The 57,671-nt window shown below is 59.5% G+C and carries 34 protein-coding genes (2 of these 34 running past the window's edge); 13 read left to right on the plus strand and 21 right to left on the minus strand.

What is annotated here, in order from left to right; translation table 11 throughout:
• A protein-coding gene (locus CA51_RS08815; protein WP_197451697.1) for a Calx-beta domain-containing protein crosses the window boundary here: on the minus strand, positions 1 to 3,898 show its beginning. The gene continues 7,112 nt to the left of window position 1, outside the view; 3,898 of the gene's 11,010 nt are visible here — the first part of the coding sequence; the start codon lies at positions 3,896 to 3,898; its stop codon lies off the left edge, out of view.
• A 621-nt stretch (positions 3,899 to 4,519) separates the two neighbouring features.
• Complete coding sequence (locus tag CA51_RS25755) at positions 4,520 to 4,711, minus strand: hypothetical protein (RefSeq protein WP_197451698.1); 192 nt, start codon at positions 4,709 to 4,711, stop codon at positions 4,520 to 4,522.
• Between the two features lie 52 nt (positions 4,712 to 4,763).
• On the opposite strand from CA51_RS25755, the gene CA51_RS08820 reads away from it, so the two are divergent.
• Positions 4,764 to 5,681, plus strand: coding sequence for an Lpg1974 family pore-forming outer membrane protein (locus tag CA51_RS08820; protein ID WP_261343081.1), 918 nt, complete (start codon positions 4,764 to 4,766; stop codon positions 5,679 to 5,681).
• A 197-nt stretch (positions 5,682 to 5,878) separates the two neighbouring features.
• On the opposite strand, the gene CA51_RS08825 is transcribed toward CA51_RS08820, so the two are convergent.
• From CA51_RS08825 to CA51_RS08860, 8 genes are all read right to left on the minus strand, one after another.
• On the minus strand, positions 5,879 to 7,048 hold the full coding sequence (locus CA51_RS08825) for an alpha/beta hydrolase family protein (RefSeq protein ID WP_145119732.1): 1,170 nt from the start codon (positions 7,046 to 7,048) through the stop codon (positions 5,879 to 5,881).
• 84 nt (positions 7,049 to 7,132) lie between these two features.
• Complete coding sequence (locus tag CA51_RS08830; RefSeq protein WP_145119734.1) at positions 7,133 to 8,023, minus strand: transglutaminase family protein; 891 nt, start codon at positions 8,021 to 8,023, stop codon at positions 7,133 to 7,135.
• Positions 8,020 to 10,599, minus strand: coding sequence for a circularly permuted type 2 ATP-grasp protein (locus CA51_RS08835; protein WP_145119736.1), 2,580 nt, complete (start codon positions 10,597 to 10,599; stop codon positions 8,020 to 8,022). Before CA51_RS08835 ends, CA51_RS08830 begins: the two co-directional genes overlap by 4 nt.
• Positions 10,600 to 10,768: 169 nt before the next feature.
• Positions 10,769 to 11,602 carry a polyphosphate kinase 2 family protein gene (locus CA51_RS08840; RefSeq protein WP_145119738.1) on the minus strand — a complete coding sequence of 278 codons (834 nt, stop codon included), beginning with the start codon at positions 11,600 to 11,602 and terminating at the stop codon, positions 10,769 to 10,771.
• Between the two features lie 14 nt (positions 11,603 to 11,616).
• Positions 11,617 to 12,861: a competence/damage-inducible protein A gene (locus CA51_RS08845; protein ID WP_145119740.1), complete on the minus strand. Its 1,245-nt coding sequence runs from the start codon at positions 12,859 to 12,861 to the stop codon at positions 11,617 to 11,619.
• 88 nt (positions 12,862 to 12,949) lie between these two features.
• Positions 12,950 to 14,413 (minus strand): GntP family permease, encoded by a 1,464-nt coding sequence (locus CA51_RS08850; RefSeq protein ID WP_145119742.1) that lies wholly within the window; start codon positions 14,411 to 14,413, stop codon positions 12,950 to 12,952.
• Between the two features lie 119 nt (positions 14,414 to 14,532).
• Complete coding sequence (locus CA51_RS08855) at positions 14,533 to 22,278, minus strand: hypothetical protein (RefSeq protein WP_145119744.1); 7,746 nt, start codon at positions 22,276 to 22,278, stop codon at positions 14,533 to 14,535.
• Positions 22,275 to 25,913, minus strand: coding sequence for a hypothetical protein (locus CA51_RS08860; protein ID WP_145119746.1), 3,639 nt, complete (start codon positions 25,911 to 25,913; stop codon positions 22,275 to 22,277). The genes CA51_RS08855 and CA51_RS08860 overlap by 4 nt, the downstream gene beginning before the upstream one ends.
• 314 nt (positions 25,914 to 26,227) lie before the next feature.
• Between CA51_RS08860 and CA51_RS08865 the strand changes: the two genes are divergently transcribed.
• Positions 26,228 to 26,800, plus strand: a complete 573-nt coding sequence (locus CA51_RS08865; RefSeq protein ID WP_145119748.1) for a DUF4256 domain-containing protein — start codon at positions 26,228 to 26,230, stop codon at positions 26,798 to 26,800.
• 194 nt (positions 26,801 to 26,994) lie between these two features.
• On the plus strand, positions 26,995 to 29,664 hold the full coding sequence (locus CA51_RS08870; RefSeq protein ID WP_231746080.1) for a DUF5060 domain-containing protein: 2,670 nt from the start codon (positions 26,995 to 26,997) through the stop codon (positions 29,662 to 29,664).
• Between the two features lie 84 nt (positions 29,665 to 29,748).
• Here CA51_RS08870 and CA51_RS08875 read toward each other — a convergent pair whose 3' ends face one another.
• Positions 29,749 to 30,888, minus strand: a complete 1,140-nt coding sequence (locus CA51_RS08875) for an SGNH/GDSL hydrolase family protein (protein WP_145119750.1) — start codon at positions 30,886 to 30,888, stop codon at positions 29,749 to 29,751.
• 291 nt (positions 30,889 to 31,179) lie between these two features.
• Here CA51_RS08875 and CA51_RS08880 point away from each other — a divergent pair, with 291 nt between their 5' ends.
• Both CA51_RS08880 and CA51_RS08885 read left to right on the plus strand, forming a co-directional pair.
• Positions 31,180 to 32,307: a serine hydrolase domain-containing protein gene (locus tag CA51_RS08880; RefSeq protein ID WP_145119752.1), complete on the plus strand. Its 1,128-nt coding sequence runs from the start codon at positions 31,180 to 31,182 to the stop codon at positions 32,305 to 32,307.
• Between the two features lie 377 nt (positions 32,308 to 32,684).
• Entirely contained in the window at positions 32,685 to 33,842 is a 1,158-nt protein-coding gene (locus tag CA51_RS08885) for a CynX/NimT family MFS transporter (protein WP_145119754.1), read from the plus strand.
• A gap of 136 nt (positions 33,843 to 33,978) precedes the next feature.
• Here the strand turns inward: CA51_RS08885 and CA51_RS08890 are convergent, their stop codons facing one another.
• The 3 genes from CA51_RS08890 to CA51_RS08900 all read right to left on the minus strand — a co-directional run bounded on the left by CA51_RS08890 (position 33,979) and on the right by CA51_RS08900 (position 42,624).
• Positions 33,979 to 35,157 carry a sialidase family protein gene (locus CA51_RS08890; RefSeq protein WP_197451700.1) on the minus strand — a complete coding sequence of 393 codons (1,179 nt, stop codon included), beginning with the start codon at positions 35,155 to 35,157 and terminating at the stop codon, positions 33,979 to 33,981.
• Between the two features lie 347 nt (positions 35,158 to 35,504).
• Positions 35,505 to 41,846: a hypothetical protein gene (locus CA51_RS08895; protein ID WP_145119756.1), complete on the minus strand. Its 6,342-nt coding sequence runs from the start codon at positions 41,844 to 41,846 to the stop codon at positions 35,505 to 35,507.
• 343 nt (positions 41,847 to 42,189) lie between these two features.
• Positions 42,190 to 42,624, minus strand: a complete 435-nt coding sequence (locus CA51_RS08900) for a hypothetical protein (protein WP_145119758.1) — start codon at positions 42,622 to 42,624, stop codon at positions 42,190 to 42,192.
• Between the two features lie 13 nt (positions 42,625 to 42,637).
• Here CA51_RS08900 and CA51_RS25760 point away from each other — a divergent pair, with 13 nt between their 5' ends.
• The 8 genes from CA51_RS25760 (at position 42,638) to CA51_RS08935 (ending at position 48,358) form a co-directional block, all read left to right on the plus strand.
• On the plus strand, positions 42,638 to 42,790 hold the full coding sequence (locus CA51_RS25760; RefSeq protein WP_197451701.1) for a hypothetical protein: 153 nt from the start codon (positions 42,638 to 42,640) through the stop codon (positions 42,788 to 42,790).
• A complete protein-coding gene (locus CA51_RS08905; RefSeq protein WP_145119760.1) occupies positions 42,787 to 43,503 on the plus strand; it encodes a hypothetical protein in 717 nt (238 codons plus the stop codon). Before CA51_RS25760 ends, CA51_RS08905 begins: the two co-directional genes overlap by 4 nt.
• Before the next feature lie 49 nt (positions 43,504 to 43,552).
• A complete protein-coding gene (locus CA51_RS08910) occupies positions 43,553 to 43,819 on the plus strand; it encodes a hypothetical protein (RefSeq protein WP_145119762.1) in 267 nt (88 codons plus the stop codon).
• Positions 43,816 to 44,796, plus strand: coding sequence for a hypothetical protein (locus CA51_RS08915; RefSeq protein ID WP_145119764.1), 981 nt, complete (start codon positions 43,816 to 43,818; stop codon positions 44,794 to 44,796). Before CA51_RS08910 ends, CA51_RS08915 begins: the two co-directional genes overlap by 4 nt.
• A 92-nt stretch (positions 44,797 to 44,888) precedes the next feature.
• Entirely contained in the window at positions 44,889 to 45,137 is a 249-nt protein-coding gene (gene rpmA / locus CA51_RS08920; RefSeq protein WP_145119766.1) for a 50S ribosomal protein L27, read from the plus strand.
• A gap of 142 nt (positions 45,138 to 45,279) precedes the next feature.
• The gene (gene obgE, locus CA51_RS08925; RefSeq protein ID WP_145119768.1) at positions 45,280 to 46,413 is read left to right on the plus strand and encodes a GTPase ObgE; all 1,134 of its coding nucleotides are present in this window, start codon (positions 45,280 to 45,282) and stop codon (positions 46,411 to 46,413) included.
• On the plus strand, positions 46,410 to 47,204 hold the full coding sequence (locus tag CA51_RS08930) for a type III pantothenate kinase (RefSeq protein ID WP_145119770.1): 795 nt from the start codon (positions 46,410 to 46,412) through the stop codon (positions 47,202 to 47,204). Before obgE ends, CA51_RS08930 begins: the two co-directional genes overlap by 4 nt.
• Positions 47,201 to 48,358: a GTPase gene (locus CA51_RS08935; protein WP_145119772.1), complete on the plus strand. Its 1,158-nt coding sequence runs from the start codon at positions 47,201 to 47,203 to the stop codon at positions 48,356 to 48,358. The genes CA51_RS08930 and CA51_RS08935 overlap by 4 nt, the downstream gene beginning before the upstream one ends.
• 78 nt (positions 48,359 to 48,436) lie before the next feature.
• On the opposite strand, the gene CA51_RS08940 is transcribed toward CA51_RS08935, so the two are convergent.
• From CA51_RS08940 to CA51_RS08970, 7 genes are all read right to left on the minus strand, one after another.
• Positions 48,437 to 49,129 carry a zinc metallopeptidase gene (locus CA51_RS08940; RefSeq protein WP_231746081.1) on the minus strand — a complete coding sequence of 231 codons (693 nt, stop codon included), beginning with the start codon at positions 49,127 to 49,129 and terminating at the stop codon, positions 48,437 to 48,439.
• Between the two features lie 140 nt (positions 49,130 to 49,269).
• Positions 49,270 to 49,923: a hypothetical protein gene (locus CA51_RS08945; protein ID WP_145119774.1), complete on the minus strand. Its 654-nt coding sequence runs from the start codon at positions 49,921 to 49,923 to the stop codon at positions 49,270 to 49,272.
• Positions 49,924 to 49,971: 48 nt separating this feature from the next.
• Complete coding sequence (locus tag CA51_RS08950) at positions 49,972 to 50,334, minus strand: DUF2752 domain-containing protein (protein ID WP_145119776.1); 363 nt, start codon at positions 50,332 to 50,334, stop codon at positions 49,972 to 49,974.
• Between the two features lie 119 nt (positions 50,335 to 50,453).
• Positions 50,454 to 51,494 carry a hypothetical protein gene (locus tag CA51_RS08955; RefSeq protein WP_145119778.1) on the minus strand — a complete coding sequence of 347 codons (1,041 nt, stop codon included), beginning with the start codon at positions 51,492 to 51,494 and terminating at the stop codon, positions 50,454 to 50,456.
• A 107-nt stretch (positions 51,495 to 51,601) separates the two neighbouring features.
• A complete protein-coding gene (locus CA51_RS08960; protein WP_231746082.1) occupies positions 51,602 to 53,515 on the minus strand; it encodes a hypothetical protein in 1,914 nt (637 codons plus the stop codon).
• A gap of 96 nt (positions 53,516 to 53,611) precedes the next feature.
• A complete protein-coding gene (locus CA51_RS08965) occupies positions 53,612 to 55,954 on the minus strand; it encodes a polyketide synthase (RefSeq protein ID WP_145119780.1) in 2,343 nt (780 codons plus the stop codon).
• A 77-nt stretch (positions 55,955 to 56,031) separates the two neighbouring features.
• Positions 56,032 to 57,671 carry the 3' portion of a vWA domain-containing protein gene (locus CA51_RS08970; protein WP_145119782.1) on the minus strand. 1,096 nt of this gene lie beyond the right edge of the window, so only the last 1,640 of its 2,736 coding nucleotides appear in the window; its start codon lies off the right edge, out of view — the gene reads right to left on this strand; its stop codon occupies positions 56,032 to 56,034.

The following is a 57,671-nucleotide window of genomic DNA, read 5'->3' on the forward strand; positions in this document are numbered from 1 at the left end:
CTACATTGTCGTCGGCCGTGGAACCGACGAGGCTGTTAGCAGCGCTGACGATGCCAATCGTGCCGGTGCTACCGTCTCCCCAAGTAACCGCTCCCACGTCGTCTGCCGTATCGCTGTCCCACAAATGACTACTGACGACATAGTTGCCGTTGCTAAGCGCCAGTACATTGGAGAATCCCACTTGGTCATTCGCGGTGGAACCGACGAGGCTGTTAGCCGTGCTGACCACGCCGCTAATTCCGGTGGTGCCGTCGCCCCAAGTAGCCGCGCCCACATCGGCCGTAGCTCCGTTGTCCCAATCGGAGCTGGAGACGACATAGTTGCCGTTGCTGAGCGGCGTCACCCCGGCGTTGCCGACATAGTCATACATATTGGAACCAACGAGGCTGTTAGCGTCGCTGACCACGCCGGTAATTCCCGTGGTGCCGTTGCCCCAGGTAACCGCGCCCGCATTGTCTGCCGCTCCGTTGTCCCAGCGGGGGCTGGCGACGAGATAGTTGCCGTTGCTGAGTTCCGTCACGCCGTAACTGCCGACTGCGTCATACGCCGTCGAACCGACGAGGCTGTTGCTGGCGTCGATCACACCGCGGACTCCCGTGCTCCCATTGCCCCAAGTTACCGCCCCCGCATTGGTTTCTGTGCCATTGTCCCAATAGTAGCTAACGACAACGTAGTTACCGTTGCTAAGAGCCGTGACGTTGCCGTTGCCGATGTTGTCAGACGTGTTGGAACCGACAAGGCTGTTGCTGGCGCTGATCTCACCGCTGACTCCCGTGCTGCCATCGCCCCAGGTAACCGCTCCCACATTGAAATCCGTCCCGTCATCCCATAATGGTGACTGGACGACATAGTTGCCGTTGCTGAGCGGCGTCACCCGATGCAAGCCCAGCATGTCAAAATCGCGGGAACCGACAAGGCTGTTGCTGGCGTTGACCTCACCCTGGACTCCCGAGCTGCCGTCCCCCCAGGTAACCGCCCCAGCATTGGTCGCTGCACCGTTGTCCCAGAGGGAACTGCGGACGACATAGTTACCGTTGCTTAGTTCTGTCACGCCGCTATTGCCGACGCTGTCATCCGTCCGGGAACCGACGAGACTGTTGCTGGCGCTGACCGCGCCGCGGACTCCTGTGCTGCCGTCGCCCCAGGTCACAGCCCCTGCGTCGATCGCCGCACCGTTGTCCCAGAGGAGACTGCGGACGACATAGTTGCCGTCGGTAAGCACTGTCAAATACTCGTCGCCGACGTTGTCATCCGCCGTGGAACCGACCAGACTGTTGCTGGCGCTGACCACGCCACTGATTCCAGTGCTGCCGTCGGCCCAGGTTACCGCACCGGCGTTGGTTGCCGCACCGTTGTTCCAATGCGGGCTTTGGATCACATAGTTGCCGGTGGCAATCGCCCTCACGCCGCCGCTACCGATCCGGTCATCGTCGCCAGATCCTAGCAGCGTGCTCAGTAATTCCCCTGTCTGACCGTTAAAGAGATAGACAGCGCCTGCGTCGTTGCCGCCAGCGTCATCATAGGGGGAGGTGACGACGACGTTGCCCGACGTCAACGGCACAACGGTGGCACCAAATTGATTGCCGGTGGCTGGGTTGGGATCGACAAACTGAGCCAGCGCCATCGCGAGTGTCAGCGTGCCGCTGCCATCCCCATCGCTATCGGCTTTTAAGGTCTGCAGGCCGCCGTTCGAAAGCAGGGGAGCCGCGATGGTGATGTCGTTTGTTGCATCGAGCGAAATCGATCCGCCGCCGGTCTCGATCGAAGCCTCTGTGTTGATCGTGTCGGAAGTGATCGCCAACTGTTTGTCAGCCAGCGAAATCGAACCGTTGATGTTCACGGTATCGTCGCCCGACTGGCCATCGATGATCAGATCGGCAGCGTAATCGGAGGCGAGTCCATCGACGTTGATCTGATCGGCACCGTCCCCGGCGTTAATCGTTAATGAACCACTCGGATTCAGGAACGTTACCACTTCGCCCGCCGTCGAATCGACGGTGGTGCTTCCTGCACCGGCATCGGTCACTACGATCGTTTCGTCGACCGAACTGTAGTTCAACGTCACGTTCGTTGCATTGATCGTCGACGCGATCGGCTCGAGCCCCAAATACGAAATCGTCGGATTGCCGCTGAGGTCGATGCTGCCGCTGTGTTCATCGACAAAGTGGTAATCTGCGTCGGCGAAACTGCCGCCGCTGAGCGCTAGCGAATCGCTCCCCGCACCGCCATCGAAGTCGACTCGGTGGGCGAACTTGCCGGCGGAGTAATCGAGCGACAACACGTCGTCGCCCGCCCCTCCATTGAACAGGATCTTGCCCGAAAATGCCGCGGCGGGAACGGTGATCGTGTCGGTTCCATTGCCGGTCGCCCCGGCGATGTTGATATATCCAATCGGCTGCGGCGTCGGACTCGAGATGTCCTGGATCGTGTAGTGCGTGCCGTCGAAACTGACTTGCAGATGATCCGCCTTGCCTGCGGCAGAGACATCGCTGATCACAAGATTGTCGCCGATGATTGTAGCGCTTGTTGCCGATTCGACAGGGACTCCCGTCACCGCTGTCAGGACGACGTCATTTCCTGTGCCACCGACATACGATATTTGCAACGATTGCCCACTGACGTTGATCAGCCCACCCTCGCTCAAACCCGAAAACGTACCGACGATGGGGTCCGATAGATCGTTGTCGATGATCGTGAAGGTGCTGCCGACAACTGCCGCGTAACTTAGGTCGACGTTCAGCGTCGCGTCGTTGAGATCGATATCACCGCTGAGATTCACCTGATCGTACTGCGTCCCGACGGTGGTGCCGTTCAGATCGATATCGACTCTGTTGCCGCTGCCGACGAAGCGAACCGATTTGCCGAGCGATAGGATACCGGTCCCACCCACAGGCCCAGGGCTCAACGTCGCACTCGATCCCAACTGGATTCGGTCGTCGGCGTCGGCGTGGCTGCTGTCGATCGAACCCGAACCAGCCAACGTTGCCGAGGAGACGGCAAACTCGTTGGAATGGGACGCATCAAGTGTGGTCGTGCCATCGAAGATGACACTGCCACCTCCGATAACTCGTAGGTCGTTTTTGTCGACAGATGAAATATCGCCTCCCAGCCGAAGCGAGGAATCGACATAACTTTGCAAGAAGAAGTTGTCCCGAATGGTGTCACCAAAAACGATGTCGCCGTTCCAGGCGTTTTCGCCGATCGATGCGAGTGTGCCGCCGGAAGTGACCGTTAGCAGTTCGTCGGCGACGGTGATCGAATTCTCCAACTGCAATTTTGCGTCGTTCGACAGGCTTGTTCCGGTGGCGGGCGTGCCGTCGGCGGTTCCCAGTCCCCCAGCATCCTCGACGACCAACGAGCCGCCGGTGATCGACGTGCTGCCGGTAAAGGAGTTGCTGGCAGCAAAGACTGTCACCCCATTGCCACCGCTGACAAGATCCCCCGCACCGGAGATCGCGTCTTGGATCAGAGTCGTTCCCGATGTCGTGGTGAACGATAGATCGTGGCCATTCAGATCGATCGACCCCTGGACCGAAAACGTTCCGCTTCCTGAGTTGCCAATCAAGGCGTTGTCCGTTAGCTGGACATCGAGACCAAAGGTATTGTCCGAACCATTCGACGTGACGCCCGCGGACAGCTTCACCGCGCTGCCCGAGATCTCGTAGTTGCTGCCCGCGATCAAGATCGAACCAAATTCCGTCCCTTCTGCAAAGTCGTTGACGTTGGCCGGACGAGGCGCGTCTGCCGGGAAGACGAGGTCGTCGACAAGTCCTGGAACCGCATCTCCTTCCCAGTTCTCAGCCGTGCTCCACAGGTCGTTAGCGCCCCCGCCATCCCAAGTCGATACGGCCAACAGGCGTCGGTCTTCCAGCGATTCATGCCATAAGGTTCGTTGCATCAGCCCCCTGCGACGGGCCGCGGCGCGTTGGTGCTTGCGTTTTGACGAACCAAATAATTTGCCATGAATGCGCATTCTCAATCCCAAACTTTGATGAACCTTGCTGCCAGCTTTCAGACACCAGCCTTGCCCTCACTCTTGCGACGCAAGTTACGCAACAGTAAGCAATTCCACCGAGATACAACGATCCCGTCCCCAACGGCTGAAACCCAGGAGTCTAGTCAACATGCATCAGGGGGGGAAAGATCAACCCACACTGATTCGGAGCTTTCAGCACGAAGGTTTCCGTTTTTCTTCAACCGGCGCCGGTTGAACTTGTAGATGTGTAAACCGGAGTGACCAATTGAAGAGTCGAAGCTGAAGTGTTTGGCCCGTCGGGAATCGCTGCAGACGCTCGGCAGGCGTTGTTGCTCGCCAGTTGATAACGCAGACCAAGCCAAGGTTTCCCCGCGGCGGCGAAAGACTTGCCTGCCAACCGCCGCCTCCAACTGTGATCGCGGCGACAGTCTGTCGCACAGTTCCTCTCCATCTTTCTGCTGCAAATTTTGAACAACGCATGCAGCGTTCGACAGCAAAAATGGAAACACAAGATGCTGTTGTAAACTTGATGTAAAGGGGCGTTTACTGTTCGTCTGCCGAGTTAGTCGTTGCGGTTTGTGTGGGCTCCCACTCCGGTTGCGGCAGCTTTCTTCGAGTCTTTGAACGTTGGCGGGAAAATGAAAGGGATTCCGCAATGAAATGTTCGATAGCCATCTTTGCGGGATCGCCGATAAAACATTCAGACGGATGCTCACGAACGGAATCGACAAACATGCTGAAGTTCCATCAAAAACGATTTCAAGTAGCCGCTTGGTTCCTCTTGTCGATGGGGCTCACTTCCATCGCGCAGGGACAATTCGGGTGCGATGCCTCAAGTGGTTGCGATGCAGTTGGCTGCGGTCCCACCACAAGTTGGAGCTTCGGTGCCAAGGCTCTGTTTTTGGAACGAGCCGACGATGACGTTCGCATTTTCTCGGGAGCCAACGGCAACTTTGATTCCGACGAATTCGATTTGGGATTCCAAGCTGGCTACGAACTCAATGGTCGCTACAACCTCAACGATTCCAACGCGTTAACCGTGCGATGGATGAGCGTCGATCGATGGAGCGACAGCCATCGCGATCTGGTCGGACCGGCAGGCAACGCAACTTTGAATGCGACCGCGCCGTTCACCTTTCCCGGTGTCACGTCGATCGATGGCGTTCACACATCCGACTTACATAGTCTGGAACTTGGCATCAGTCGGCGGTTGACCGAATCGGTCCGATTGACGACCGGTTTCCGTTACCTGGAGATCGACGATCGGATCGGCTTTCGTTTAGACGCCGCAGCGACCCCAACAACCATCGACACCGCGGCGCAGAACCGATTGTACGGTGGACAGGTTGGCTTGGAATCGGAACTGTTCCGCAAAGGGAAATGGTCGCTCGACGGCTTTGGGCAGGTCGGTCTTTTCGGCAATGCCGCAAAACAATCGACATTGCTCGACACGGGAGTCGTTCAGATTCGTGACGCGGGGGACCGTGGGAAATTCTCTTTCTTGGCAGAACTCGGGCTGAATGCACGCAGAAGTCTGACCAGCCAGCTGGATCTCGTGGCGGGCTACCAAGTCATGTGGGTCACATCGGTTGCCGTCGCCTCGGATGAACTTGTGCATTCGAACTTCATCGCCCCGCACGGCGTCGACGCCTCCGACAGTGTCTTCTACCACGGAGCGACAGTGGGCTTGGAATATCACTATTAACCACCGGTGCAAACCCTGTGGTGCCTGTCCCACTCCCGAGTGCAACTTGCCGCGAACGAAAACGGTCCGCTCTCTGAGTTACCAATCGAGGCAATGAGGTTTGGCCATCGCTGCCGAGCCTCGTGATGAAGAGCTAAGCTCTCGATGCTGGATAGTTGAACTTGCTGGAGCGCCGATTCCGGTCGTCGCGTAGATGGCTACTTGGCGTTGGTCGGTTGGCCGAAGTGCTGTTGCAGGAATTCAAGCGTTTTGTTGTTCGACCAGGCGTGGCCGCCGTCGAAGAAGTCGGCTGCGACGTTGTCCGGTTTGCCCAGCAGCGTATAAACCTGTTGCAGCGTGTCAAAGCCTTCGCGGGCTCCAGCGATCGGGAAGATCCGATCGTCGACTCCATTGATCAATAGCACGGGCCGCGGCGCGTAGAGTGCAACGACATCGGCCATCTCTGCATAATGCATGATCCGCGGCAGACAGTTGCAGATGCAGTGGCGAATCGGAAAGATCGATGATCGATAGGTCGAGAATGCTCCGGCGATCATCGCCAGCTTGACCCGTTCGTCCAGCACCGGCAGGTACATCGACAGCGTTCCACCACCGGACAGCCCAGCAACGCCGATCTTGTCGGGATCGACCTCCCCATCGCGACTCTGCAGGAAATCGATCACCCGCATCGCATCCCAGCATCGCAGGCCTTGTGGGGTCATCCCCAGCAGCAACGAATCCATCGTCATCTGTGTACAGCTGCGGCGCAGACTCTTGATCCCCACGTCCTGATTCCCGGCGGTCTCATTCCAACCGCGGACGTTGATTGCCGCGGTGACGTAGCCGTGCTTGGCCAGGAAGACCGCGTAGTCGAGGCTGCTGTCTTGGATCTTTTTCGCCGCTTCGGCGCTGTCCGCTTCACCGATATAGGGAACGATCCCGCTGTGCCCGTGCAAACAGACGATCGCCGGCAGCGGCGCTGCGCGTTGATCAGGCACAAAATAATAGACCGGCGCCCAGTAGTTCGCTTCGGTGCGAACGTAGATCTTGTGTCGAGTGAACGTTTCGAATTTCTTCTCTTCGGCCCACTTCACTTCCAATGGAACCCGCTCGGGCATCTTGCCCAACAGATCGACGACAACCTCCTGCAGACCCTGTTGCCATTGCTGATGTTCAGCCACCGTTTCCGCTTGCCATCGCATCGTCGGTTCGGCGCTATCGGCTAGCTGAGCAAAACTGCCGGCGATCTGATGCGGCACCTGCACCGCCGCCGGTTCCTCCGCATGCAGTGACTGCGGCGTTGCTGTGAATTGGCCGCCGGCGAGCAGACTGATTCCCGTCAGCAGGGAGATGGCGAAGCGGATGGCTGGGCGAGTGGTTTGATTCATCGAAAATTCCTACGCTGGGAGTGTCTTTTGTCGTTGCATGCGACCAATTGCTGGGCACAAGCCTGACACGTCCGGCGTCAACTTTCAAGCGTCGGGCGAAATCGTCGCCACGTCGACGCTGACATCCATCCGGTTCTTGCCACCGCCGATGAAGACGCCTTGGATCGGGCAGAGATCGCTGTAGTCCTGCCCCCAGCCGATTGTGATGTGATCGGTGGCAGGGATCATGTTATTCGTCGGATCGAAATCGACCCAACCGATCTCGTCGCCACAATACAGCGACAACCAAGCGTGCGATTGGTCGTTGCCGATCAACCGCTCTTTGCCCGGCGGAGGCAGCGTTCGCAGGTATCCGCTGACGTAGCGAGAGGCCAGACCGATCGATCGCAAGCAGGCGATTTGCAGGTGGGCAAAGTCTTGGCAGACGCCCGCTCGTTGCTTGAAGACGACGTCGACAGGCGTGCTGACCGTGGTCGCTCGCGGATCGTACTTAAAGTCTTCGAAGATCCGCCGCGTTAAATCGAGCCCCGCTTCAACGATCGGCCGTCCCTTGGTGAAACTGGCCAACGTATATTCAGTGTACGCCGGATCGCGTGGCACGATCCGCGAGGCAAACGAAAACTGATACGCCGATAGGCTCAATTCGTCGCGACGTTTGGCGATGCCCTGCGCGACATCCTCCCACGGCGGCGACGCGGTAAAGGCGGGCGGCCGCGTGATCGGACGGACCTCGACATTGCTGGTCGCGGTCACAGTCAAGCTGCGATGCGGTTCTTGGATCGAAAAGTAATCGACGCGATTGCCGAAATAATCTTTCTGGCACGTCGACGCAAACGCATCCGGCTTGATCAACAAATGGAAGTTGGTCACCGTTTGCTGTGGCAGCGAACGCGCGGCGAGATGGATCTTGTTGTGACAAACTCCAACCGGCTGGCTGTAGTTGTATTTTGTGGTGTGGGTGATCCGGTACTTCATGGCTTGCTCATCCGCACTTGGTCGATCGATGTCAGTAGTCGCGATGGGCCGGCGTGTACCATGTATTTGTTGGTAATCGCTTGGGACAGTTGCGGCAGGTGCAGTTCCAGTTTTCCGAACACTTCGACCAGCTCCCGTCGGCGGTCCTCGGAGTGATTTTCGCCGATCGCTTCGATATCTAACATCCGTACCGCGTATAACGCCGACAGCAGCATCCGCTGCTCGCTGCTGGTCGGTTGCGATTCGGTCCGCGGCAGCCGATCGACATGATCTTTAATCCGCAGCAATTGGTAGACGACGCTGCGTGGGTTGGTCTCATCGGTTAACAACAAATCGAGTACCGGTACCTCGTTCAAGTTCGATAGGTAGCGGTAACGGTAGGTCATCAGGCTGTCGCAAACCTGCAGCAACGCTTCGAGCATCTCGCCGGTGATCTCTTGTCCGACCGAGAAACAGTTGTTCAACAGCGACGTCGTTTGCGTGGCCCGTTCGATCCGCAAGCCGAGGTCCATGAAGTGGAACGCTTGGGTGCGCGTCATGCTCTCGGACATCATGCCGATAAAGGCGACGAGATCGACGATCAATTCGTTCGACATGTTCAAGAGATCGGTGAGATCCCACGTCCCCGTCGCGGGTGCCCGGAACTGTTCGTCGACTCGAACCAGAACACGCCAGCTGTCAGCTGACAGACGATCGCGGACCCGCGATGCGGTTCTGTAGGTCGCGGCCAGCATCGATCGCAGCGAACCCGATGCGGTGGCGTCAAAGGTCGAAATTGGCAGGTTTTCTTCGATCGCAGGCAACTGTTGGCGAATTCCTTCGACGACAAACCCCGGTTCGATCTGACCTTGATCGGCCATCGTCCGCAGCAGCATCGGCAGTTCCGAACGCAGATGGCTCGCCGATTCGCTGGTCAATCGCATCGTCACCGCACGCAGCAACCGGGCTGCCGAATCGGCCCGTTCCACTTGGCGTCCGAGCCAATAAATGTCATCGGCCACGCGACTGGGCAGGTCATCACCACTGCGCCGCAGCTTGACCGGTTCGTGCCGGCCTTGGAACAGACTGTCGTGCTGCGGTGGCTCTTTGCCTTGGATCCAAATGTCTTTGCTCCCCTCGCCGGAGACCAAAGACATCTCCAACGAACCGAGCTCGGTCGACGTTCGCGCTAGCCCGCCATGCATGACTTCAAACGAATCGCCCGACGCGATCATATACGCTCGCATCGCGAGATAAGCCGCCGAGACGTTGCCGCCGCCCCAGTTGGGCATCGTCGATCGAACGACCCGCTCCTGACCGACAAATTCGGACGGCCGCGCCTTGATCCGTTCGGCCAATTGATCGTTGGGCAATTGCTTCAGGTGTTCGGTCACCTGACGTTCGTGGCCCCGTTGGCGGAAGGCGCGTTTGATCACCAAGCGATCGAGATTGGCGAGCACATATTCGCGGCCGACCGCATCGCCGCACCACCATGTCGCCACGCTGGATAACTTAAGATCCTCGCCTAACAATGTCTTGCACAGAGCCCCGATGTAGGCCATGAAAATCGGCGACTCGACCAAACCGCAGCCCAGCGGATTCGTGATCGCAACGTTTCCAGCCGCTGCCGCGTCGACGAGTCCCGCGATCGCACCGGGAGAACTGGACGGCAGTTCCAGCGAGTCGCAGTCGACGGTATTGGGTCGCCGCAAAATCACGTCGACCGGATACAAACCGCCCAGCGTTTTCATCCAGACACAGCGATCGCGGACTGCCAGATCGGCCCCTTCGACAAGCGTGTAACCGAGGTAGCGGGAAAGGTAAGCGTCTTCGAAATAGTTTTCGCTCGACGGCCCTTGGCTCAGCAGCACGATCCGCGGATTGTCTTTATGCCGCGTCGCGATCCGGCGGCAGGTCTCCCGCAGGGCGCGAAAGTAGGGAGCGAGTCGCTGGACGTTGCAGGCTCGAAATCCCTCGGGCAACATCCGCGATTCGACGACGCGGTTTTCCAACGCGTATCCGGCTCCCGAAGGTGCTTCGGTGCGATCGGCAAGCAACCACCAACCGCCGTCGGGAGCGCGGCCAAGGTCGGCGGCGTAGCTGTGCAGATACCGCCCCATGCTCGGCTTCAAATTGTGCAGCGTGGTGTGAAAACCAGGATGGGCAAAGATGATCTCCGGCGGCAGCACGCCATCGCGAATCAACTTCTTCGGCCCATACAGATCGGCCAGCGTCAGCTCGAGAACCTTAGCGCGTTGTTGCAGTCCATCGGAGAGATTGCCCCATTCTTTTTGGGGGATTATCAGCGGCAGCGCGTCCAGCTCCCACGGCCGCGGTTTGTCCAACGGATCGCCGTACGCTCCGTAGGTGACACCGTTTTCGTGGATCAACCGCTTAGCCTGCGTCCAACGACGCAGCATCTCCTCATTTCCCACGCGATTGATTGCCGCAGCGAATCGCTTCCAGTGGGAACGCATCTGTTGTGGGGCGGCAAACAATTCATCGTAACTGCCAACCGGAGGCGAATAACCTGCGAAGACGCTGATCACGGCGGCCGTTTGCGGATCGGGTAACGAACCTTGCTGCTGCGTTTGCATGTTCTTCCAGGTTGCCAAGATGCGAAGGTTCGCGTAAGTCTGCGATCAAACGACTAGGCTACCAAAACCAGCGGTCATACAACAGCGGGACCGCCCCGTCGCACCGCAGTTGAAGCCTTGGCAGGCTGCGTTGGATCGGGAGAATCCGTGCCAATACGCACGATTGTCGTTAATCCTCCCCTTCGGCCATCCCGTACAGCCGGCGTATCTCCGCCAAATCCTCGGTCACCGGCGGCAATTGCGGATCCATCTCTTCCAGCGTTTTGCGAACGATCTGCGAAACGACTGCATTGCGATACCACTTTCGATCCGCCGGAATCACAAACCACGGCGCGTGCTTGGGGCTACATTTCTCGAACGCGGTTTGGTAAGCCTCGCGGTAATCGTCCCACCGGTCCCGTTCGTGGTAATCGGCGGCGTTCAATTTCCAGTGCTTCTCGGGCAGATCCAACCGCTCCTTGAACCGCTCCAACTGTTCTTCCGGACTGATGTGCAGATAGAACTTCAAAATCCGAGTCCCCGCCGAAGCCAGCAGCGACTCAAACGAATTGATCAGATCGTAGCGCTCCTTCCAAACGCTCTTGGGAACCAAGTCGTGGACGCGGACGATCAACACGTCTTCATAATGAGAACGATTGAAGATCGAAACCTGCCCGCGGGCGGGGACGCAAGGATGGACACGCCACAGAAAATCGTGAGCCAGTTCCAGTTCGGTCGGCTTCTTAAACGAATGGACGCGGCAGCCTTGCGGGTTCATCTTCCCCAACACGCGGCGAATCAAACCGTCCTTGCCCGCCGCGTCAGGCGCTTGCAGAACGATCAGCAGCGATTGCTTCCCTTCGACAAACATCCGGTATTGCAGCTGACGGATCGCTTCGACATTATCCGCCGTCAATTGCTCCGCTTCCTCGCGATCCTTGAACGGTTTGTCCTCGCGCGGCTCGATATCTTTCAGTTGCACCTTGCCATCGGGCTTGACGCGATATTCGTGATACAGATCCATCGTTCGCCTCGCGGTTAGTTTGCAAGAAGTACTTGACGCAGAAAGTTCAGTCCCGCCTTGCCGATCCGTGGCGGCAAGACGTCGGGATGTCCGCCCATATGGAATGTGATCGAGCGCGGTGTTGCCAGTTTTCGACCGGTCACAACCAGCCGAATGTCGGAGCTAGGATTGGTCTTTCCCTCTCCGGGGACGATCGTCGGATAGCCATCGATCGCCAACGCCCAATCGGCATCAAATCGTTCCATCACCTCCGCCGTCCATTGTTCGGGCGAACCGTTCTGCGGCACGCCGAGTACACTTCGCCAGCGGTTCGATGCCCGTTGATCGCTCAATGACAAACCGCCGCGATACAGATCGGGGCGTTCGCATGCGCTCAACCAAGTGTCGGCCAGCGAATTAAAACCGTGTTCGACACAACAAAGTGTTTCACCACGCCGGTCCAGCAATTCGATAATGGCATCCTGCAGTTCGAAATCGTCCCCTTCGCCGAAGATGAACTCGCCAACGCGCTGCCGCAAGCTTTCGGTGACGCGATCGATCTGCGATTGGCAATCGGCTTCGTCGCTCCCCTCGGCAAAAATCCGCAGCGAGATCGTCGCCCGATTGACGGTGATCCCAACTTGCGGCGTCTGCTTGCGATCCAACAGATCGGCGATCCGCGACTCCATGTCGCTCTCGCCGACACCAAAACATTTGACCACATGTTGCCGCACGACGCGTCGCACGCCAAGCAATTCACGCATCCGGACCGCCACGCCAGCGTTCCACATCTGACGCATCTCCGCCGGCACGCCGGGCAGACAGAAGACGTGGCAATCGGAGCGACCGGGCCGTTCGACCGTCAGATCGATTCCCGGCGCGGTGCCGTGCGGGTTGTGGATCAGGCGGCTCCCCTGAGGGAACTCCGCCTGCAAACGGTTCCGATCGGGCATCTCGCGCCCGACAAAAAACGATTGGATGTGATCGAGTGCCTCCTGGCGGATCTCGATCGGGCGATCGGTCGCCGCCGCGATCGCTTTGCGCGTCAGATCGTCTTGAGTCGGCCCCAGGCCACCGGTCATCACGATGTAGTCGGACCGGCCGATCGCGATCCGAAAGACATCGACGCAGGCATCGAAGTCGTCGCCGACGCTGCTGTGATAAAGAGTCCGTACGCCCAAGTCGCCGAACTGAGACGCCAGCCACTGGGAATTGGTATCCAACCGGCTGCCGCTGGTGATCTCGTCGCCGATCGCAATCACTTCTGCACAAATGGTCATTCGTCGGGGTGTCCGTAAGTCGCCGCGCTAGGGCGATCGTGCCAATGAAAAGGGAACGCCGACACGTCGCCGAGCCGTTCGCGGAGGATCAATGATTCATCGGCAACAACCACGCTCCCAACACCGTGAAGATCAACGCGGAGATCCCCATCGCGATGCTCATCGGAGCCAGCGTCCGCAAGCCTTCGCTTTCGGTCATCCCACTCATCTTGCAGATCACCCAGAACCCGCTGTCGGCCATCCACATGATCGGCTTGGATCCCGCCCCGATCGCCGTTGCCAGATAAACTGGATGGTACGGCAAGATCTCGGGATTGGCAAAGCCCTGCAGCACGCCGGCGGCGGTGATCATCGCAACCGTTGCCGAACCCTGCAGCGTGCGGATCGATGCGGTCACTAAAAATGCGAGCGGCAGCAGCATCAATCCCGGCAGGCTGCCAGTCATCTCCGCGACCGCTTCGGCGATCCCCGCGTAACGCAGCATCGTCCCAAACGCTCCGCCGGCACTGGTGATCAAAATGATCACGCCGCCGCTGGCCAACGCCTTGCCGATCAATTGGTTTCGGTCGCTTGCGACGGGAGCCCATCGCAACAGCCCCATCGCCATCGCCGCTGCGATTCCCAACGCCACGTTTTTGTCGCTGGCAAGTTTGACAATCCGTCCAAGCGAATCGGTCCAGGCTGGCGCGGCGCCGGAATCGAAGCTACCGATCCACATGTTCCACGCCGTTCCGCCAGCGATCAGCAGCACCGGCAAAGCGATCGGCAACAGAGCCAACCAGAACGGCGGTCCCTCGACTTCATCGATCGACGGTGGTCCGCCGGCCGATTTTTCGTCCGCCGGTGTCTCGTCATCGCGCAGCGGAACGTCGACGAAGCGGTTGATCACGGCGGCCGCCGACAGCGAAAGGACGCTCGAACAACAGCAGATCGCCAGTCCGCCGACCATCATGTCGAAGATCTCGATGTGCAATTCGGCCGCCACGGCTAGCGGTCCTGGAGTCGGCGGCACCAGTGAATGCGCTAACGATCCACCGGCGAGGATCGCCAAAATGTAAAGCACGTAATCTTTGCCGACCTGCCGCCGCAGCGACTTGGCCAACGGGACCATCAGGTAAAAGACGGTGTCGAAAAAAACGGGGATCCCCAGCAGAAACGAACTGCCCGCCAACGCGTAGGAGGCGCGGGCTTCTCCCACGATCGCCAGCATCCGCCGGATGATTACCGCCGCGGCGCCGCTGTGCATCAGACAGCTGCCGACCACGCTGGCCAGCGCAATCAGAATCCCGATCTTTCCGGCGTAATCGCCGAACGATTGAGCCAACCGCTGGGCGCCGCTGCTGCTGACAAACGAAGCGGCTTCCTGTTGAGTCCAGGCACCTTTGGACTTCTCCATCTGAAGGCCGGCGTAATCGACCAACGCGGCGTCGGGAGTCAACACGGCGACCAAAAATCCGGCCATCGCCAACGCCAAAAAGGCATGCAGCCGCAGCCACAAGATCGAAATCAAGACGACCGCAACCGCGATCGCAACAATCCACCAAATACTCACAGTCGCCACGACTCGTTGAAGGGAATTCGGAATCAAACAGCGAGCAGTATATACGCGACGTCGTTGCCGAAAACACCATCGATCGGGCGTGAAGGGTGGAAAGTTGCGAATTGCAGGTTTCAAGCCGCTTGCGGACGGCGTGCGTGACGGCGGCGAACCAGCGTCGTCGCGATCAGAAATCCGCCGAACAGAACTCCCATCGCGGCTAAACGAACGCCGCGGCGGAGCGACGACGACGGGATCGCTTGGGCAGTGATCTCGATCTCGCCGCGGGGAGCCGAAAAGAAATACTCCTGGCCGCCCCGCTCCAGCGGCAATTCGGTCTCCAGACTCGCCAAGTAGACGTTGCTCGCGATCGCTCCTGTCGCCGGTGGCAGATTTATCTGATCGCCAAGCTGCATCCCGCGTTCAAAACCTTCGCCCGCTTCGGACAATCGCTCGGTTCGCGATTCATCTGCCATGCCCATTCCCATCTCCATGCCAGGAGTGGCGGGCCGGCGACCGAAGTCTTGGTTCGCAGACGTGGAAGGCTGCGCCGCGGCAGCAGGAGCATTGGGCCCGGCGGCAAACGGATCGGTCGCGTCGCCGAACGGGCCGGGCTGACCGCGAAACGGTTCTCTGTCAGGCGACTCTCTTAACGCCCTGTCCGCTGGCATCGCCTCATATTCATATCCGCCGCCTCCCATTGCGCCGCCGTTGGGCGAGATCGATCGCTGTGGCGAAGCGGTCGATGGCGATGGGCTTTGTTCCCGCTGCAGTTGCTGCGAATAGCGACTGACGTCGTCGCGCATCCCGCCGCGAACTTGCGCAGCCGGACGAGGCGTCGTCGGTTGAGCGTCGTCGAATCGTAGCGCGGGTAGTGCCGATTTGTCGGCACTACGATTTGCTTCACCCTTGCGTTGCGATCGCGGATCGGTCTGGAGACGTGGCGTTTGCTTCGCTCCCTTCGATTTGGAGTCCTTCCCTGCGATCGGTTCTTGAGGCATCGCCAATCCGTTTTGCGCAAACCAATCGCGGTTGAACGTCTGCAATTGACGCTCCTTCGTTTCGTTGCCAGCCGCGCCCGCCCGGGAAGCTGAAAAGTTGCCAAACTCTCCCAACTCATCGACCACTCGACGGCTGCGCGAATTGGAACCGCGGTCGAAATAGGACTGCAGTTGATCGCTGTTGCCGACGCTCAACATTTGATCGGCTTTGCGGCGGTTCTCGACCACCTGTTCGGCAGCTTGTTGTTGCGTGATGGTGTTCAGATCCAGTTCCTTCTGAACCGCTTCGCTCTGCTGGTAGAACTCGGCGTAGTCGTTTTGATGGGCTTCGACGATCCGGCCCAACTTCTTTAAGTTCGTTTCGGCGCGAACTTTGGAGTATTCGTTTTTGCTGCTCAGCGCACTGGAGAGCATCCGGAACTGCTGGGTCAAATGTTTCAAATCCAACGCCCGGTAATCCCCTTCGTTATCGACGCGTTGCATCGTGCCGTCGAATCCATACCAACGATGCGACTTCGGCAGCAGCAACCGCACCTGGCTGATCTCGACGTGGATGTTGGTCGTATGGACTAGCGGAAACTCGACCCGCGAACGCAGCCCGTTCAGATCGATCGCTCCGCCGTACTTCAGCACGACGCCGTAATCGGTATCTCCTTCGGCAGTTTTCACCAACGGAATCCGCACGCTTTGCTGACTCGATCCCCCGGGAACCAGCGTCGGTTTCACCGGTTCGCCCGCGACGCTGGCGGTCCACAGTCGAGCATCCCGCGGCAGTTCGATTTCCAAAAACTGTTCGGTGTCGTTGTTGATCCGGTATTCAACCGCAGCGCGATAGGTGCCGGCGTCGTCGACGACCAACACCGTTTCCGCTTTGCCAATGCTCGCTCCGGCGGTACGAACTTCGGCCCGTTGATTTGTGCGAAATCCAAGCTGCGGCGCCGGAGCCGCTTCGTTGACGACAAAGGCATCGCCAAGCGAAGCTCCCAAAACCTCGGCCAACACGCGTCGCTGGCTGTGCAATCGTCCCAGCGGCTCCAATCCGATCGGTTCGTCGATCACCACTTCGTCGCGGCCGTCGTTTTCCAAAGTTACAAAGCGACCGATCGTTTGGCCGGTTTCCAAAATCGGAATCGGGATCGTTTGCGGCGCGTCGTCCAACAGCCGCGTCTGGCGGACCAGAGCGCGAACCTGCCCCATCAAATCGTCCTGCAACTGGATCGTCACGCGGACGTACTCGGGACGCTCGGGGACCGCAGCGATCGTCTTGCGTCGCAGCGACGCTTGCTGGATCGTGGCGTCGGCCAGCCGTGCCGGCAGCAGGAACGAATACTCCCGGATTCCAGCTCGCGAAACATCCAACGCGATCACGATCAATTCTTCGATCGCACGCTGGGTCACGCGAACGTTGGTGAATGTCCGCCCCTTCACGATCGCCTGCTGTGGCGTCACGCGAATCGTTCCCGAATATTCGGGCTGACGATACGCGATCGCCAGCGTCGTCGCCCGTCGTTGATCCGCTTGCAACCACTCATTCACATTGCCTCGCAGCGTCGCGTTGCAGTTTTGCAAATCCGCAGCCACCGCCGAATAGGCAGGGTCGATTTGGATCGCAATTTCTCCCTGCTGTCGCTGCACGTCCAGAACCTGGATCGCGGGTAGAGCCACATCCTGCTGGGGATCGTCACGCGATGAACCACCGCGGATGACGACGGCAAAATCTCCTTCCAGTCCTTCCGCCAAGAAGATCGACATCCGGCGGTGCTGTGGATCGCCATCGATCGCTGACGTCGACCATTGGTAATCGCAAGGAGCCGAAACATCATCGATCACAAAATCTGCGGGCAATCGCAGACGCAGTTGATGCGTCGGACTATCGTGAACCTGCATCCCGATGCGACATTCCACATCCGCCTTCCGCTCGGTAATCCGCAGAATCGTTTGCAGCGTCGCCGCGCAGCGAGCCTCGATCGGCGCGGCGGTCAACGACAACGTAAACGGTGTCGCATTGAAGCGGTACGCTTGGAAGGGACGAATCCCCAACGGGCTTTCATCGTAATGCGCGACCTTCAACAGCGCGGCGATCTGTTTGGCATCGATGTCGGTCCGCGCCAACCCAACGGTTTCTTCAGCGACGACGTCCAACAAGGGACTTCGACGAATCTGGACGATCCCGGTATGCAGCATCGCACCGACGACACCGACCGCGGGCGTCTGCAGCGTTCTTGCTTGGTCGCCCGTTGCAGTGGGCTGAGCTAACACGATGGCAACCGCTTCTTCGCCGACAGCCTCCTTTAACAGTGTCACGTCGACGCGTTGCCGGTCCTCCTGTTGGGCGACCGACCAATCGCGAACGTTCGCTCCGTGAACCCCTTGGATTTGGAAGCCGCTTGGAACTTCCAGCGACAGTTCGCTGCGGCGGCTGCGCGGGAAGGAGAGTTTCAGTTGCCAAACAACGCGCAGCCCATCCTCCTGCACATCCATCACGGCGGCGGAACGAGCGGTCAAACTCTCGTCGACTTCTCCCAACGCGACTTGAGGCCGCCACTGGATCGCGATCCGTCCGTCGGACTTCAGCGCCGCGACGATCGATTCGTCGGCAGCCTTGGTCTCATATTGTTCCCGATCGTTGACGCCGGTCAAACGAACCTCGGTCCCCGCCGCGGGGACGACGACTTCCATCTGCGCCGCCGCGGCAACGGGGATTCGCCCCGCGGCAACACGCCAGCCTCCCGTTCGCTGCAGGTTCAAGCGAACCGCAAATTCAAAAGTGTGTCGTCCCTTGCCTTCGATTTCGAGCGTCATCAGAGAACGGTCCGGGACTGCTCGCCCGGCCGCTGGGACCGCCTGCTGTGGCACCTGTTTAGCGTTAGTCTCTGCCGTTGGTTTTGCAGCGACCAACCGCATCCGCGCCGGCTTGCCGTCCAATTGAGCTTGCTCAAAAACGACCCCTTCGATCGGCAATGGAACCGTCACCGATCGATCGCTGAACAGATCGATCAGCATATCCCCGCGCAGCATCAGGAAACCGTCGCCATCGAGCCGCGTTTGGTACTTCGCTCCGGCAAGAGCATATTCGGCAGCGACCTGCGGCTTGTCGATCGCTTTGTCGGGGAACGCCTGATTCCACAATTGCACATACGTCTTGTAAGGAACCAACACTTTTTCGGCTTGCCGAAAACCATCCGCTCCCGCGTCGGCCTGGTAGGGAACGATCACCGCTCCCTCGGGTAAAGTGATCGGACGCTCATCGGCTAGCATCGACGCCAGCTTTTCCAAATCAATCGCGTTGGGCAAATCCAATTTAGGATCGGCTTGAGCTGATGCGGTGGAACTGTTGCTCAACAGAAGCCCAATCGCCAACAGGCAGGCCGCGACGACGGGGCCCTTCACGACGCAGCGGCCCCAGCGGAAACAGGCGATGCCGAGGTAGAAGAGTCCCAGCAGGAAAGCGGTTTGGCAGGCCATCGTCGCCGGACGCGAGAGTTCCCGTTCCAACCCAGTCGCCACGGGGATCAGGTTCGCAAAAAAGAGGACTCCCAACACATAGCAGAAGTGGACAAACCAACTGCGTCCGGTCAACAACAATCCGCCCAACCCGACCAGGATCATCGTCGCCAGCCCCAACAGATACAAGCGATGCGAATCGACGATCGTCGCATCGACCTGCGGCGCCGCTCCGAGACTGGTCAATGTCACCCGCTGCCCCGTCGTCGGCCGATCGACTTCGATTTCCAAACTCCCCACACCCTCCAACGCCCACGCGATCTGCGGTCGCTTCGCTGCTGCCGGAGTTCGCATCGCTTGTTGCATCGGAGCACCGGCGGCGGCAGGTGCGTTGTCAAACAGATCCGCTGCCGCGTCGGAATCGATCTCCATGGCTGCCTTCATTTCAACGCCTGGGTCGACTTCGATCTCATCCATGGCCAACGCGACCTCTCCCGGCGCAGCTGTCGCATCCGCGAGATGCGAAAACCCGCGACTCGCCACCGCCCGCGAAGCCGGAAGAATCGACAGGGCGTTGCGAAGTGGGAGCGGCTGGTTGGCCGCTGTCCCGCTGCGCACCGTCCCCGCTTCGTCGGCGATGACATAGCCGGCTGGCAGTTCGAGATGCCACTTCAAGTCGGCGACGGGAACCTCTCCTGCTCGGCCCCCCGAATCGTCGCGTAGATACAACCGCGGCGCATCGCTTTGAAAGCGACCGTACGCGCCGGTCGGATGAATCGGCGTCGCATAAACGACCTGCAAATCGCGGATCGCCCGCGCGTCGCCCTCGGGCAGACCGATCAACAGGCTAGTTCCCTGCTTCTGCGGCTTCGCCGATTTCCCGTCGACACGGACCGACCACAGCGTGGCTCCCGTCGGAAGAACCGCCTCCAAATACGAGGCCTTCGTTCGCAGATGGTATCGCGCCGCTGTTTGGCTGCTGCCGTGCGTTCCGACTAGCGTCACCAGCTCTGCCCGCTGAACGATCACCGGTGGCAAGCCATAACCATCGCGACGGAAGACATCGACGGCGATCTTGCCCGGATCGCCCAAGAAACCAAACGCTCCCAGCAAGCGGCGTCCAACCAGGTAATCCGCTCCCGCCAATTTGCCGACATCGACAGGCCGTGCTTCGCCTGGATCGATCTGCACGTCCAGTTCGCCATGCCCTTCGACCGCCACTAGCGCCGTCTGGAATCGCACGCCGTCGGCGCGTGGAATCGGCAAGACCAATCCCTTCGGCTGATCGTCGGCCAAGCGATCTTGAAAGTCGATGATCAATCGACAGACGCCAACCGTTGGGGCGGCCAAGCGCGCCGTCCACAATCGACCGTTCTCCGACAGTTCGCTCGAAAACTCTTTCACCACCGCCCCGTGGCTGCCTCGGATGTTCAACGTCTCGGGAGCCTCCGCCGGCAGGAAAAACGAAAGCGATCGAGCGCCCGCCTGCGTCACGTCGTAGACGATCTCGCTGTGCGTGAAGATCCCGTCGGGCTGGACTTTGAAAAACGTAAAGCTCTCCGCCGTGATGCTCGGTTGCAGACGATCGACCGCCAATTTTGCCGACCACTGCGGTTGATCAAACTCAAAAGCGAGATCGCTCTGCACATCGTTCAGCCCAAAGGCTCCCTTCTGCTTGTCGTCCAGCGGAACCAGTTGCTCCAAGGCATCGGGTTGGACCGTCATGTCGTCGATCGCTCGAACCGCGATCGCACCAATCGACGACGCGACATCGATCAATTGGAATCGAGGGAATTCGACCGACGTCGACTGCCACGGGTCGAGCCACTTGTCGGGCGTGCGGACCGCGCGGAACCGGATCTCCGAACGCTCGCCCGATGCGATCCCGTGCTCCAGTTGCACGCGAACGACTTGTCCGGTCGCGTCCTGTTCCGATTCGAGCGGTTCGAATTCCAGCGGCTGCTGCGCCGCGTCGGTGACTTCAGTGACATGCCATTGCGGCGGCACGCGGAAGCGAACTTGAAACAGCTTTTCCTGCGTCGGTGAGACGGAAAACTGGCCGCGAATCGCATGGCGTTGCTGGCTGAGCGTTAGCAACAGATTGGTGCTCGCCTTCACCGTCGCCGGCGGCCGCCGAAACGCGGCGGTTAATCCGTATTCACGCTGCGCCGCGTAAAACGCGGCGACGGGGCGGATCAGCGGCGCCCCCGGTTCGGCTTCGAAGACACTGGGCGGAATCGCCGCGGTGATCACAGCGGTATCGATTGGGATCAGTCCTTCGGGCTGCAGACTCTGCAGATCCAAACGTCCATCCAACAGGACGCCCACCACCGACGCGACGCCGGCGACATCGATCGGGACCAATTGCGGTGCGGTCCATTGCGTTCCGTCGGGATCGATCGGATCGCCTGTCGATTTCTCCGCGGTGATGCTGAAGACCTCGGTTCCACGAGCGGATTGTCGCAGCGAGACGATCAAAACCGCCTCGCCTTCGTGTTCGCCGATTTCAAATTTACTCATCAACGGCGAATCGACATGTGTCACGTCGAACCCTGCGGGCATCGCAAATCGAAACTCCGTCGCCCCACCATGCAATACTTCCATCGACACCGTCGCGTGCAAACGCTGGTAGCTTTCGGTCACCTCCGCAACCAAGACGCTTCGCGCCACGACAACGCTCTGCTGACGCATCTGCCGATTTCCGATCCCCATCGCCAGCTGGTTGATCCCCGGCGAGATCAACAACTGCAGCCGCGATCGATCGGCATCCGCATCGTAGCTTTGACTGACGACCTGCGTCGAATCAGCCATCTGGATATTGCCTGGGCCCGACAAATAGAAGGAGGTCGCCGGCGGCGTCGGCAGCTGTAGCGTGAATGTTTGCTGAGTTGTGGTGTTGTTGAGTGCGGCGACCAAGCGGAGCTTCAGCGTATGCCGCCCGATCCCTTCGACAAACAGCGACGGATCGCCCGACTCTCCCGTGCCGATCGCAGCCGGTCGACCATCTAAGTTCGCATCCAGTACACCGATCCGTGCCAGCGAGAGCGGAACGACTTGCAGCCCCGCCCGCAAGACATCGATCTCGATCGCTGCGTCGATCATCACGCGACCGGTCTCGACAGTCGCTTCGTAAGTCGCCGACAAGACAGTCGCCGCGGTGGGCGTCTGCGCCAGCGGCGTCTGTTTCGCTTGGGCGATTAGATCATCGTACTGTTGCCGCGTCAGGAAGACGTGGTTGGTGTTGCTCTCCAACAGCACGTTCAGATCTTCAAAAGGGACAAAGATCTCCCGAATCGGCGTCTCCGAATCGACGTCCGTTTTGGGCGGTTCGGCGGCAACGGTCGCTCCCATCCCCAACATCAGGATCGGAGCTAGGACAACAAGCCGGGCGATTCGGCGGCAAAAGACCGGGTTGATCGATAAGTAAAGATTCATTGGGCACCTCCCGCGCGGCGTTGGCTCCAACCAAACAAGCCTCCTTGTCCAAACAGCCCGCTCGCTTTTGTCGATTCGGTCGCCGACATCGCAATCGTCGGTTGGGGCGTTCCGGTCGGCGGCGTTCCCGAGGAATCCGGCGACTGCGGCGGACGCGGTGCTTGTTTATCGGGGGGCGGCGATTGCCCACCGACCGGACCGCGGAACCAACGCATCAATCCCATCAGAATCCAAACGGCCAACACGAGAAACAGCGCCAGGAATAGGACGCTGTCGAACAACTGCAGCGACAGCGAGGGGAGAAATACGCTGCTGAAGACCAAGCCGAACAGCACGATGCCGACGGCAAACAACCGCACCGTCATCGATTGCGTGACCAGGATCACTCCCGGCACCGCGATCAACAGGAAGATCGCCGCATCGAGCATATCTTTGGAGATCGATGTCACACGCAACGCACTCGCTTCCCCTTGCGGCGGCCCGGCGGTGCTGAACGTGTACAGCAGACCTTGGGTTTGGAAGTCGCTGGTCGGTGAACTGGCCATCGCAATCCCATCGGTCACCCAGGCGACAAGTTCGTTGTCGTTTGGATTGTTGTAGCGGTAACCGGCCAGCTGGCGACGCCACCGTTCTTCCAGATCGTTGTCCCACGGACCGCCCGTCCCCACAACGGCTTGATCCTTCGGCAGATAGACGCACAGATAAACCTTCTGAACTGCCGGATCGTTGGGGAATTCGGGCAGGGGCAGGTGGCGTTGATCGCTGGCGATTGCATAGCGCAGCTCCAACACAAACGCCTGATCGGGCGATTGATCGGCCAGCGGGATGTAATATTCCCCGGCGTCCCCCCGTTCCAACGGAACTGGGCGGCCATCAATTCGCAGTGGGTTTTGGTTGAAGCCTTTGCCCGGATCAAACTCCGCCGGCAGCTTGACCTCCAACCGCTGACGGGCACTTCGCATCCGATACAACGCTTGCACCGACGTCTGACGATCGGCACCGACCACCATCCGCAGCACCGCCCGTTCGATGCTTGTGTGTTTGACGTCTTCCAGCTCATACCGCGTCGCCGTGATCGTCAGCTTCCAGTCGTCGTGGAATTCGAACGCCCGCGCCGCCCCGGGAACGCGGATCGAATCGATCAGATCGGTCTGCGGATCGATCGGTCGCAGCCCAACCAATTCCCCTTTGGGCCGCACGTCCAACGTCTCCGCTTTTCCGATTACGATCTGTCCCCACGCGCGATCGATTCCCGCCGGACGCAGCCACGGCAGCGCAACGTCTTTGCTCTGACCAACGCCCAGTCCCGCAAGCTTCTGTTCCCAGTTCAGTCGAATCTCGCGACGCCCCAACAGCTCCGTTTCACCGCTGAATTGCCACGCTTGGTAACCCTCAGGCACATCGTCCGGCTGAGGTTGGATGACCACATCCTGCACGCCTCCGGTCGTGTTGCGAATCTGGCTCGCAATCGCTGTGGGAACGTCGATCCGCAGCGACTTCACGCCGCTATAAAGGATGTCGAACAGGAACCGGGCCTTGTATTGGACGGCTCCCGCGGTGACGTCGGTTTCCAACAGTTGACGGACCATGATCTGCGGCTTGCGTCGCTGAGTTGCCAGTTCCAGTGCAACGTCTTGCTGTGCGTAGGCGTACGCGAGGATCGGCCGCGCCGCAGGAAAGCGGCTCGCATGACTGACCGGCATCCCCACGCTGGCATCCCGCAGCGCGATCGGTTGCAGCCCCGTCGCCGTCGGATTGGTTCGCAAGCTTTCGGGTGCGTAGACGATCCATTTGCCGGTGACCATTTCGACGCTGTCGCGAGCGACGCGCGGCAGCGGAATTTGCAGGTCGGATGCTTCGCCGGTGGGGGCTCGCAGATTGGGATCGTCCATTCGCCGCTGCATCTCGATCGTCAGGCAGACGTCGCCGATCGCTTTGGCCGATAGGTTCACGATCAAGCGACCTTCTCGATCGCTGCTGAAGTGGTGCGTGTCGTATTGAGCGGCGGTTGCATCGCCAGCGGCCAGCCCGCGGACCGATCGGATTTCGTAGTCGGTCGGGACGTCGAACGCCAATTGAAACAGACCCGAGCGGCGGATGTTGTATCGCGCGGTCAACGCCAACGTGATCTGTTCGGGCTCGATAAAGGATTCCACCCACTGCGTCGCTTGGATCTGCGGTTGAACCTTCTGCAGTTGCAGTGTCAACGTCGTCGGCAGCGAGGAGAATCGATAGGCGAAATCCCAGCGGCCTTGCTTTAGTTCGGCTGGCAATTCGGCGGCGTCGATCTGCAGCAATCCCGTTCGCGTCGTCACCTCGCCTCGCAGCGATTCCGCCAACCGGACGACGACTTGGCCGTGTTGGCGGCCGACGCCCAGAGCTCGCACCAGCGGCGCCTGCAGCTGTGATTGCTCGGCATCTTGGTTACTAAACCGCTCGAGTTCGACCAACACCGTTTGGCTCCCTTTGGCCGGCTGGAACAACTGGACCGAAATCTGTTGCACCTCGCCGTCCGCTTCGACTTGCCAGCCGCGAACGTTGGCATCCAACACGCCAGTCACTTTGTAGCTTTTGGGAACCTCGATTTGCAGCTCCGCCAGTTCGGCGCGGCTGATCGAATATTGCAACCAAGTGCTCGCCCGCACGATCCCTTCTTCGATCGTTAGCTGCTGCCGCGATTGAGCTGTCGCCAAGGCAGCCATCCCGCTGGCTCCTTCGCTGCGCGGCGTCCAGTCGATGCGGACCGTGGGGGCAGCGCCGACAAAAGCCAGCACCACCGTCTCGTCGTCCGTTGGCTGATTTTCTGCGTCATCGTCGTCGGTGTTCGCAGCGTCGTCATCGGAGACCGCATCGCTCGGCCGGCGCGTCTCTTCGGTGGCGGCGATCATCGGATGGATGTTCACTTTGACACCGGCCTGCGGGACGCGGATCCGCCACTGGTTCACCGGTGCTTGCGGGGCGAGGAATTCGACCGAATTGCGACCTGGCGATTTGGTAAATGCTTTGGCGTAGGTGATCTCTGCCGTGACGCGGTCGGCCGATTTCCCCGACTTTTCGATCAGCAGCTTGTAGCCGCCGTCGCTGGGCATGATTCGCGCCGGATCGTCGCCGACTTTCGCCGCTAGGATCGCCGCGTCTCCCAATCGCAGCGGGATCTCGTGCCAGCCTTTGCCGAGCAGTTCGATCTGCATCGTCGCCGTGACTCGCACGACATCCTTTTCGACTTCCGCTTCGCTGTTGATCTCACTTATCAGCGCGTCGACCGGCGGCTTGGGATCGTCGGGCTGGCGATGCGTCGCCGCGCGGGCTCGCCGCCACAGCGATTGGAATTGCTCGTAGGGAATGAAGACGCCACGTCCCTCTTTTTCAAAGATCCCACGAATCTTTGAATACGGAATGTAGATCGTCTGCTCACGCAGCGGTGCTTCCGCTTCCGATTCGGCTCCGTCGCCAACATCCGCCGAATCGGCGGCGTCATCTGATTCGGCAGCTTCCGTTTCCGCTGATGCTTCGTCCTGTTCGGCTTGCGGCTGCGAGGTTTCGCTCGGCTCCTGAGGACTCGCCCAGATCGGGCTCGGAGCGGAACAGAAAACGGCCGCTAAGCAGAGCAGCGGAAGCATCGGAGCTCGCAACATCGTTGGATCGCCTTGCGCAGAGATGAGAGATTTGCCTGAGCGCCCGCGAGAACCGGGGCAATATACGAGCATAGACGATCGCGCGAAGCGATCAGTTCTCAGAAAATATAAAAAGGTTGTAAAGCTTTGGGCGGTGCGAAGGACGCCGGTACTTTTGAGTGTTTTTTCGTCGGCTGGTACCTTCTATTGAAACGCTGCTTCGCCCTGAATGGAGACTTACGCGAGTTGGCATTCGGCATGCGACTGCGCTAGGATATTCAACTTCGGAAACCATCCACGATCGTTGACGACTCAAAAGGGTGAAGCATCAGGCGATGAAAAAGAAGCGTGCAAGCAGTCGTGCATCCGTCGAACCGACAGGTGATTTACTGACGATTCTGGCGTCGCGTTTTGCGGCGAACAAAGGCCGGCATAAAGGCATTCGCTGGGCCGACGTAAGCGCCAAGCTCGACGCGAGTCCTGAAAAGTTGGCGGTTCTCGAGCGGATGGAACAGACCGGCGGGGAGCCCGATGTTGTGGGACGCGACAAGAAGTCGGGCGAGTTCATCTTTTACGACTGCAGTCTGGAGAGTCCCAGCGGCCGGCGGAGTGTTTGTTACGACAGAGAGGCGTTGGAGTCGCGGAAGTCGCACCCGCCGCAAAACAACGCGCTCGATCTGGCCGCCGCGATCGGGATCGAGCTGTTGAACGAAGACCAATACCGCGAACTACAAACCCTTGGCGACTTCGACACCAAGACCTCCAGCTGGATCGAAACGCCTGCGGAGATCCGAGCCCTCGGCGGCGCACTATTTGGCGACTTCCGCTACGGCCAAGTCTTCATCTATCACAACGGTGCCCCATCCTATTATGCAGCCCGCGGCTTCCGCGGCTCGGTGCGAGTCTGACGCAAGTCGTGTCTGACGCAAGTCGTGGTGACACGAAATGCCAGAGGGAACCCGCTCCCAAGAATGTCCCCTCCGGAGGATGTGCCCAATTGAAACGCGGATTTGGCCTGCGGAGCGTGCTGATTTGTTGGCATCGACGGTTGCTTCTCGATAGATTGGATCGATCCCCCTAACAATCCTATCGAGTACTGACAATGAAAAGATCCTTCTCGTTGGTTTCCCCGATGCTTATGGCGTCGCTGTTTTTGATCGCCACCGCGGTTGGTGAGACTTCGTTCGCCAAGTCGCCTATCGTCGACGATTCGGTCGTTTTTGCCGAAGCCGATGGGATCTTGGCTGTCGAAGCGGAGCACTTCTTCCAGCAGACCTCCGATGATGTCCGCGGCTTTTATCTCACGCATTCAGACCAGACGCCGTCGGCCGGCCCCGATGGCGATCCGCCTCATGTTGCCGGTGCCAGCGGCGGAGCGTATCTCGAAATCCTGCCCGACACGCGTCGCGACCACGGCGACAAACTGATCAAGGGAGAGAACTTCTCGCCCCAAGCGGGCGCGATGGCGGTGCTGCATTACAAAGTTCAGATCGCCAATCCGGGCAGGTATTACGTTTGGGTACGCGCTCATTCCACGGGGACCGAAGACAACGGATTGCATGTCGGGATCGATGGTCAGTGGCCCGAGAGCGGGCAGCGGTTGCAGTGGTGCGATGGGAAGAAGTCATGGCGTTGGGAGAGCAAGCAGCGGACCGACGCCCAGCACTGCGGCGAACCTCACAAGATCTTCCTCGATATCGATAAGCCGGGGGAGCATGTGATCCAGTTTTCGATGCGCGAAGATGGATTCGAATTCGACAAGTGGTTGATCACTCGCGATCGAGAGTTCACGCGTCCCGCGGGTGTTGGCCCGGCGTCGGTGGTCCATGCGGGAACGCTGCCCAAACCGTTCCCCTTCGTCGCCGCTGCGGCATCGCCAGCGGTTGCCAAGAGAACAAGTCCCACCAAACCGTCGAGCACCGCGCCGCTACAGATGCCTCGCGGCGCTGACGGCGATGGCAGCGTTAAGGTCAGCGGAGAACCGAAGCAATGGCACAAGCTGACGCTCGATTTGAGCGGCCCCTACGCTCACGAAAAAGACAACACGCCGAACCCGTTTACCGATTACCGGATGTCGGTCGAGTTCACGCATGCCGACGGGGACAGCTACACCGTGCCGGGCTATTTTGCTGCCGATGGGAACGCAGCGAATTCGTCGGCTGAAGATGGCACCGTTTGGCGAGCTCACTTTGCTGCCGACCGAACCGGGAAGTGGAACTATGTCGTTTCATTCGACCAAGGCGAACTGGCTGCATTGGACAAAGGAGCCAAAGCGAAGCCGCTGGCTCCGTTCGATGGTGCGTCGGGAAGTTTCGAGATCGGCGCCAGCGACAAACAGGGACGCGACCTGCGAGCTCAGGGACGCCTGCAATACGTCGGCAAGCACTACTTGCAGTTTGCCGGATCCAAAAAGTACTTCTTGAAAGCGGGAGCCGACGCGCCCGAAACGCTGTTGGCTTACGCCGACTTCGACAACACGATCGCCGGCAAAGCCAAACGGGCACCGCTGAAGACTTGGTCGCCGCATCTCGACGACTGGCGTCCGGGCGATCCGACTTGGGGTGACCAGAAGGGACGCGGGCTGATCGGCGCGATCAACTATCTGTCGGGCAAAGGCTGCAACGCGTTTTCGTTCCTGACCTACAACGCTGGCGGCGATGGCGACAACGTCTGGCCGTTCATTCAACGCGAGGACAAACTGCATTACGATTGCAGCAAATTGGATCAGTGGGGAATCGTCTTCGACCACGGCACTGCTCGCGGCATGTATTTGCACTTCAAGTTGCAGGAGACCGAAAACGACGACCACCGGACGGGCAAGAACAAGGGGGCTTTCGTTCCCGAAAGCTTGGATGACGGCAACTTGGGCGTCCAGCGAAAACTGTATTGTCGCGAGATGGTCGCCCGGTTCGGGCACAATCTGGCGTTGAACTGGAACATCGGCGAGGAGAACACGCAGAGCACCGCTCAGCAGGTGGCGATGATCGACTACCTAGCCGATCTCGATCCATACGATCACAACATCGTGCTGCACACCTATCCCGGCCAGCACGACAAAATCTACGGAGCGTTGCTGGGAGAGCGGTCGAAGCTGACGGGGTTGTCGCTGCAGAACAGCAGCTTGAAAGCGACTCACGCTGACACGCTCAAGTGGGTTCGCAAATCGGCGGCGGCGGGCAAGCCGTGGGTCGTTGCGTTTGACGAATCGGGGACTGCCGCTCACGCCCAGGCTCCCGATCTCGGGTACCGCGGTTTCGACGGTCACGACCGCACCGGCAAGATGGCTCACACGCAGCACGAGGTCCGCAAACAAACGCTGTGGGGAACGTTAATGGCTGGCGGTGCCGGGAACGAATATTATTTCGGGTACCAGTTCGATGAAAACGATATCGTGTGCGAAGACTGGCGCAGCCGAGACCAAAGCTGGGACTACTGCCGGATCGCTATCGAGTTCTTCCACGACCATGCGATTCCGTTTTGGGAGATGCAAAACGTGGACGCTCTGGTCGGCAACAACGACAACGGAGTCGCCAAGTTCTGTTTTGCCAAACCGGGCGATACCTATCTCGTCTACCTGGCCAACGGCGGGACCTCCGATTTGGATCTGTCGGGCGTCGAAGGCAACTTTCAAGTGATGTGGTTCAACCCACGCGCTGGCGGTGACTTGCAAGCCGGAACGATCAAGTCGGTCCAAGGCGGATCGAACGTCGCCCTGGGGACTGCTCCCCAGGACGCCAACGAAGATTGGTTGGTCGTGCTGCGAAAGGATTAATCGACCGCGAGGACGATCGGCAAACCGAACCGCGTTGGCGCAATGCCAACGCGGTGGGGGCATGCGATCATCCGCGGCATGCCTTTATTTGGCGGCAGGAGCTGGCGATTTACCCGCCAGTTGATGTTGCAGCCATGCGTAGATCGAACTGCCGATCTGTTGGTATCCCGACTTGTTAGGGTGCACGCTGTTGTTATCGGGATATCCGTCGACGGGATCGAGATTCAATTGCGTCGGGACGATCAGGATCTGCGGATCCGATTTGTCGGCGATGTACTGCATCTGCCGCTGGACCAGTTGATGTTGAATTTGTTTCCAACCCCAACGCGAATAGCGGCCCTTGTAGTTCGCTTCAAACGCTTCCTGCCGCGCGTTGGGAGGCGTGGTCAGACAGATGCCGATCGTCGCGTTGGGAGCCGCCGCGCGGGTCGCGGCCACTAATTGGTCGGCATATCCAAACACGGTATCGATCTTTGCATCGGTCCCCGCGACGTCGCCCGCCGGCGCGCTGAACAGATCGTTGATCCCCAGTTTGATCACGACGTAGTCGGGCAACTGGCCATCGCACTGCTCTTTGAAGTAGCGAGGCATATCGAGAACCGGCTTCGACTCGTCGTTCAAAAAGACAAACGGGCTGCTTCGTTTGCGGTGCGTTCCGTCGGGATTCGGTTCGTATTTGTTGACGAAATTCCACCAGGTCCAACCGCCGTAGCCCTCGTGCGCGACATCCGCTGCAGCCGACGCAGGCTTGTGAGTTCCCAACATCTTCCAAGGTTGCTTGGCATCTTCGGTCATCAACCTTGCGATCTCGTTGGGATAGGCCGACGCATGAGTCAGGCTGTCACCGATGATCAAAATCCGAATCGGTTCGGTGCTGGGCGATGCGGCTCCCGCCGTCACGCGCAACACACTCGCCGCGGAATCCAACAGCGTGTCGTCGGCTGAATAGAGGTCGACGCGAATCGGGTAGACTCCGACATCTCCCGCGGTTGGCGTCCAAGTCCAATGGTGTTGTTCGGATTGGCCAAAGTCGCAGACGACGTCGAAGCGGTATTTGTCGGGGCTCTGCGTGAGCACGATGTTGTCGAAGTAGATATTGGTTGGGACACCGGGAACAACATAGATTTCCGGCGGCAGGGTCAGCTGAAGATCGGTTTCAGTCTGTTGCCCCCAAGCGGGAACGACCAGACAAAACAGCAGGAGCGTGCAAACACTTCGAATCATGAGAGAGTCTCTTCGGCGGGAATGGTAGAAGGCGAGTGGAAACGATTGTTGGGAGGAAGGGAAATCATATCCCGTTGGATCGGTCGACGCGAATTGACGGCCGATAATTCTCGGCCGCGACTCTGGTTTTGCCTTTGCCAAACCGGTCGGCAAGCGATTGTTCACATCTCCGTGGCGAGCCAAACTTTGTGAAGCAATCAAGAATCGGGCGTTGCCTGCTTGCATTCGGGATCGTCAGCGACGAACTTGGAGCGCCCCGTCTTTTCCCTTTGCATTCAAAAGGTCCCGCCGATGAAGATGCTCGCCCATTGCAGTTTGATGATCCTGCTTTCTTTCACAACCAATATCGCTGTTCGCGCTGCGGATTCCGGCGACTCCCGATTCGATGCGATCGAACCGATCGTGCGGCGCGGCATCGAAGCGGGCCAGCTGCCCGGCGCAGTGGTTGCCGTCGCCGACTCGACAAAGATTCTGTACCTGCGTGCGTTTGGCGATCGCCAGATCGAACCGACTCGCGAAGCCTTAACGACTGACACGATCTTCGATCTCGCGTCGCTGACCAAGCCGGTTGCGACGGCGACGTCGGTGATGCTTTTGGTGCAACGGGGCGAAGTCGATCTCGATCAACCTGTCGCTAAATACCTACCCGAATTTGCGGTCGAGGGGAAAGAAGCGATCACGGTTCGCGATCTGATGTTACACGTCGGAGGCATGATCCCCGACAATTCGATCCGCGATTATCAAAAGGGGATCGATGTGGCGTGGGAACGCTTGTTTGCATTAAAGCCGAGATCCGAGCGCGGTGAGAAGTTCGCCTACAGCGACGTCGGCTTCCTGATCTTGGGCAAGCTGGTCGAACGCGTTAGCGGAACGACGTTGGATCAATTTACGCAGAAAGAGATCTTTCAGCCGATGGGAATGGAGACGACTTCCTATCAACCCGATCCCGCCTTGCGCGACCGGATCGCGGCGACCGAACCACGCGATGGAGAGCTGTTGCGTGGAAAGGTTCACGATCCGCGAGCTGCCTTGTTGGACGGAGTCGCCGGCCACGCGGGACTCTTTTCGACGGCGGAGGATCTGGTCCGCTACGGCCAGATGATCTTGAGCGTCGATGACGAGACGACGTCAGCTCCTCGCGTATTGGATCAAAAAACAATCGCCGCGATGATCCAACCGCATCGGGTGCCGCGCGGCACGCGGACGCCGGGCTGGGATCACCAAAGCCCCTATTCGTCGAATCGCGGGACCACCTTCTCCGACTCCGCCGTCGGGCATGGCGGGTTCACGGGGACAGTCCTCTGGATCGACCCCGAAAAAGATCGCGTGTTTGTCTTTTTGAGCAGCCGGCTGTATCCCGACGGCAAGGGATCTGTCAACCGTTTGGCCGGCGAGATCGCTACGATCATCGGCCGCTGAGATTCAAAGCTCCAGCGCGACGTCGCAGCTCGGGCGACGTCGAATCTCTCTGGTGTCGATTCAAAATTGCGTAATCCGCTAGATCGCCAGACGCCGCTGCGCGTTGAATTCACAGCTTTGGGAGGGCGTCGGCGAGCCCTTTCCATTCTGGCCGTGGATCGTGTTTCTTGAGGGGCGCTCGACGGGTTCGTGGGGCCGGCGGTAGACTGCAACGCTGGCATTCAGCAGCATCCGGCCTGTGTCCTCAGATTCCATAGGGAAGGTTCAGTATCGAAAGTCCGAATTCAACGGAGGTCGTCGAGCGGCAGGAACGCGTCGACCACGTCCCACAGCGCGATCCTGAGCCCGTGCCTTCGACCAAGGCTGCTTCGCAACCGATGAATCTGTTGTTGCTCGTCGGCATCCTGCTTGTCGCTGTCAATCTTCGGCCGGCGTTGGCGAGTGTTGGTCCTTTGGTTGAAGAGATCCGGCAATCGACAAGCCTGTCCAGTTCGCAATTGGGGTTGCTGACGACGCTGCCGTTGATCGCGTTTGGTGTCATATCGACCCTAACCCCGCTGTTCACGCGGCGTTTGGGGATCGGCGGTACGTTGCTCGGAGCGTTGGCGTTGCTGGCCTTCGGGATCGCGATCCGATACGTCGCGTGGCTCCCCGCCTTGTATTTTGGGACGCTCTGTCTGGGGATTGCGATCGCGTTTGGGAACGTGCTGCTGCCTAGCATCACGAAACGCAACTTTGCCGCGAATTCCGGGTTTGTCACAAGTCTCTATTCGAGCGGGATGGCGTTGGGTGCGTCGATGGCCGCGGGGTTGAGTATTCCGTTGGCCAACGGATTGGGGCTCGGTTGGCGCGGGGCGCTGGGGATCTGGGCGATTCCGGCCGCGATCGCTTTTGTGGCGTGGTTGCCGCAGGTTCGTCGGTTGACGAGATCGGAGCCGAATCGAAGCTTTGCAAAAGCGATGAAAGATTTGGGCGGGTCGCGATTGGCTTGGCAGGTCGCCTTTTTTATGGGCCTGCAATCGCTCACCTACTACGCGGTCTTGGCGTGGTTGCCAGCGATCTTGATCAGCCGAGGGTATGACGCATCGTTTTCGGGCTGGATGCTCTCGCTGTCGCAAGGGATGGGGATCGTCGGTTCGTTGATCATTCCCACCATCGCGGGACGCAAGCCGGACCAGCGTGGCATTATGTGGTTCCTCGCCTCGGTGGAGGCGGTCGGACTTGTTGGGTTGATAGCCAGTCCGGCGGGCTGGATCGCGATCTGGGTTTCGTTGATCGGTCTTGTTTTGGGCGGATCGTTTGGGTTGGCCCTGCTGTTTATCGTGCTGCGAACTCGCCACCCAGAGACTGCGACCGAGTTGTCGGGGATGGCCCAGTCGATCGGCTATTTGATCGCCGGGACAGGTCCCCTGCTGTTCGGCAGCCTGTTCGATTTGACGGGAGCCTGGACTTGCTCGATTCTCTTTCTGATGGCGGTTGCAGTCCTGAAGCTGGCGATGGGCTTGGGAGCTGCCGCCGCGCGAACTGTCGATTAGCAATCTTGGGGCGGAAGCCCCGAGATGAATTTTGCTGCCTGTCCCCTCGTTGCTTCCCGAGGCCGAAGGCCGACACAAAAACTGCCGGCGGCGTAAGTCGCCGAAATCCCGGTTCAGCGATCCTGGGCGTGTCGCACTATTTGAGACGCCAGGTGGCCAGACGAAGTTGAGCATTGGAGCTGTCGGGAAGCTTTTCGTACCAGACCGTGGCAAACGATCCCGGCGCCAGTTCGACTGTCGATGGGTAGCCGAGATCGCCGGAGCTTGCGTCGGCTTGAATCAGCATCGGCGGCGACCATGTTTCGCCGTTGTCGTCGCTGATCCGAGCTTGGTTCCCCAGCGGCTTGCGGCGATGGCCATAGGTCATCAACAACCGATCGTCGGACAGACGCAGCAGGTGCGATGGCAGGCCCCAGATGCCGATCGATTTGGGAGATGTCCAGGTCTTGCCGCCATCGGTCGATTGCGTTTGCAGCGTTTCGCCCGCATTGGCTTTGTTGTGATTGCGGATCTGAACGATCAAGCGTCCGTCGGCCGCTTCGACGGCGTGCAGTTCGTGGTACTTCGATCCTTCGTCTCCGTCGCGCGTGGGGATATCGGCGATCCATTGCCACGTTAAACCGTCGTCGTCGGAAGTGTAGGCGGCAACTTTCCGGCCTTCTTCCCAGAGCGCAACGCCTGCGTAAAACAAGCGTCCGCTTTGCAGCGCGATCGGCCCGTGGGGACTGTTGACGGGCACGCGGTAGGCGGGAGACCAGTTCAGCCCACCATCCTCGCTGCGGATCATCCAACATCCCAGATGCGATTCATGTTCTCCTTCGGCAACACGTCGGTGAGCTCCCTTCCAGCGTTCCAACTGAGCCCCGGCCAGCGGATACGGAGTGCCCGCTTCGGCGGCCGCAACCGCTTTTTCGTAATTCGGTTGGTAGGCCATCGAAGTAAACGTGGTCACCAACAGAGTCCCTTTGGCAGTCTCCACAATTCCCGCGTCGCGATCGTCCAGCGGACCATCCAAAATGGTTCGGGCATAGGTCCATGTCTTCCCGTCGTCGTCGGATCGAATCAGTTCGACGCGTCCCATCGGACAGACGTGGCTGTCGCGGCCACCCGAACAAACGACCAACAGTTCGCCGTCGCGAGTCCGCAGCAGCGTCGGCCAGCCATGGTAGCGATCGCTCTGCAGACTGATCGTGCGAATCGGATCGACATCGATCCCAGGGGCTTCATCGGCGGCAAACAGTCGCCCGGTTTGGCTGACCAAAACGCCAGCGGCCGAGGCGGCTAATAACGAGCGGCGGGAAATGGGATCCATCATGATGATTCTCCGGCAGGGGTGTGATTGGGGGGAAGGGGGATCGCCAGTATACCAACTGTGGAGAGAGGTTGCCGGTTTGCCAACCGACAATACCAGCACGAAGCGCAAGCGAGTGATCGCACCATCGAACCGGAAACACTCGCTTGCGCTTCGTGCTAGTATTTGCCGCAACAAAACACCATGTCACCATGGTCGCCTTTCGCTCTGCGAAAGTGCGGATGTTGAACGCACTTTCGCGGAGCGAAAGGCGACCGACGATCGCAGGATAAAGCCAACCGATCGGGTTTGGCGATATCCTGCTTGACATCATGCATGGTTAGGCGACGCGTTGTGCTGGGGCGTCGCGTTTACTGAGCCGGTGCGGCGACTTCGTGCAGCGTCGCGCCGACGTCTTCCGCGACGACCAGGATCGCAAACTTCTCGGTTGTCGCGAGCTCGGGCGTGCTGAGCGATGTGTAATCGAAACGGCCGCGCAGGTCGGTGTAGCCGTCTTTATAAAAGCGGATCTGGCCGTCGCGGTGTTTCGCATACACCTTCACATACGCGCCGCTGATCGGCTGCCGACTGCCGGCCTGCAGCACCTGAACTTGACCAAACGCTTCGGCTACGTAAGTCGTGAGATTCCCGCCGTAGTAGAAGATCGTTTGCCGCACGCCTTGCCCCGTGACTTCGACCAACAGCGTCTGCTTTGCCAGTTCGGGCGACAAGCGATATTCCAGCGTCCCACTGGCCGCTTGCAGCGTCAGCGGTTCGCTTTCATTGGCGGCGATCATCGCTAATTGGCTGACGTCGTTCTGAATGAAGGGCGTCTTGCTGAACAGCAGTTCGAGATCCATCGAATAGAAACGGATCTCCGCTTGGCGAATGTTCTGATACCGGATCAGTACGGTATCCTGCCGTAGAGCCAATTCGATCTTCGGTTCTTTGGCCGCCGATTGGCTCTGCGCGCTATCGCGTCCCCAGACCGATAGGTCGGCTGCGTCGGCGGTCGGCAACGCATCGGCGGGACGATCTGCTCCTGCGATTTCCGCTCCGGACATCAGCACCCGCCGCTGCTCCAATTGGTTGCTGAGCTCGGTAAATCGCTGACGCCAGCGTGGGATCGGGAAGCTTTGGTAGTTGTCGGCAATCGCCGCTGCCCGCCTGTAATCCTGAGCGAACAGCGCCAGATAGGCGTCCAGATAATCGTATTGCAACTGCGGCGTCGCCTCGTCGCGAGCGACCGTTTCAAACCGTCGGATCGCTTCTTCGATGCGGTTCTGGAGCAACAGGTAATAACAAAGCACTAGCTGTTGCTCGGTCGAGGGCTTTCGTTGGTACGACAGCACGTTCATCCGATGGCGATATTGTTGCAGCAGTCGATCGTTCATGATCTCCGGCTGATCTCGCAGTGGATGGATTCGCGACCGGACAAGCGGCGCGTATTCCAAGTGCTCGTACAGATCGCGGTCGACGGGATCGATCGTCAGCAGGTTCGAACGCAGCACCGGACCGCAAGCGGCCACAAATTCGGTGTCGTTGGAAATTAGTTCGGTGATCCGTGGTGCATCCTTGTGATACACCGCGTATCCCCAAACGGTTTCATCCCAAACTTGAAATTCGGTCATCGCGCGGAGCACGACGTCGTAGATCGCCCGATCGCGCAAACGCGGTGCGACCTGCGTCCAATCGAGCTTCCGCAGATTGGCGGTCTTCAAAAAGTCGGCGATCTTTGCGGCGTCACCACGCAGTGCGATGTATTCCCACGTCTCTTCATCGATCTGCGTCGGATTGTCGACGACGCCAAAGGTGCGCGGCTCGCCCGAGGCCAGAGCCATGCCGTCGGCGGAAACACTGGCTGGATAATGTTTGAACTGGCCAGCCGACGGGAAGTAGAACTGGTACTCGAGCGTCTGCGTGGCGAACGGTTCCAATTCCAGTTGCCGGCTGTCGGTCTCGCGGCCGCCACCCAGCGGCATCGCGCCGGCGGGAATCTGCCACAGCACATCGATCTGTTGGATCGTGGGCGTCGGGTTGGTCAAGACGATCTGGCCGAGATAGGGTTGCCCGACGAGAAACTCCGCCGGCGCGAACGCTGTTGGTTTCTCATCGTCTCGCTCGCTGTCGGCTTCAAAGCGTTGCCCGACCAACACTGGCGAATCCCCTTCCAGCGGCCGGACTTCGCGCAATTGTTCGGTCACGACAGCCACGGGATGTGGCGGCGCAAACTGCGGCTGGTCCTCTCCGGCGGGCAGATCAGCCTCGCTGGCGAAGGGGAGCCCCGTCGTGGCAAGCGCGATCAACGCGGCGGTCCGTGTTTCGGTGGGGACCAACAGTTCGCTGCTGACAAAAGGTTGCGTCCCGTCGTGCTCGGCGAGATGCTGCCAGTACCGACCGACCGGAACGAGGTCGGGCGTTTGTTCGATCCGCCTGATCCGATCGTATTGGCTCTCGGCCCACTGACGCGTCGCGGGCAACGGCCGGAAGAATCCGGGACCGGCAACACGCTGCAGATCGCTCTCCCGATAGAACAGGCTCATGTTGGCAGCTTCTTCTTCGGATAGCTGTGCTTCCACCGAACGTTTCTTGCGTCGCATCAATTGGCGGACTGCGGACCCCGCTTTTTCGTCGGCTTCCATTTCGGGCATCGCGGAGAGCGATTCGGAGACCACACCGTCGGCGAATGCATCGCCCATTCCTCCCATGCCACCACCAAATCCGAACATCACAGCGCCTCCCTGGTCGTCCAGTTCCAGCCCCAGCAGCGCCGCGTCGATCCGGCTGCGGACCGCAGCGAGGTCTTCGTCTTGAAGCGCGATCCGATTGTCGAACTCGCGCACGACCGCAGCTCGCGAAGAATCGAGCCGCATCGCCAGCAACGCTTTTTCGGCGGCGTTCAACTGCTCATATTTCCACAGCTGGGTGTAAGCCGACAGATCCTCTTCCAGCAGCCAGCGATCGACAAACGTCTTCTCCAGCTTGTTCTTCAAATAGGGAAGAACGACGGCATCGAAGAAGGGGCGATCCTTGTGATACAGGAACAGATGCAGCTCATGGCACGCCAAGCGTCCGTAAAGATCCAACCGCTGTTCATTGTTCAGTTCATGCCATCGCGACAGCGGTTCGAACTCGGGCCATCGTTCGTCTTCGACAACGCTGCTGTACAACCGATACAGGTCGCCGACGGTGGAGTAGATCTGCATCCGTGCGGCTCCCAGTTCGCTGAGATCCAAGGGCTTCGCTTGCGAAGCGATCAAGACGGCGCGAGTCTGCGACAGCCGTTTTGCCGGATCCAAGATCGTTCGCAACCGGAGGTCGTTCGGTTGCAGTTGCGGCAGATCGCGCGTGACGGTCTGTTGCACGATCGAGATCGGATCGCTGACGACGACGCGGATCAGCGAAGCATCGCCCAAGGCGTTCAGTGGAATCGATAGACGGCCGTTGGCGTCGACTTCCAAGTTCGTCAGCACGCTCCCCTGCGTCGGCAGAAAGTCCCAACTGGCGGAGAGTGAAAGCGGGTGTCCAAAGGGCTCATTGCGGTGCATCGAATCGGCGGGCATCGGCGGAGCGGCCGCGGCGCGGCTCTCCATCACATCGCCAGCCATCGCATCTTGGCGAGCGTTTTCGGTGGTGTCGGTTTCCCACGGATTGAGGATCAGCGAGGGCTGGGGCAACAGGTTGCCCGGGTATTTGGTCGCATTGCGACGCCGCAACACATATTGATACTCCTCGTCCAAGCGTCGGTCGCTGACAAAGCCGCTGGCCGCGATCGAACGCGGTTTGATTCGAGGCGAATAATCGTCCAAGCCGAGGGCCGCAGCGGAAGATTCGCCGGGAAGGTAGCGGCCGCCAAACAGATGGACGCGCGAGAGCGGATTGGCACCGGACAGCTGAACAACAAAGGCGTCTCCTTCGACAGCCGCTTTGGCGATCGAAGTGCTCAGCGGCGGGCGGCGTTCCAGTTCACGCGTCTCGCCCATCAAATAATCGCCAGCGGCAATGCCTGCGGTAACGCGGATCACAAGCGAACGATTGTGATCGTTGTCGACCAATCGATAGTCTCCCGCCGCGAGCGATTTCAATCGCACCGCACCATCGCGAACCGATAACGCTTGGTCGACGCTGGCGTACGGCTGACCAGCCCGTTCTTCCCAGATTCGGAATCGGCCGGCGTCGTCATCTAAATCGCTTGTCGGGATCAAGATCTCGGTCTCCGCCAAGGCGTGGATCTCTGCGGGCCAATGCGATCCCGATTCACGCAGCGACCAATCGCGCGAGGGCAAGCCGCTGGAGACGGCGGCCAGCGAATCGATGCCCGACAGCGGCCCCAGATGCAGCGTCCCGGTTTCATCGGTTTGCAACGTCGCATCGACGTTGTTGTTGCGGTAGCGATGGCGAAGGCTCAACCGGACCGCTTGGCCGACCAAAGGTTCGCCGCTGCGGCCGCGGGCTTCGATGGACCAACCGCCGTCGTGTCGCGCCAAAAACAGGTCGGCGATTGCGTCGGTCTTCTCCGTTTCGTTGATCTTCCACACCTTGATCGCGTCGACTTCGACTCGCTCGCCTCCGCTGCGACTGGCCACCCGTCCGCTGACGCTTGCCGTAATCTGCACCGTGCGTCGCGGGACGCGGAACTGGACTTCGAGTTCCCGGTCGAGAGTGAACTCGAGATCGCGGTACCGCTTGCTGGTGGCGACGCCATCGAGATCGGTCGCGGTAACCTGGACTTCGACCTCTTCGACGATCTTGGGATCGATCGGCCGATCGGCGACCCACAACCGCGGGCGGATCAAGATCTCCGCCAGCTTGCCCGGTTGCAATTGTTGCCGATGCGTATGGAAGCCCGCTTCCAATTTGTAGCTCTCGGCGCGGTGGTGGAACTTGATCGGCATCGCAATCGCGTCGTCGATCAAGATCGCATCGCGGGTTGTGGTCTTGGCGGCGAAGGGAACGATGATCGTCCCCGATTCATCCGCTGTAAATTCCTGCGTTCCAATCTGCAGCCGCGCTTGCGCTGCAGGGGTGCCATCCTCGCGGAGGACTTGGAAACGGTGCCCCGCCGCGCCGATCGTCTCTGCAAAACGAAGGTCCCCGCGGCGGATCAGAGCACGCGATCGCCTGCCGCCTCCCAACAGATCGACAACCCAGACACCACGTCCTTGAATTTCGGGCAGTTCGATCCGCTGGCGATGACGCCGCAAAGCGGGCAGGTCGTACTTCAGCGAACGACTGTGGTTGGCGACCAGTCCATCGAGATCGATCGCCGTGCTCAGCGGTTTGCGCCCCGCGCGGCAATAGGCTTCGGTGTTGATCCGATAGATGCGGATCATCAATTCGTCGACGTTTTTGATATCGACATGCAGCGCCGCCGGTTCATCGACCGACTGGTACTCCGAATTCGTCGCCGCCAACGTGACTTCGACTCGCTCCTGCAACGCCTTCTGATCCTCCGGCGACAACTGAGCGAACCATTGGTCGCGCGGTTCAATCCCGGCCAACAGCTTGGTTTCGGCAAACAGATCGCGAAGATATTCCGGCCGCAGGTATTGGGCGAAGGCTTCGGGAGAAGCGGCATCGCGGAGAAAGTGTTCCAGATAAGCACGGACCAGCGGTTGGTCGTCGCCGATCGGTGGCAGCATCGCTTGCTGCCGGTAGTCGTGGTCGAGTTCCGCAATCGTGCCGTCGAGGCTACGTTCGATCAACTTCGGCAAGACGATCGGGCTTTGCCGTGGCAGGGCCAAGTAGTCGATAAAACGCTGCTTCTCGAACTGCTCATTCTTCAGATCGGCCGCGAGTCGATGATAAAGAACCGACGCCTTCAGGCCGTTGTAAGCATCGGGTAGCGTTCGAACAAACTCTTCGACCCGCTGCAGATAGTCGTGGTAGACCTGTGGTTGTTGGCTTGGATCGCTGTCCGCGGACGGACGCAATCGCAACAGGATCGCCGAAACAAGTCCATCGTCGCTAGCAACCTCTTTGACCTGCCGGCGGACTTGTTGCAATTCATCCAGCGTGAGCACGTCGTGTATGGGGAGATCGCCAAACTGTTGGTGTTGTGGACGCCGCTGTTGAAGTTCGGTGATCACGAGATCGACGATTTTCGGGAGCGCCGGTTGGTCGAGCCGTTCCAACAACCAACGCAATGTTTGCGGCGAGACGATGTCATCGGGTTGGTCCGCTGCGGTCCAAATCTGCACCAACCGTCGCTGACCTGCGGATGTGAGCGTCTCGCGACGCTCGGCAGCTGCAAGCAATTGTTCATCGCCATCGATCAACGCCGCGTCCAATGAAGCTGGCAATTGCCGCTGGCCGCGGACGCGAGGCGGTTGATGGTCGAGGTTGACGTTTAAATGACGCCGCAGGTATTCGAGCGTTCGATCGGGAGTCGCTTCGAATTGGAGCAGATGCTGGCGATGCTGCATCCCCAACAGACGCGGGTCTTGGTCAAAAGCCTTGTTGGCGGACCAGTCGGCGAGGTAGGCGGCCGCCAGTTCGGGTTGGCCCATCGTTTGATGGTGCAACGCATGGAAATAGTAATAGTCTGCCGAACCGGGGAGCAGGTCTTGCAAAAATTGTTGGCGGTCGACAGCCAAGGCGTAACGCTCGATCGATCCGATCTCGGTAGCCCGCGCGGTCCGCTGGGGAATCGAAAACATTCCAACTAACAATCCGATCAGCAGCACCCAATGTTCAACGGCGTGAAGTGACATGAAACGTGTCTTTCAGAAGAGAAGAAGTGGTTGACAACCACGGGACAGCCAAGGTTCGCCGCCTCGCGTTCCAGATCGATGGCATCCAACCAGTTTACATCAAGACAGACGCAAGCTTGGGGGAGCGGTTCCCGAAAAAGAAGCCGAGCGAACAAATGTGGCGAATTTGCAGCGAGCTGCGAGATTTCCGCGAGACCTTGGCCGACCGCGCGGGTTTAAAGAGCATCAACTCATCCGTTCTCATTCTCTACTGCAGCACGCCGGGCCGATGTCGGTTCGGGATCCGCTGCCCGCTTCACATTGGAGGTCGACAAGCATGCTTCGTGATCTTTTAAAGACAACTCTATTCGGAACGGCGATCGCTATCGCGACAACGTCCGCCGCCTTCGCTCAGAACGAAGATCGAGATCGTGGCGACGACGCTCCACCACGTCGCCCTGCTGGTGAACACCGGCGACCGGGCGGAGATGTTGAAGCTCCGATGCATGGTTTCGAAGGTGAACGTCGTGGCCTTCGTGGTGATGCGGAGCGACCGCATCGCCGTGAGGGTGAACATCGTGAAGGCGCACGTCGTGGCCCTGGTGGTGATCGGGGACGCGGCGCGATGGATTCGCGTCAGCATGGCGATATGAATCGCGGAGATTCGGATCGGCCGGATCGATTCGAAGGTGAACGTCGCCGTCCAGGTGGAGATGCGGAGCGGCCGCAGCGTCGTGAGGGCGAACGTCGTGGCCCTGGTGGAGATCGGGGACGCGGCGCGATGGAGTCGCGTCAACACGACGATATGAAACGTGGAGATTCAAATCGTCCGGATCGATTCGAAGGCGAACGTCGCCGTCCAGGTGGAGATGAGCCTCGGTCGCATCGCGATGCCGGCGAACGCCGTGGCCCTCGTGGAGATTGGGGACGTGGTCCGTCGGACTCGCGCCATCACCACGGCATGAATCGTGGCGACTCGTATCGGTCGCATCGCGATGCCGGTGAACGCCGTGGGCCGCGTGGAGATTGGGGACGTGGTCCGTCGGACTCGCGCCATCACCACGGCATGAATCGTGGCGACTCGTATCGGTCGTACCGTTTTGCCGGTGAACGCCGTGGGCCGCGTGGAGATTGGGGACGTGGCCCGTCGGAGTCGCGTCATCACCACGGCATGAATCGTGGCGAGTCGTATCGGTCGTACCGTTTTGCCGGTGAACGCCGTGGGGCTCGCGGAGATTGGGGACGTGCCCCGTCGGACTCGCGCCATCACCACGGCATGAAGCGTGGCGAGTCGTATCGGTCGCATCGTTTTGCCGGTGAACGCCGCGGGCCGCGTGGAGATTGGGGACGTGGCCCATCGGAGTCGCGACGCCACCACGGCATGAATCGTGGCGAATCGTATCGGTCGCACCGTTTTGCCGCTGAACATCGTGGACCTCGCGGTGATCGAGGGCGCGATGCGATGGAGCCACGGCACCACCGCGGCGAGAAGAGTTTTAAGAATGGGAAGGGAAAGTCGAAGCGGGGCGAGAAGTCGGCGAAGCATCGCGACGGCAAAAACAAGAAGCTGTCGGCAAAGTCGAAGAATGGGAAACGCGACGGCTCCAAGAAGGGGAAGGGCAAAGGAAAGAAGAAGCATCGCGGTGGGGATCGCGAGAAAGGCCGAGGGGCTCACTAGCGGAAAAAATCGTCGCCCGATCGACAATTGATCGGATCGATTTCGCCCCATGAGACCGCTTCAATCGGCGGGGCAACTCGCCTTAAAAACGTGCCAACCGCCGCTTGGGATGACCCAACGCGGCGGTTTTGTCGTACCGGTTGCAGGTTTCCCAGCCGTGAAACTCGGAAGAATCGTTGCTTTTGAGCCGAATTCGGGCGAGAATGTGGCTTACGATTTGGCTTTGACCGTTGTGGCAATTAGGATTCATCAGTATCAAAATCCACTCAACGGCGGTCTCCCTTTTCGCTTGTCAAGTTTTCTTGGGCTTCCATGAATCAACTGTGCACCTCCATTGTCCTGACCGCCAGTCTCTTCGTGGGCGTCGCCAGCGCGTTGGCTCAAGCCCCCGCGGCGATCGACGACGCGGCTCGTTTCGCTCCGGGAATCGTTCGCGTGATCGATGCCCCGCCGGAACCTGAAGAGACGTTTTCGGGCCCGCTGCCGCTGCAGGAGTTCCTGGCGAACAATCCGCAGATCGATTGGAAAGCTCCCGATTTCCCGGAGGGGCAGCCGTTTTTCAACTCCCGCAGCCGGACGCTGATCGAAAAAGCGAAACAGGTCACGCTGCGACGCGAGATCTACGGCTTTGAATTTGCTTTCAAACCGATGCGACAGATCTACGTCGACATTCCGCAGGCTAGCGGCGTGATGAAACGCAAGTTGATCTGGTACATGGTCTTCCGCATCCGCTACCGCGGCGGCGACCTGCGATCGAAGGAAGTTGTCGACGAGTTTGGCAACAAAACCTATCCCGATATCGAAGCGATCGCCTACAAACAACGCCGCTGTTTCCCGATGCTGGTCCTTTCGAACCACGCCAAGGGGAAAGAATATATCGATCGCGTATTGCCGACGGCTCGCGAGCCGATCGCCCGCCGCGAACAGATCCGTTCGAAACTGCACAACACCGTGGAAATCGGGACCGTAAACATCCCGCGGACCACCGCTGCGGATGCTCCTGGCGTCTGGGGAGTTGCGACTTGGGAAGACGTCGACCCCAGCACCGACTTCTTTTCGGTCAACGTCAACGGCTTGACCAACGCCTTCCGAACGGTTCAGGAGGGGGGCGAGGAGAAAGTTTTGCGAAAAATTTTGCAATTAAATTTCTATCGGCCTGGTGACAGCGTACGTCAACTGGCCGATGAAATCAGGTTCGGTGTTCCCGCCTTCGAGGACCCAGCCGAACAAAGCTACGTATTGAAGCAATATGGGCTTACCGAACGGCTTGATTATCAGTGGCTTTTCAGGTAAATTTCCCTCTTCAATTCACACAACCCCAAACCACCTGGGCTTGTCTGCGATCGCAGGTCGGCCCGTAAGCAAAAGATACAGGAAGCCCCACAATGGCGCATAAAAAGGGACAAGGCTCCAGCCGTAACGGTCGCGATAGCAACGCACAACGTCGCGGAGTCAAGAAGTTTGGTGGTGAAAAGGTCGCTCCAGGCAACATCATCATTCGTCAAGTTGGCACCAAGGTGCACCCAGGACGTGGCGTTGGCATGGGCAACGACTACACGCTGTTTGCGTTGATCGACGGCGTGATCAAATTCGACCGCGAAGGTCGCCGTGTCAACGTTGTTGACGCTGCATAGTCGACCGAACTTCACGCATCCGACTTAAGTTAAAACGATCAACGGCTGTATCGCGTCAAACGCGGCACAGCCGTTTTGCATTGGTACTGTTCCATTTTCGCGGCGACATCCTGCTCGCGACGCCACCTTTAGGCCCCTGACTATGTTCGTTGATCGCGTTGAAATCGAAGTAACCGGCGGCAAAGGGGGCGATGGCTGCATGAGCTTCCGCAAAGAGAAGTTCGTCCCCCGCGGCGGACCCGATGGCGGAGATGGCGGCGGCGGCGGAAGCGTGATCCTGGTCGCTCGCGATGGCGTCAACAACCTCAACGACTTTGCAGGACGCAAGTTCTGGAAGGCCGAACGTGGAAGCCATGGCTCGGGAGCCAAACGGACGGGCCGACATGGTGCCGATATGGTGCTTTACGTTCCGCCGGGAACAACGATCATCGACGCCGAGCACGGGTTTGTGATCAAGGACATGATCGACATCGACGACACCGTCGTCGTGGCCCGCGGCGGCAAAGCTGGCAAGGGGAACACGTCGTTCAAGTCGGCGACCAACCAGGCGCCCCGAGAGCGCACCGTGGGCGAATTGGGAGAGGTCCGCAATCTGATCCTGGAGCTTAAATCGATCGCCGACGTCGGCCTAATCGGGATGCCCAACGCCGGAAAAAGCACATTGTTGAGCCGGTTGAGCCAGGCGCGGCCGGAGATCGCCAATTATCCATTCACGACCAAACATCCCAACCTGGGGCAGGTGAAAGTCGATCGCGATCGATCGTTCATCCTGGCCGATATCCCCGGTTTGATCGAAGGGGCTCACGAAGGGGTTGGGCTGGGACACGAGTTCTTGCGGCACGTCGAGCGGGCCGGAATCCTTGTCCACTTGGTCGAGCCCGAGCCGTCCGACGGGACTGATCCCGTTGAAAACTACCGCTCGATTCGTCACGAGCTGACCGAATATACGAGCCAGTTGAGCGAGCGTCCCGAGATCGTTGCCGTCACCAAATGTGAACTCCCTGCGGCCGATGAAGTCTGCCAGCGAATGGCGGAAGTCGTCGACCAACGCGTTCACCGCATCAGTGCGATGACCGGCGAGGGCTTGAAGGATCTGTTGGAGGCGGTTTCGGCTGAACTGCTGAAACGCCATCAATTGCCAACAGCCAGTTCCAACATGGTCGCTCCCGAAGAACCAAAACCGAAGCGCGTGCCGCCGCATCTGGCCGGCCCAACCTCCAAATTGTCAAACGAAGTCCAGGCGCATGACTACGTTCACGAGGAAGAGTCGCCGTGAGCAGTCGCTTTCGCGTCGCGGTGGATGTTGGGAATTCCTCGATCAAAATTGCCTACCATCCGCCGGGCATGACCGCGGACGCCAGCGACTTGCGTGTCGTCAGAGTCTCGTTGACAGGAGCCGATTGGCAGACGCAGCTGGCAGATCTGACCAGCGCGTTTCCGCAATCCGACAACACGGTCCAGTGGCTGCTAGCCAGCGTCAATTCGGTCGGCTGCGATCGCTTGTCGGGTTGGATCGAAACACACCGCGCCGCCGATCGAGTGCGCGTGATCGATCGCAGCGATGTCGGAATCGAAACCGATGTTCGGATGCCGCAGCGGGTCGGAATCGACCGTCTGCTGGCCGCCCAAAGCGCCTTCCGGCTGGCCGGCGACCGATCGGCGATCGTGATCGACGCCGGGACGACTGTCACCGTCGATCTCGTTGCGTCGCCGGGCGTCTTTCGCGGCGGAGCGATCCTGCCGGGCTTGGGGCTGCAGTTTCGCGCCCTTCACGAAGCGACCGATAAGCTGCCGCGGCTAGAACCTCCCGACGACTTGGCCTCCCTGGAATCGCCGGGCCGCGACACGCAAGCCGCGATGGAACTGGGCGTTGCGTCGGGGATCGTTGGTGCGATCGATCGGTTGGTCGAATCGTTTCAATCGACCTGCGACGTGTCGCAGATCTTCTTGACCGGTGGCGATGCCGGCCGCTTGTCTCCGGCGATCCGCAGCCCGCATCGCGTCGTCGTCGACATGCCGCTGCGTGGACTGTACGGTATCGAACTCGCGGATTCCTCATCGCTATGAACGCTTCGGGCAACGACGCTGCATTGCAAACCTGTGTCCTGACGCCGATCGGCCGCGGCGCGATCGCGACGGTTGCGGTGCGTGGTGCCACGGCCGCCGAGATCGTTGGCAAATACTTTTGCCCCAACGCGGGAAGTTCTCACCTGCCGATCGATCGAATTCGATATGGCGTCTGGAGCCGGGAGCCCGATGGCGAGATCGGCGAATCGATCGTCGTTTGTGCGACAAGCGAGACCGAAGTCGAAATCCATTGCCATGGCGGCCGCGCGGCGGTCGAAGCGATCGTCGGCGATCTCGTCGCGTCGGGAGCGGAACGGATCGGCGGCGACAGCTGGCTTCAGGGGCGATCGGACAACTTTTGGAGCAGCGAGTGCCAGCTCGCGCTGGCTGCCACGCAGACGCCAACGACTGCGGGAATTGTTTTGGATCAAATCCGCGGCGCGCTGGCGACAGCGACCCAAGCGGCGATCGAACAACTTCGATCGGCGAACCTTGAAGCCGCGAGCCAGGCGATTCAAACTCTAATCGATCGAGCGCCGCTGGGACGCGGCGCTAGCAAGCCGTTTCGCGTCGTGATCGCTGGACCGCCAAACGTCGGCAAAAGTAGTCTATTGAACCGGTTGCTCGGCTACGATCGCGCGATCGCCTACGATCAACCAGGGACGACGCGCGACGTATTGTCTGCCCGCACAACGCTTGGCGGTTGGACGATCGAGCTGCGCGATACCGCGGGGATCCACGAGACTGCAGAGGCGATCGAACGCGAGGGAGTCCAATCGGCTCGCCGCGAAGTCCAATCGGCCGATGCCGTTTTGATCGTCGTCGACGCATCGGTCGGCTGGACGCCCGAGCACGACGAGATCGCCAAGCTGGTTCCGGATCCGATTCGAGTTTGGAACAAAGCCGATCTGATCGATGTTGAAGCGATGCCGGATGCGGCGGAAAAGATCTTTAGCAGCACGCTATCGCAGGCGGGAATCGACGACCTGATCGCAGCGATCCTGCAGCAATTGATTCCGCTGCCGCACGCGGCTGGAATGGCGGTGCCGATCACCGATCGGCAGCTTGATTGTCTGCAAGAGGCTCAGGCTGCGATCGCATCGAGCGACGCGACCTCCGCGGCGGTTCACTTGCAGCGGCTGCTGCGTGGATAGTCTTCCGACGCCGCGGAGCGGAAGCGGCATCTGCTTCGCTGTCCACTAAGGCCAGTGAAGCGATCTCAGTTGCATGGTCTAGCGTCGGTCGCCGAGAGCTCGGAACAGGAAGTAGGCCAGCGTCATCAGCGACTGCAACGTGGCGGCAACGTAGGTCAGCGCCGCGGCGTTGAGCACTTTGGAGACAAACGGCAAGTCGCGTTCGGCAATGATTCCCTGGGCGACCAGTTGATGTTTGGCGCGGTTGCTGGCGTCAAACTCGACGGGCAAGTTGATGACTTGGAAAAAGGCAACCGCTGCAAACGCGATCACTCCCACCCAGACCAGCGGTTGCAAACTAAAGGCCAGACCGACCATGGCGACTGTGCCGCCCAGCCCCGAACCGATGTTCGCCGCGGGCACCGCAGCGTTGCGGATCACCAAGGGGGCGTAATGCATCGCATCTTGCATCGCGTGGCCGGCTTCGTGGCAAGCGATACCCACGGCGGCCATCGAATTGCCACCATAGACGTTGCTGCTCAGACGCAACACCTTGGCTCGCGGATCGTAGTGATCCGACAATTCGCCCGGTGTCTGTTCGATGCCGATCTGTTGCAGTCCGGCCGAATCGAGCATGGCGCGAGCGGCTTGGAAACCGGTCATCCGCGCCGGCATCTGGCTCATTTCATGGTAAGCGCTTTTAACCCGCCACTGGGCAAACATTGCCAACAGCATCGGCGGGATGACAAACAAAAACCAAATCGGATCGAAGTACATTTCGGTAACTGCCAAGAGTCTGAAAGCGTCGAGAGGTTGCTGCCACGATGGCACGCCAACGTCGATGGTTCCCAATCTTGAAGCAACTCGTGTGCCAAATCACCCAAACCGCACGGCTTCCCACCGGCGGATGATGGCGACTTCGATCGTCCGAGTTAGAGATTGACGATTACCGCATCCAATGCGACGCTGTCGCGCGGATCGTAGCGGTGGAAATACCGAGCTACACGTCGAGAGAGGACTTCCAGGAAGTCGCGTCGGAACTTGGCTTCGGTCGTTTCCGAAGCGTATTTTCCGGTGTGAACGGGGAAGGTGAAATCATCCAGGCTGCGGCGGAACTCCTTGCGTCCCTCTTTGACATCGTAAACCGTGGTCGTCACATTGGCGCGGCCGCGGTACAGCGTCTGGCCTTCGCGGAGCTTCAAACCTGTAAGTTCGATTCCCAACACCTTGTCCGCTTTGACGCCTTTGCCGAGGGCGACGAAGTCGAGATCTTCCCAGCCGTTGATATCCTTCCAGCTGTCGATCTCCTCTTCGGGGATCAATTTGATTCCGTCGACTTCGATCTCTAGGAATTCGCTGACCTTCCGCGTGAGCGTTCGCGAGGTGATGTCATCGCTGTATTGGCTGCCGTCGGTGATCACAACGACTGCGGTCCGCTGCCGGGCCAAGTCTTTGTATTCGGCAGGTTGCAGGTCGGCCCCCACCGCGTACATGATCGTGGTCAGGGCGCTAGTACAGCCGAGCTGCGCGAGGATTGTCGATGCCAACAAGACGCAACCGATCAGCTGCGTGAAACGAGGTCTCATGGGGATTCCCTTCGCCAATGCGACTTCCATAAAAATGTTCTGCACTGCTCAAACGAGCCGCACAATCCAGTCGACCAAGGCGACCGACATCGCACCGATCAAACCGATTGCAATCAACCAGGTCTGTTGCGGATCGGCCGGCCGGCCGGTGTATCCAACGCGGACGGCACCCACGCCGACCACCGTTGCTAGCACCGCCAGCATAAATCCGCCTGGATTCGCGTGGAGGCTGGAAACCCATTGCCCACGAACGTAGTGCGACCACGATGTCGTCATACCACAGGCCGGGCAACGCATTCCCAACAACACACGAAATGAACAAGGAGGCAATCCGAGCTGGTGATGAGTTCCCAGCCCCGCCGAAGCGGGACGCAGCCAAGCGGCGGTTGCCAGCATTGCGAATAAACACATCGCCAGACCTATCGCTATGGTTCGACCTCGCCAGCCGAAAAGCCTTCTTGCAGTGGGGACCTTAGCGGTTTCTGCCGACTCGACGCAAGAGACGTTCGCGGCGCGTGAGTCTTGGGTCGTCACCGCTTTTCCGTCGCAAGTTTCCTGAAATAAGCTTCGATCGCTTCGCGGTAATGCGTCGGCAGATCCTGGCTGATCTTTTGCAACGCCTCTTGCCGCTGCGCCGGGGGAAGATTGCCCCAACCGTCGCGATCGCCAAGCTTCTTGCGGTCGACGTCGCCGGGGCCGCTGCCGCCAGCGATCTGACTGTCCTCCATCGGCTTGGATTGCGAGCCACCCTGACCGCCGCTTTGAGCTTGCTGCATCTGCTGTTGTTGCTGCTTCTGCTGCTCTTCCATCTTCTCGATCATCTGGTCCAGCTTGTCGATGATCTGTTGTTCGCGCTCGACGACCGGATCGCCAGCACGGCCTAGGTCCAATCGCCGCGAGACATCGTTCATCAGCCGAGCGATCTCGTCCAAGGAGTCTTCTTTGAGCGGTTGGATGTCGGCTAGCATAAGTTCGGCGGTCCGAGCGAACCGCTGAGGAATCTCCGCTTTACGTTGCAGTAGCGCCGATAGGTCGTCGATGGCTTCGTCTTTTTTAAGCAAGGCGTGATAGCAGGCACCGCGGTAGAACAGCAGTTCCGCAGGGGCGACGACGTCGATCGGTTCCAACGATTGCAGCAACGGAATCGCTTCGTCGAACAACCGCACGCGGACCAAGGCGCGGCCGGCCCACAGGCGCGCCTGATCCCGGACCGTGGGGACAAACGCCAAAAACGGATCGTCGCCGATCGAGCTGGGGGACTGTTCGATCTGTTGCAGCTTTTCCGCCAGTTTAGGCAGCGCGACAACGCTGGCTCGGATAAACGCATCCAGCGGGTCGGCTTGGCCAGCTTGCATCAACTGTCCCAACGACCCCATCGCCGCTTCGATCTTCGTCGCGTCGAGCCCCTGTTCGGTCAGCCCCAGTTGCATCGCTTCGGTCACTCGAGCGTCGTCGGCCATCGCCCATTCGGCTTCCTGTTGCAGCGAATCATCGGCTGCAAATGCTAGCGAAACAGACGATGACGTCCAGGCAACCAGCAGTGCGGCGACGTGGGTAGCGATGCGTTTCATCGGACGATCCATATTTGAGAGTTCGACAGCAGACCAGTTCAGCATAGCACAAACCAGACGACTGATTCGTTGGGCGTGCGGTGCTGGGGGCGGAGCGTTTGCTGCGTTTAACGATTCTTTTTCAGCACGATATCACGCGTCACGCGATACAGCCTCAGTTGGCGTTGGGATAGTTCGTCGACCAATTCCCCCAGTTCCGCGGGCAATTCCGGCGTCCCATCGGGCAGCATGTTGGCGTAGCGTTCGGTTGTCGTTTTGATTCGCATTTCCAGCGTCCGGATCAATTTCAGTTCGGCGATCGGTTGGACCAATGGCGATTCACCCGGCTGCCCTTGCTGCGGTTGTCCCGGCGGTTTCGGTTTGTTTTTCTTTTCTTCCTGTTCCCGCTGCGCTTGTTGCAACGCTGCGATCATCTCTTCGATCGCCGCCAGGATGTCCTCTTCCAAGCCTTGTGTGATCGGACCGATCTTCGATTCGGTCAACCGCTCGCTAACCCGCTGCATGTCGCCGCGCATCTGTTGAACGACTTCGGGAAAGGCGACGCTGGAACCTTCTTCTTTTAAGACCAACAGCGCCCGATCGGCTTCCAGAATGATCTTTTTCTCTTCGAAAGCCAGGTTGCCGGCGCGGATGTCGACCGATCGATCGCGGATCTCTGCGGGGATCTCATCGAGTTCCTTGGTCCGTTCGTAGACTTCGCTCTGCATTTCGGCCATCTTGCGGAACCTCGCTTCCAGCCGCGCCAGTTCACGCTCCTTCTCCTCTTCCCGCAATTGCCGCAGGATTCGATCGAGATCTTCGATCGCTTGTCGCAGCAGTTGTTCCGCTTCACGCTGCTTCTCGATCGCACCGTCGCGCTTCGCATCCTCCAGCTGCTGTTCGGCTTCTCGCATCTTCTGCTGAGCCTGATCCAGTCGCTTGGCTGCGGAGTCTTGTGGCGTCTGTGGTTGTTCTTGTTGTTCGTCCTGCTGCTGTTGCTGCTGCTGCGAATCCTGACCCTGTTGTCCCTGCTGGGGTTGGCCTTGTTGCGGCTGTCCCTGTTGAGGTTTGCCACCTTCGGACGGCTTCTGCTCGCCGCCCGGTTTGGATTCACTGTCGGACTTTGGATCGCCTGACGATTCCTTCGATTGATCCGACGGTTTGCCATCGGACGGCTTCGAATCCTCTTTAGGGTTTGAATCGTCAGTCGGCTTCTTGTCGTCGCCAGAGGGTTCCTTCTCTTCGCCAGTCGGCTTTTGATCGTCGGACTTGGATTCCCCGTCTGACTTCTGACCCTCGGAAGGCTTCGGTTTTCCAGACGATTCCTCAGAACCCTCCCCTTCGCTTGGCATCGATTGTTGATCGGAATCCTTCGATTTGCCCGATTCCCCTTCTTGCGATTGCTCGTCCGACTGCGGATCCTGCGACGGATCGGAGCCCTCTTCCTCGCCGCTCAGCTCTTCGCTTAACGCTTTGGTCTTCTCGGCGATCTCGCCCTGTTCATCTTTGAGTTCTTCGGTGTCGACGCCGTTTTCGGTCCGCGCTCGCGTCGCGGTCTGCTGGCGCAAGCGGCGCTCGATATCCTGTTTGATCCGTTTGATGCGGTCCTTTTCCTCGCGAATCCGTTCCTGGCGATCCTCGGTCAACAGCAGCTTCAACAGGCCGGCGAGGTTCTGGCTGGCGGAGGATTGGTTTTCGATCGCCAGTTGGAATTGCTTGCGATCCAGAGCTTGGGAGGCTTCTTCGAGCTGCTTGAGCACAAACGTTTCGCTCGATTGTCGAGCCGCTCGTCGCAGTAGCGCCGCCCGTTCGGGATGGGTGCTCGCTTCGACATCGGCCAGCCGGATCAGCAGCTCTTCCAAACGCTTGTAGTTCTCGGCGACCTGCGTCTGTCGCTGTTGGATGTTGGGGCCCGTGGCCGCCGGCTGAGCCGCCGCCGGAGCGGCATCATCCTGAGCCGAAAGGGAAGCGGGAGCGTGCCAATGCAGTCCCAGCGAAAGGATCGCGGCGAGGGACAACGTTCGGAGAAAAGATAGTTTCATTTGGCTTTTGATCCCGCAAACTGGAACAGGTGACGGCGGTTCAATGATTCTACGTCGCCGCGGTCGTTATCCCGCGCCCGACGAAGACCAAATCGCCTACTGTGGCTTGAACAGATCCAACACGCGGCGTTTCTGTTCATCCTTCGTTTCATCGATCAAGCGGTTCTGCCGGTCGATCAAGTCGCGGACGATATCCAAGATCTCATTGTAGCTTTCCAAGTCTAACATGCTGTCAAGGATTGCCGTCAATCGCAACAGAACTTCTTCAGCCGCGTCGACCGATTGCACTGCCAAATCCGGTCCGTTGTCGGGATCGCGGGCGACGCGGCTCAGTTGATCGATCAGATCGCGCAGCGACTTCAATTCCCCGCCGACCACGTTTTCCAGCGGTTGCTGTACCTGGCTAGTAATCCGCTGGCGTCGGTCGACCGAATCGACGCGATTGTTTTCCATCTCGAGAATGATATCGCCCAACGCGGCGGCGATGCCGGTCAGTTCTTCACTGGTTTTGTTGGCTTGTAGCGACGATTGCTGAATCCGCAGGACCCGCAATTGCTCGGCTCGCAACGTTTCCTCGCCCTCATCTTGAGCGGCCGACGTCGCCGAATCGACAGCTTGCCAGTCATCGCCGGAGATCGTTTTTAAGACGTCCCGCAGTTGACGGATCTCGTCGATCGATTGTTCTAATCTCGCTCGCAGCCCCAATTCGCGGCGCTCGAGTCGGCCCAGCAGCTCCTCGGGCGAAACGACATCCAAACCATACAGGTCGCTTTGCGTGACGTGCCGATCAGCCAAGCTGTAGCGATCGGTCGCTTCGGCAAACATATTTAAACGCTCGCCGGGAGCCATCGACTTCATCATGTCGTCGGCCACCAGAGCTCGCAGGTCGACTTGGCCTTCAAACGATCCGTCTCGCTGCGGTTGGATGTCTCGCAGTACCGGTTGAGTGTTTTGTTGTGAAGCGGGCGCCAGAGCGATCTCGGTGCGACTGAGTTCATAGTCGTCTTTCACGGTTCCCACAAAGGGGAGCTTCGCGACCGGAGTGATCGCCGAACCGATGCCGACAAGATTCAGCGAGACCTCTGGCGGTTGATCGTTGACGACACCCAGGAAGAAGCGAAACGGAGCGCCAGCGCTGATCTGCTGGCGATCGACAGGCAGCAACAGCAGAGTTTGGTCCTCGGAAAAATCGGGCAGCGACAGCGAGAAGCTCATTCCATCGTCGGCCACCTTCGCCGATTGGACCTCTCCATCGCCGTCGACCGATCGCAACATCACGTCGACTCGCGACAACGGTTTGCTGCTGTTGCCGATGACTTTTAAATCGGAACCCTCGCGGATTCGCAGCCCCGGTGCGTAATTGACGACCAGGTCAGCGGCGTCGGAAGTGTTTTGCGGATCGCGGAGGTATTCGGGATAGCGACACTGAATCTCCAGCTGTGCGACCGCTGGCGGATCGACGACGACGACCTCAAAATCGCTCAACCGGTCGTCCAAGCCGCGGACTGTGAAGCGAACATCTTCGGCCAGTCCATCCAGCGGCGGCCCATCGAGCGAAAACTCTTGGTACCCGTTTCGCTGACCACCGACGCGGCGCATGTTCGCTTGGCCGCGCTGTCCCGATGCGGTTTCGTAGTGCACGGTGCACAGTTCGGGGACGACGCGATCTTCGGCCATCGCGCGGACTCGCAAGGTGGCCGAACCACCGCGAGCCAGTCGCAGGCTGCGATCTTCAAATGTCAGCAGCTTGATTTCTGGCGGCGCCGACGAATCGGGATCGGCAAACGTTACGATCGGGACTTCGACCCCAACCATCTCCAGCTTGGCTTTCCGCGGCCAGGGATCGTCGCTCAAGGTCAGCAGCCGGGAGATCGCGTGCGAGGCGATCGAAGGAGTTGCTAGAGCGAATACGATTACGGCTAACAGCATCACTCCCGCCGCGATCGCTTTGTGGATCAGCGGTCGCCATTGGAAGACCCGGTTGATCTCCAATTCGTCGCTCATCTGAGCGGCTTCGCGGCGAACGTGTTCGTACAGCGGACGCGAGTGGGCGTCGAGATTCGATTCGGCGCGAACCAATTGAACGCTGGTCATCAAGCGTTCGCCCAGTTCGGGATGTTGGCGTTCCAGCAACAACGCGAGACTCTCATCGGGCAGTTTGGCCGACAAGCGTTCGCCTAACAAACGTATCGCCAACACCACGAGCACGACAAACAAGGCGACCAGCAACAGGATCCGAGCCGACCGCGGCATCTCCAATCCGCCCAGCAGGATCGGACCGTAATCCAACAGCAGCCCGCCCCAGAAGGCGGCTCCGATGGCGACCAACGCCGTCAGCACAAAGTCGGCGACAATGTACTTGCGCACCATCGATCGCAGCCGCCCCAGGACAGCTTGCAATTGAGGATGAATCGATGATGAGTGATTTGGTTCAGGCATGGGGCGGTTGTTTACGTGGATCGTTCCATTTTCAAAGGGATCTTGCGGCGGCGGGATCACCGCGCCGCAGCGGTCGGCTAGGCCAAACGATTAAGTCTCCGCAGCAGCCATTCCAACGTCAGCGCCCCGCCGATCAGCCACATCAGGCTGGCGTTGCGGCGGCGGTGGAAGTCGCGGTCGGGCGTGCCAGGCAGGATCGTCGTCTGCGGTCGCGGTTCGATCGCAGCGACAATGTCCAAGGGATTGCGAATCGCCGATTGCGGCCCCTCGCTTCCCGATCCTTCGGCGAACAGTCCGCCGGTCGCAGAGGCCAGCGCCATCAAGGGTTCATCGCCACGCTGAGGCCTTTCGAGTTCCAGCGTCGGCAGCAGGATCTGCACCGGTTGGCGAAGTATCTGTTCATCCAACGCATCGCCCAACAGCAACTGCAATTCGAAGCTGCCCGATTGGCGAGCGACAAACTGCCCGCCGTAAGTCCCCGGCCGCGGCTGGCCCTCCAACGGTCGCAGGACTACCTCCTGCTTGGCACCCGATGGCGAGACGAGTTCGGCGGTGACGCGCGGTTCGGTCAACGGACGGTATTGAGCATCGGTCAGGACCGCGCGAACAGCGATCGTTTCGCCAACCATCGCTCGCGGCTTGTCGACTAATAAAACGCCACGCGTCGAATCTCGCAGCAACCGTCCCTCGGTCGCCCACCGAATCAGTTTGGTGTAATAGGTTTCAAAGTAGGCGTCGCTGACAGCTCGCAATCGCCACATCTCGCCGCTGCCTTGGAAGAAGACGCGGCCCGAGCCGTAGAACTGAGAGGCGAGGTAGATTGGAAATCGCGAATCGACGGAGGTCGTCGGGTCGGAGAAATAAGCCAGCACCTTGGCTCCCGGTTTGGGATCTTTGACGCCGACGAAATCGTAGATGCCGCTGAACTCTTTCCAGACGTCGGCGCTATCGGCCGGGTTGTCGGTCAGCGAAAGGAACTCGGTCCGTTGGCCATCGGGAGTGAACTGCAGCGGCCAGGGAGTTGTGCCACCCACGCGGCCACTGTCGATGATCGGTCCGCGGCCCGTCAGGCTGACCGGGAAAAATCCTTTCACGGTTGTCGCCCGCACGTCGCCTCGCAAGCGACTCCATTCGGGCAGATGAACCGGGCCAGCGACCAGGATCAAACCGCCCGACATGTCGGATAACCAACGTTCCAAGAGTTCGATCTGAGCGGGTTCGAAGGCCATCCAGTCGGGATCAAACGCGACGATCGCATCGTATTCAAACAACTGTTCCGCCGACGATGGCAGGTCGGTCAGAATCTCGCTCGCCTCTTGACTCATCCCCTCCTGCCCCGTCTGCAACAGCACGTCGACCGACACCTCGCGATCTCGATGCAACAGGTTGCGAACGAACCGGTATTCACGTGTCGGTCCGCCGGCGATCAACAGTACGCGGACCTTTCTCGCGACGACTTCGTATCGCGCGTCGCGTTGGTTGTCTTCGGGACTCTGATCTCCCGAAGCGCCCCGCACGCGGACGGCGATCTTGCGGGTACCGATCGACGGCGGGGCGAGGTCGAATCGCAAACCTGTCAACTTGCCGTCTTCATCCAACAGAACCGTCTTCGATTCGATAATCTCGCTCGGCTCCGCTTCGCCATCGGGGCCCTCAAGGATTTCCAGGTCGACCTTTTTCCCCATCATCCCGCTGGCCTGCAAGACGACCGAAAGGG

Origin of the sequence: Rosistilla oblonga (assembly GCF_007751715.1) — a bacterium.
In the GTDB taxonomy this organism is placed as follows: domain Bacteria; phylum Planctomycetota; class Planctomycetia; order Pirellulales; family Pirellulaceae; genus Rosistilla; species Rosistilla oblonga.

Coding starts and splice junctions, on each gene's coding strand:
- CA51_RS25755 (WP_197451698.1), bottom strand. CDS start 4,711: ATGTTTGTCGATTCCGTTCGTGAGCATCCGTCTGAATGTTTTATCGGC.
- CA51_RS08820 (WP_261343081.1), top strand. CDS start 4,764: ATGGGGCTCACTTCCATCGCGCAGGGACAATTCGGGTGCGATGCCTCA.
- CA51_RS08825 (WP_145119732.1), bottom strand. CDS start 7,048: ATGAATCAAACCACTCGCCCAGCCATCCGCTTCGCCATCTCCCTGCTG.
- CA51_RS08830 (WP_145119734.1), bottom strand. CDS start 8,023: ATGAAGTACCGGATCACCCACACCACAAAATACAACTACAGCCAGCCG.
- CA51_RS08835 (WP_145119736.1), bottom strand. CDS start 10,599: ATGCAAACGCAGCAGCAAGGTTCGTTACCCGATCCGCAAACGGCCGCC.
- CA51_RS08840 (WP_145119738.1), bottom strand. CDS start 11,602: ATGGATCTGTATCACGAATATCGCGTCAAGCCCGATGGCAAGGTGCAA.
- CA51_RS08845 (WP_145119740.1), bottom strand. CDS start 12,861: ATGACCATTTGTGCAGAAGTGATTGCGATCGGCGACGAGATCACCAGC.
- CA51_RS08855 (WP_145119744.1), bottom strand. CDS start 22,278: ATGAATCTTTACTTATCGATCAACCCGGTCTTTTGCCGCCGAATCGCC.
- CA51_RS08860 (WP_145119746.1), bottom strand. CDS start 25,913: ATGTTGCGAGCTCCGATGCTTCCGCTGCTCTGCTTAGCGGCCGTTTTC.
- CA51_RS08865 (WP_145119748.1), top strand. CDS start 26,228: ATGAAAAAGAAGCGTGCAAGCAGTCGTGCATCCGTCGAACCGACAGGT.
- CA51_RS08870 (WP_231746080.1), top strand. CDS start 26,995: ATGAAAAGATCCTTCTCGTTGGTTTCCCCGATGCTTATGGCGTCGCTG.
- CA51_RS08875 (WP_145119750.1), bottom strand. CDS start 30,888: ATGATTCGAAGTGTTTGCACGCTCCTGCTGTTTTGTCTGGTCGTTCCC.
- CA51_RS08880 (WP_145119752.1), top strand. CDS start 31,180: ATGAAGATGCTCGCCCATTGCAGTTTGATGATCCTGCTTTCTTTCACA.
- CA51_RS08885 (WP_145119754.1), top strand. CDS start 32,685: ATGAATCTGTTGTTGCTCGTCGGCATCCTGCTTGTCGCTGTCAATCTT.
- CA51_RS08890 (WP_197451700.1), bottom strand. CDS start 35,157: ATGATGGATCCCATTTCCCGCCGCTCGTTATTAGCCGCCTCGGCCGCT.
- CA51_RS08895 (WP_145119756.1), bottom strand. CDS start 41,846: ATGTCACTTCACGCCGTTGAACATTGGGTGCTGCTGATCGGATTGTTA.
- CA51_RS08905 (WP_145119760.1), top strand. CDS start 42,787: ATGAATCGTGGCGACTCGTATCGGTCGCATCGCGATGCCGGTGAACGC.
- CA51_RS08910 (WP_145119762.1), top strand. CDS start 43,553: ATGAGACCGCTTCAATCGGCGGGGCAACTCGCCTTAAAAACGTGCCAA.
- CA51_RS08915 (WP_145119764.1), top strand. CDS start 43,816: ATGAATCAACTGTGCACCTCCATTGTCCTGACCGCCAGTCTCTTCGTG.
- rpmA (WP_145119766.1), top strand. CDS start 44,889: ATGGCGCATAAAAAGGGACAAGGCTCCAGCCGTAACGGTCGCGATAGC.
- obgE (WP_145119768.1), top strand. CDS start 45,280: ATGTTCGTTGATCGCGTTGAAATCGAAGTAACCGGCGGCAAAGGGGGC.
- CA51_RS08935 (WP_145119772.1), top strand. CDS start 47,201: ATGAACGCTTCGGGCAACGACGCTGCATTGCAAACCTGTGTCCTGACG.
- CA51_RS08945 (WP_145119774.1), bottom strand. CDS start 49,923: ATGAGACCTCGTTTCACGCAGCTGATCGGTTGCGTCTTGTTGGCATCG.
- CA51_RS08950 (WP_145119776.1), bottom strand. CDS start 50,334: ATGTGTTTATTCGCAATGCTGGCAACCGCCGCTTGGCTGCGTCCCGCT.
- CA51_RS08955 (WP_145119778.1), bottom strand. CDS start 51,494: ATGAAACGCATCGCTACCCACGTCGCCGCACTGCTGGTTGCCTGGACG.
- CA51_RS08960 (WP_231746082.1), bottom strand. CDS start 53,515: ATGAAACTATCTTTTCTCCGAACGTTGTCCCTCGCCGCGATCCTTTCG.
- CA51_RS08965 (WP_145119780.1), bottom strand. CDS start 55,954: ATGCCTGAACCAAATCACTCATCATCGATTCATCCTCAATTGCAAGCT.